Here is a 57,671-nt window from a genome sequence, read left to right on the forward strand (position 1 = left end):
CTCCCTGCTTTGGGACGTCGACCTTTCTGGCCTGGTTGATCGTCAGCACATCCCGAGGCTTGATCCAGAGGGCCGCGGCGACTACCCGCGAGATCACGCGGCCGGTCAAGGGATTCCGTATGAGGACGCGTCGCTGGCTGGTTGATGCTTATGGTTGAAGCAGGCGACTCACTGTCCTCGCCGGCCTCTCGGCGCGGCGCCAGCGTGCGAGAAGCCGCTCCAGATTCGAGAAGCTGCCCGGGTCGCCGCGCTGTTTGATATCGTGGAACAGGTGTCATCCGCAGCCATTGCCGTCTCTCCAGGACAGGCTAAGAAACGCCTCGAAATACATTGATGTCCTTGGTTTATCAGCGGCGGTTCCCAGCCCCCTTGCAGAGCGGCTCACCGGCGATGAACTTACATCTTTGGCCATTGCCAATGAACGTTTGTTTCATCGTCCCTGACGCCCACCATCAAGCGATCACTATCGCTCGATTTCACAGTCCAAAGAAGCAAAGCGAGACAAAAATAGCGCGCTTAGCCTCGAGGCGACTAGCAACTTCGGCACAACGTTAGAGCGGCACGCGCCACGCACCTCGGCAGGGTCGCCAACAACGAGTGGCTCAGCGGTCACGACGCGAAATATGGCGCATCGATGTCGCTTCTGGACGAGCATTAGCAATAACGCAGTCAGAGACATTGTTGCTTTCAGCGGCAACCGGCCCTATGAAGCGACGCTTCGCTGACTATGTTTCACCGCCTGGAGAGTTTCATGACAGAAGAAGCCGGAAAAAACGTCGACACCCTCATTGAGCTTGCCGCCGATGTCGTGTCGGCCTACGTCTCCAACAATCCGATCCCGGTGGGGGATCTCCCTGCCCTCATCGGCCAAGTGCATGCGGCTCTGAAAGCGACGGCCGGAGGTATCTCTGCACAAGAGCCGGTTGCCCTTACGCCTGCAGTCCCGATCAGGAAGTCGGTGACACCGGACTACATCATCTCCCTTGAAGACGGGAAGAAATTCAAATCGCTAAAGCGCCATCTGTCGACCCACTATGGGCTGACGCCGGATGGATATCGGGCCAAATGGGGCCTGCCGGCGGATTATCCCATGGTTGCGCCGAACTACGCCGCGGCGCGCTCGTCATTGGCCAAAACGATGGGGCTCGGCCGCAAACCGAAAGCGCCGAAAGCGCCGAAAGAGCCGGAAGCGCCGGTGCCAACGAAGCGAACCCGCAAGAAGGTCGCGGCTTGATTTCGGCAATCGAGATTCGTTCTGGAGCGTTGCATCCATCGGCTTAATCTGCGCGTCATATAAAAAGGCGGGGCGAACCCCGCCTTCCTTTTAAACAACTTTGTTTCATGAGGAATTCGCGAGGCCTGCAGCAATCTGCTGGCCTCAGTTTTTGCTCGGTCCCATCGAGCGGCCATGAGGACCTACGTGCCTACTCTTGCCAGGACGCAGGAGAAAATTTCAACCAGCTTTGCTGAGGCTGCCAGCGGAGGACTTGCCAGTGCGGCGATCCTGCTCGATCTCATAGTTGATCTTCTGGCCGTCAGCGAGGGTCGAGAGGCCCGCGCGTTCGACAGCGGAAATGTGGACGAAAACATCCGGACCGCCATTGTCGGGCTGGATAAATCCAAACCCCTTGGTGCTGTTGAACCACTTTACCGTTCCAGTCGTCATATACTTGTTCCTTCTTCTACAATGCACGTGGGCAGGCCATTAGGCCTGTCCGAGTCATAGCCGAGAGTTGGGCGCAGCAAAAAGCGAAAAATTGTTAAGCCCCGATCAGCTGGCGCACTCCATTGTGGGCGTAGCCGCCAGCAAGCACTGTCCTACACTACCGCTCGAGCGTGGCCGGAAGCGCCCAATTTCTTCCAACGCTCCTCAGCGCCACGTCGATGGCTCGTGTTTGGAGGCGCGGGACGTAAGGCCGACCGCTGCTCGTGCCGCCAGGTCAAAGGCCGGGTAGTTCACGGAGCTGCCTTCGTGCATAACACCTTGGGAGCGCCTTAAGGAGTTTCGAGTTGGATTGTTTCAAGAGGGTCGAGGGGTTGATCGATGCGACCAGCGTGGAAGCGATCGATAGCGCGCGCGTTTTGCTGGACCAGTTCAAGGGCAAGTCAGAAACAATCGCCCAAGCGATTGACGACTTCCTGCTTGATTTCATGACCTTGCTGTTTGTGGTAGAAGCCACCCGAGAGCAGTTCCACAATCCGGCGAGGCGGTTAGCGCGCATCAGATTGAGCAAGGTCAGGCTGTTACTCACGCGATGCTCTTGACCTAAGCGACCACTCCGCCAGGCATGCTTTTGCAGCCGAGCGCACCAGGCGGGCATGAAATCAATCGCGACCGCTAAATTCTGCTGTTTGGTTCCCAGGGACGACGGCAAGCGCGGACAGCTTCCGTGCTGCTTTCCTGCAGCGGCAAATGTGCTGCATGCCCCCATCCAAGGCGAGCTCTACGTTTGTTTCTTACGTTGACCAAGGTCCCGCGAAAACACTTTCCGCAGCAACTCATCACTGTTCAACCGCCTCGCGTCAGGCCATCACGCCAGACGAGAGCAACGGCATCGTTTTTCCCGCCGAGTACGATCTCGTTTTCCGGCGCCTCGCGAATGTCGCCACTCGCCGTTTTTTGATCAGGTCCGTCTTCGCGCGCGAGCAGGCTCCGCGGCCGACTTAGATACGCTGCTCACGCCTCTCCCCTTCAGCACCGCCCCGGTCTGACTTTGAGGAGAGCGATCCGCTGGAGCTACCAACATCTCAATTCTGACCGTCAGTGCAGCGGCCTTCGGAGCGCATCCTGTACCCCTTCCCCAGCAGCGCGCCGAATCGGTCTTCCAAATGAAGAAGATATTCTCAGCCGTGCTCACGTCGCCTTCAGCCCTGTCCGATGGCCCACAATGTCGGATGCACAACATGTCAGACTGACTTGTCCACATGCCTCGACCGTTTTCTGATCTGGCACGGTGCATGCGTGGTCGTCCGCAAGGCGTCGCGGATCAAGGAAAATCCCTCCTATGACAATCCCCCCAAGAACACCGCCGCCGGTCTCTGGGCCCATCCCAAGATGAGGCTCGAGTGAGCCCTGGCCGCATGATTCATCTGGCTCGGCCTGCCCGCGATCCTCCCACGGGGATCGAAGACGCAGCCCGTTCATGAAAATGAGGAACAAATCACTGCCTCGAAACTTGCCTTTCCAACCGGAGCCATCGATCGCCCCCTGGCTGCGCAAGGCGTTCACTGCCACCGCCCTGGCCCTGGCGACGACCGCTCCGGCTATGGCAGCCACCGACGGCGGCAAGATTACGGATTGCCTGCTCGATGATGGCATGGAACAGTCGACATGACTCCGCGCAAATCGTCACTCATATGATCTGGCACAAGGTCCGCAGCGCCGACGAGCCACCGGGCAAACCCGAACTTGCCCCTTCCCTCGAGCGTCTGATCTTTAGGGCGACGCCCAACCGCGCCGACAGCGAGTTCGACGGAGCCGTCTCTGTCAGCGGCTACAATACCGCCCTCATTGCTTATAAATCGCTTTGGGCGAGATGATGGGCTTCGAGGCCGATCGCATGTTCAACCTCATTCTCAACGACGATGATATCGAGACCGAGCGAAACGTGATCCTGGAGGAGCGCCGTTGGCGCAGAGAGGCGGACCCTCAGGTCTGGTGGACGAGGAGGTCAACGCGACATTGCGGCCAATCAGCCCTACCGCATTCGGATCAACGGCTGGAGGCAGGAGATGGAGAAGCTGAACGGCACCGACGCATTCACGATCTCCAACGAATACCGCCGACCGAACAACGCCGTGCTGGTGGTGGCCGGCGACGCAGAGCCTGAGACGGTGAAGGCGCTGGCAGCGAAAACCTATGACAAGGTTGCGCGCGGGCCGGACCTGCCACCGCGCAACCGACCGTCGAGCCCGACTAGTAGAACCCCTAGGCGTCTTGTAGCAAATTCAGATGTTCTCACTCCCACTTGGGTACCGTGGTCTGCTAGCTGTATGGCCGAGGCCCTATAAGGAACCTTTAGGTCCGGAATACACACCGCACCTGCTATATACACCTGCTGCGTTGAGGAGGAATCGGATATTGCCCCTGTGCCTGCCGATGATCCGTCACCTGAGATTCCCTGACCTGTTTGGACCGATTGATCGCCTGCCGGTACTTGGCACGCGGATGAGCGAGCGGACTTTCAAGGTCCTCAACCCGTCGACCGGCGAAGTGCTGGCAGAACTACCCGACATGGATGTCGAGGAGACATGCGTTGCGATCGACAAGGCCTATGTCGCGCAGCCTGGATGGGCAGGGTTTACCGCACGTGAGCGCAGCGACGTTCTATGGCGATGGCATCAGTTGATCATCGACCACGCCGACGATCTCGCTGCAATTCTCACCGCGGAGATGGGCAAGCCGCTTGCCGAGGCCAAGTCGGAGATATCGCATGCTGCGGCGTATCTGCAATGGTACGCCGAGGAGGCAAATCGCGTCTATGGCGAGACGATCTCCGCACCATCGACGGACCGCCGAATGCTGGTGATCAAGCAGCCCATCGGGGTCGTCGGCACGATAACACCATGGAATTTCCCGGCGTCGATGGTGGCGCGCAAAATCTCGCCAGCCCTGGCGGCGGGCTGCACGATCGTCCTCAAGCCCGCTGAACAGACGCCGCTGGTGGCTGGAGCAATGTTCGCCCTCGCCCATCAGGCAGGCTTTCCCGAAGGCGTCGTCAACCTGATCTACGCATCCGAAGGTGACGCGGTCGGCCGCGAACTTTGCACAAATCCCAAGGTCCGCAAGATCAGCTTCACCGGGTCTACTGCGATTGGGCGCTTGCTCATGCGCCAGTGCTCAGACCAGATCAAAAAAGTCAGCCTGGAGCTCGGCGGCAATGCACCTTTCATCGTTTTCGATGACGCTGATATCGATGCCGCGGTGGACGGTGCCATTCAGGCGAAGTACCGCAATGCCGGCCAGACCTGCGTTTCAGCGAACCGCCTTTACATCCAGTCGGGCGTTCACGACGAGTTCGTCGAGAAATTCGTTGAACGGGCTCGCCAACTTCAAGTTGGTGACGGTTTCGCGCTCGGAGTGGACATAGGACCCCTCATCGACAAGAAGGCTTTGGCCAAGATTGAATCCCATATTGCCGATGCCGTAGCTAAAGGCGGCGCAATTCGATGCGGGGGCAAACGCATCGGCACGAATGGCACGTTTTTCCAACCAACGGTCCTGACCGGTGTCACCAGCGAGATGACCGTCGCGCGCGAAGAGACATTCGGGCCGCTCGCACCGATTATTCGCTTCAAAGATGCGGATCAGGTCGTGCGTGATGCTAATGAAACGATCTACGGCCTCGCGGCGTATTTTTATGCCTCTAACCTGAAGCGTGTCTGGCGTGTCGCCGAGGCCTTGGAATATGGAATGGTCGGGGTAAATACCGGCCGGATGTCTTCGGAAGCGGCGCCGTTCGGTGGGATAAAACAGTCCGGCATCGGGCGGGAGGGATCCCGCCATGGCCTCGAGGATTACCTCGAAATGAAATACCTCTGCATGGGCGGCATCTGAAGCATCGGCTTGCAGGGTTCCCAGACGGGTTACCTAGCGAGCGATCTCCAAACATGTGAATTGTAGAATCGCTCCTCGATTGGGAACTGAGGGGCGGTCCGCACCCGATAAACACACAATCCTGAGGAGCCCCCTAAAATAGCTGGATGTATCTCTCGACGAGACAAGCGTCTGCATTTTCGGCGAAGACGGCGCGCATGCGACGGAGGATACGCGTTGCGATTTGGCGGCCCTCGCCGACTATCCTCAGGCGACGGGCTGTCATTGCGCGGTCTGGTTGGAAGCTTGTGCACCCAGCCGTCGTCAACGCTGATTGAGCAATATCCGGCTTCAGGGGCAGAATTTGAACCTGCTACATTCCGACATCAGTAGCTCAGCTGTTCTTCGGCTGACTGCCGTGCCGGTACAGGCTCGGACAGAATCGAAGGTACCATCACGCGGCATTCGCATCCACATTGGTGATCGGCGCACGGTCCAGGGCGCGCCAGGTTGACCAAGCGGGTCGAACCGAATGACAGCCCTGACCGGCTGGAGGACGGAAATCCCGATGTCGCAGCGGTTGGTCAGCGCAGTCGAGCCCACACGGCATTGCGGCACGAACAGCAAGGGCTGGGAAGCGATCGGCCGAGCGGCCCTCGAAGGCGCGGGCCAGGGTTGTCGACGACGCGCTGGTTCAGGTCCGCTAATCTGGTCTCTACCGTTTGATAGCGGCTTAGGTCGGCCCAGTGACAGCATATTTGGCATGGTCGGCTTTGGTTGCCGCGCAAATCTGGTCGAGATAGGGACAGCTCACTGGTGCACCTTTGGGCTCATAGTGCTTCCTCCTCATCGAGATGAGGATTGCCGGGCCTTGGCGTAGAACACCAACACGGGTCTGAGATCAAAGCGCGTCCCGGGTGCAAGGCGCTGGACGGACCGGGGCCATGTTTCGGTTGAGACGCCATCGATGCCTCGCGCCAGCGTTCTGGCGAACCGGGGCATTAACGGAGCGACTGTCGGTGCCATGATCGCAGCGGCCGTCGTCTGAAGGGCTAGCGAAGTTCGATTGCGGGCGGGATACAAACATCGCGCGGCCGCATAGTCTCGCGCCCGACGGTAGATCACGCAATCGCGCACGAAATCGCAGACCTGAGCGGCCGCGCGCCGGACCGAGAAGCCTTCGTCCGAATATGCCCGCTCCATCGCCGCGCGATAGATCTCTATCCGAGCAAAGAAGGCGCGGTCGACTGGGCTCCAGTCGCCTGCATCCGGTACACGGCCGGCAAAATCCTGCTTGATTTCCTGGTCCAACGCATCAAGCCAGTTCAGCCAAATCCCTTGGAAGACCTCCTTCTCCGTGCGGCGCAGCCCGTCCAGCGTGAAATCCGTCCGCTCCCCTTCCGGGCGTGTCAGGCCCAAATGGAGGCGCACGACGTCGACCGTCTTTGGGCTCAGAACCTCCTTGCCCCAGACCGCGTGGCGGCAACTGGTTGAGAACTTCTTGCCGTCGAGCAGGTAGAACTCGTTTACGTGATAGTGGATGCGCGGCGTCCAGTGGGAGAAGACCTCGGCGTAAAGAGCGGGGTAGAGTAGCGCGTGGTAGAACGAATTGTCGAAGCCGAAGAAATGGACAATCTGCCAATCGCTGCCGGGCACCTCTGCCTTCCAGTCGCGACCCAGCGAGCGGCCGAGCGCCTGGATGTTGTAAAGAAAACCGAAGGCCATCTCCGGCCAGACCCAGATCACTTGCCCCGGGAACCCTTCGGCCGGCAGGCCCCAGTCCGAGGGGTGGGTTATCGGCACCGAAAATTCTCCGCGTTGGCGTAGGCGCGCGAAGAGATCCAAGATGCGTAGCGGGACGCCTGATGCCCTTAGATGCCGGTCGATATTGTCGTAGCAGCGGTCCAGAGCAAATTCCGGACGGCGGAGGGAGCCGACCAGCGGCGCTTCGGCAGACTGCCGTGACCGCGCTGCACCCAAGTCGTGACAAAGGTTTGGGGCGCCGCATTCCTCGCAGATGTTGCCAGCGGCGGAGCCGCCGCAATCGGGGCAGAGGCCTCTAACATCCGGCTCATAAAGATAGTGGCCTGTCACAGCATCGAAAAGCGCAGGGCTCTGGCGCAGATCTACCGCCGTGCTGCTCAGAAGAGTTCGGAAACACGCGGCTTGAAATTCGCTGTAACCGTCATCGCCCATTGTGGCTTGGAAGCTGTGGACGTCACAATCGAGAAGTGCAAGCGTGGCGCGAATCTCGTCGGAGTAGTAGCGCGCCACGTTTGCAGGCGTCCATTGATCGGAAGCGGCGCGTGTCGCGACGTAGCTCTGGTAATCGTCGCTTCCGGTCAGGTGATACGCCTCGACTCCTTTCATGCGCAGGAAACGGGTATAGACGTCGGCGCCGAAATAGGGGCCAGAAAGATGCCCCAGATGCAGATCGCCATTTGGCGTTGGCGGCGCGGAGAAGACGAAGGTCGGCCCGCGTGGAGCCGTGGTCTTTGCAGCGGCATTAAGGGCGGCCTCGCCGTCTCGCCAGTAGACATCGACGAAATCCAGGTCTTTGTTCCCGTCATTGCGCAGCACATGCGCTTCAAAAGGATGGAACAGGACGACGTCGCCGGCCTCGACCGAGATTTCCCCAAGGTCTGTGGTGACCTTGCCCGCACCAGACAGGACCACGAAGGCCTCGATTTCGTCGTGCCGATGGGGCTCGGATGTGACCCCGGGTCCAACCTTTCCGAACGAAAACCCCGTGCGAGGGCTGCCCGTTCCAAGCGTGGCCGTGTCGATACCGAACGCTCGCGACAGCTCCGTTCGAGAAAACGTGTATTTGCGCATGACAACGAACCTAAGCTGTTGAAGAGTGGGACGGACCTTCGGCTGCCAACGAACAGCCTCAAGTGCACTTGATGGAGAGAAACGGCAGCCCGACCCGTTGGCCAGAATAGTGCAGCTCTGCCGGCAGGCGGGCGACCAAGGGGGGCGCTAGTCGGGCTGTAGGCACACAGAAGACCGCCTGCGACCACCTCCACAATCCACGTGCCAAAGTGTCCGATGCTCCGCGAGCCCGCAAATCAGACCGCCATACCGTCCGCGCATTTTTTGAGCGGTCGATCCGTGTGCATGCCTCCGCATGGCTGCGTGAGCTCAGTCGCGATAGAAGATGCCATTTGGGGGCTTGAGATTGTCGAGATCGGCCACTTTGCCCTCGGGCGGGTTAAGGGCGCGCTTAAGCACGTTATATTCAGCGCGGGTCGGCCCACCGGTTGAGGCACGCTGGAACACCAAGTAGAGTGTCCGCCGAGAACGATTGCTTTTGTTCGGTCGTGAGTAGTGCGGCGCGTAATCGTCGAAGATGAAGATGTCGCCAGCCTTCCATACTACGGGTTCCCAGGAGAACTTGTCGGCGACTTGAGGATAGATCACCCCACCGGCATCCATGGGAAAGACCCCCTTTTTGTGGTTGCCGGGGCTGAAGAAAAGCCCGCCGTTTTCCGGGTCGGAATCGTCGATGCCGATGGCAACCACCGCATGGACCATCCGGTCTGGGAGTTTGTGTGGAATGTGATAAATGTCCTGATGCGGGAGATAGCCGCCGCTGTCTGGGTAGTGGAAAATAAGCAACTCCTTGAGCCTGCGCGCATCTTCGCCAAGCAACTCTTCGACCGCTGACTTTATGCGCTGATCTTCTAATAGCAAACGACGCAATGGATCATGGAAGTCGAGAAAATTTTCGATCTTGGATATGATCTTTCGATTGTCCGTCGTCTTCTCGAACCACATGAGCCATTTATCATCGCTGACATCCCAGCGTGACACATCTTCGACAAAATTAGAGATATCTTCCTGAGCCGCTGGCGCAAAGAAGCTTTCGAGCCTGACGTATCCGTCTTTCTGCCATTTGTCTCTTTGTGTATCAGTCAACATGCGAAAGACCTCCTTTTGGAAAGACTGGTTGGTCGGACATCCCAATTAGGGCAGTCGGGCGCTGGGCAAGTTGCGGTCCACGGAGACGGTCCCACGCATGTGGGACGGGGATGCTAAGTGCATTCCGCTCCGACGGATTTTGTCCGCAGAAGCTCGGCGCGAGACTTCCCATCTCAGGCTCAGCCGGATCCAGGAGTTCGGTAAACTGGCCCGGATCAATCGGTTCACCCGGTCCAGCCGCGACACGCATCGCTAAAGGCCGGCACCATCCGCTGACCGCCGACCCAGCCATGGCCGCCGAGACCACGGCGCTCTTTCGAGTGAGCGGCCTGGTACGGTCTTGCCAACCGTAGGGGAAATGAACGCCCCCAGAATAATGCGATGCGCCGCTTGGTCCAAGAACTTGTTCGGTCACGATGATTTCGGAGAAGCCTCCGGCCTTCGCAGCGGAGGCGGACATCATTCCCAGGATGCCACCGCCGATGATCAGAAGTTTACGAGTCATATCCCGCTGCCCATTTCTTCGGCTACGGGCGCGGGCCAGCTCTCGATCGAGGTATGGCTGATGAAGCCAGGATGCTCCGGGTTCGCGCATGGCGCGTGCCCAAGAAGGCTATCGAGGATGCGGCGCGCGCGCCAGGCCAGCAGGCTTAGGTTCGGATCGGCCAGGCCGCGCTGCCCGAGGCTCGCGTTTTGTACGAAGATGCGTCTGTCACGCGGTCCGTCCCAGCTCACCGAAAAGTCCTCGCGAATAGCTAATTCATTGTCGATATGCTCCAGCCGGTGCGCGATTGGTTCCAAGAAGTCTGGGATAGCGTTCTCGTAACCGGTGGCCAGGATGACGATGTCAGCCGCGACTTCTTCGACCTCGACCATGCCGTGCTGCAGGGTCAGCCTGTGACCCGCGCCGGCGTTGATGCAATACGAGACGGTGCAGCCCGGCCGCAGTGTGATGTCGGATCGGTTTGGTTCGAAAAATGCGTGGCGGTAGAGCGCCTGATAGATCGCGCGCAACGTGCTTTCCGAAATGCCGTCCGAGGCAAGCACGAAACGCCGCAGCAGCAGCTTACGCTGCGACTCGCTCATCGCCGCGAAACGATCCGAAAAGCAGGGCATGAACAACTCGTTTGTGAACGGGCTGTTGTCCAGAGGCAGATAGTTTTCGCGCTGCGAGACCCAAGTGATCGAGGCAGGCCGCCGTTCTTTCGGCAGGCCGATGAGATGCAACATCACCTCGGCTCCCGACTGGCCTCCGCCGACCACGCAGACATGCTTTCTCCGCACCTCAGGGTGGATGTGCAGTAAAACAGATGAATGGAACAGGTTGCGTCCAGTCCAGCCCTGGAACTGAGGCGGAATTTGCGCCTGCTTGCCAATGCCGACCACGACGTCTCTGGCGCCGAGAACCGCCTTATCCGTCCGCACCCGAAACTCGCCATCAAAGCGGATTTCGCGGACCGTTTCGCCGCCACGCACGAGTGGGTTCCTGTGGAAGGCCCAGTTCAGGTATTGCTCGAACTCAACTCTGAGCACGGCTTCGAACTGTGCGTTCAGGAAGTGATACAGACGCCCGTTCTCGTGGAGGAAGTTTACGAAAGTGTAGGCTGATCGCGGATTCACCAGCGTGACCAGATCCTTGAAGTGGCTGACCTGGAGCTCCGAGGAATCGAATGCGATGCCTGGATGCCAGCGGAAGTCGACCTGCCGATCCAGGAACAGTGCCCCTTGCCCAACTTGCTCGTGTATCTGACACGCAAGGCTCAAATTAGACGGCCCAGCACCGACCCCAACGCAAGATAACTCCACTTGCTTTCCTCCTATAGAGTCTCCCCACTAGGCAGCTTGTTCGGGGCGAATATCGGCCGTAGCCATTGGGCCCCCCTTCGCGGACGTTTTCGAGCCACGCTCCCGACCGGATTTGCGAGAATTTGTGCAGCGCGTTCGAGTAGTCGAATTTGGACCCGAGCATTCCAGCGCGGTGACAATCGACGGGTCATGCCGGCGACGTGGGGCAACGACGTATGTCCTTTCCGCCCGTCTGGATGCCCGCGTCGCGGTCACGCGAGACGCTTTCCAGGCCCATTAAGGTGTTTGAGGCCGGCGCAATCGCCCGCCTTAACCATGACGCGCCGGCCTTTCGGCGGCTTGATGGCAGGCGAGAGCGCGGTTTTCACTGCCGCGACGGCATTTTCGGTGCGCATAATCATGGACGACGTCTCTCCTTAGCAAGCGCATGCCAGAGAAGGAGCAAGGGCCGTGCCAAAGAAGAAATCTTGCTAAAACAACGGGTTGGTGGATGTGGGATGTGCGACCCTGTCGGGTATCCGACATTGAGGGGGGCGCCTTACGGCGACGCCCGATTTGCACGTCGATGTCGCCTTTTTCCGAATAGCTAATCGGGCACCTTCTGCACCAGAAGACTTCTCATGGAGGCCAGCACGATGTCTTCATGAACGGACGGTGCAGAACCTTGTGTCTCTTGCTGGACAGATCGCGATATGCCTTGTCCAACAAGGTCGGCAGTTGCAAAAGCTGCCATATCCTTCCCCCTCAAGACCCTCGTTGAAAAAGCCCGACCAGCGGTTTGGCGATTTGTCTCAAAATCAGGCAATCGCCCCCGTCGCCGATGTCGATCCGAAACTCTGCCAGTTCGCAGTGAGAGCTCAACTGCTTGAGTTTTCCGGGGGGCCCACCGAGCTCGCACAGGAGACCGATCAGGCGTTTACGGCTGCACTCGTTGTCGGGTCTTCGACAATGTCGGACATGAGACATGGCGCACCAGAGCCATCCTATTGTTTTAAAATGATTTTCTCATTGGCACGATACATGCTTGGCTATCCGCAAACGCGCTGCGGCACGGACAGAGGAGAAATCATCCCATGATCACGCTCGCCCGACATGCGGTCGCAGCCGCGAAAGCTGAGCTTTCCCGAACCGAAGGAGAACCTTGCGCTTGTTTTCCAGTCGACATCATTCTTCACGTTATCCGGACATGACCGCAGGTTTCCGCCCAACACTGAATGCCCCGGACGGTGATCCCTATTTTTGGCTTGGAGATGTCGAAGGAGAACGGACGCCTGCCTGGGCCACCAGCCAGTCGGCCAGGACCCTGGAGCACTTCGGTGGAACGCGATTCAAGCGCGACCACGACGCCCTGACGGCGATTTTCGACCGTCCTGACAAGATTCCCTTGATCGCCCGCCGGGCCCGTACCTCTACAATTTCTGGCAAGATCCCAGAAATCCGCGGGCTTCGGCGGCGGACCACCCTTACCGCCTATTCCGCCGATCCTGCTTGCCGCCACGAAGCGGGACGACTGCGTCCATCCGGGGCTACGCGCTTAAGATGGCCGCAAAGCTGCAACTCTTGGCTATCGCTCTTACTTCTGCGAGCCCGGCGCGGGCGCCCACGGCTAACGGCAAGACAATCAGGAGCGGGCCGCATTCACTGCTCTGAGCAACAATTTCCTTCGCAGTGCGACCCACTGGCAACCGATTGCGTTCGATAGGTGGGCGCAACCCAGACAAAGGACAACATTCCAATAAGCGAGCACAGGTCGATGATTGCGAGTAAGCGCAAATAAAGTGAGCACATTATCACGCAACACGAGCACCAGCGTTTCCCTCAATCTCAATTAATTCCAACAGGATTCCTAATAATGAATTGCATCATTTCTGAAGAGCAAGGAGAGAATATCATGGCGAGAAAGCGAATGGGCGTGGCGCGGGGAGTAACGGTAGCCGTCGTCCTCATCGTGGTGGGACAGCACGCCGTCGCCGCGGACCTTGTGCAAGCCGCGAGCGTCCCGCGGGCAGGAGCCTTGGTCACGGAAGCGCCAAGCCCTTGGCAGATCCGCCTGCGTGCGTTGGGGGTCATCACTGGGGATTCGGGCTACGTCAATGCAGTGCCCGGCTCCGATCTTTCCTATTCGGACACCGTGACGCCGGAACTCGATATCTCCTATTTCTTCACGGATAACATCGCCGCCGAACTCGTACTCGGCACCACCTACGCCAACATCGACGGCCAAGGAACGATCGGCGGGCTGGGCAAGATCGGCAAGGTTTGGCTGCTGCCGCCCACGCTAACATTGCAGTATCATTTTACCAATTTCGGGGCCTTCAAGCCCTATGTCGGTGCCGGCGTGAACTACACGATCTTCTATAACCAGGATGTCGGCAGTGCCGATGCTCTCGATGTTAAGGACACGTTTGGCGCCGCGCTGCAGGTCGGATTCGATTACATGGTGGATCAACACTGGGGCGTCAACTTCGACGTGAAGAAGCTTTTCCTTAAGCCAGACTTCGACGTCACGGTGGACGGCGCGAAGCTGACAGGGAAGGCCGCGCTCGATCCCTGGTTGATAGGAGCTGGTGTCACCTACCGATTCTGATAACGAAAGGCGAAGCGGCTTGCCGACAGCCGAGCTCAATCAAAGGGCGCCTCGTGCGCCCTTTGCCGTCGGCCCGGCCTAGTTTAAACTAGTTTAGGCACCAAGGTCTGTTTCCCCGATGGCTGGCGCCCCGCGGGTACGAGGACGCCTATCCAAGCTCGGGCTCAAACATTTAGTCAGCCCGCCATTCATGAGAACGGGGCCCGCGCCGAATGACGGCCGGCGGCCAGGCAGATTTTTCCAGTCGGCCTGCACCCGAGGTTTGACGATCAGCCTTCGGCAACTTACCGGTAGCAGCCGACAGGCTGACCCCTGCGGGAGCGGTGAAGCGAATGGCCAAGATCGCTGAACCCTGCCGAGAAGAGCTGGCTGGTTGACGAAGCAGCCGGCGCGCCGTCAGACGCGCGGGCGCGCAGCAACTACTTGGCAGTCGGTGCGGCGGGCGTGCAAGACAGCATCGGCTGCAGCCGGATGACGGTTCGCAAAATACGCCCCGTGGCGACGATGGTGACCTGCAGGAGCGGATGAAGGCGATCGCGCATGAGCGCCGGCGCTCGGCTTTCGCCGCCTGCACGTGCTGCTGCGGCGGGGTGTGGTCATTCACCAGTGCCTGTTGCAGCTCTGTCATGCGGAGAAGCTTCCCGTTCGGCACCTTTGCGGCCGCAAACGGGCCATTGGAACGCGGGCACCGATGATGGTCCCCGTTGCGCCCAACGACCGTTGGTCACTGGACTTCTTGTCGGATCAACTGACTGATGGCGTCAGTCGCGGATACGTCTGTCCGGCGTGGGGCCGCCGGCGAACTCGATCGGCTCATGATCGAACGTGGCAAGCCGAAGATGGCGCGAACTGACCAGCAATGCGATCCTTGCCTGGGCCGATGCAAGCCGCGTGGACTGGCATTATATCGCGCCGGGCAAGCCAATGCAGACGGATGTTGTAGAATAGCCCCTTGTTCTCATTCGGCGGCTCTTTCCACAGTCTTTGGCCTTTCCGGCCTCGTTCGCCATCGGGAAGTCGCTGCTGCGGAGGCAGCTTCCGCCTTTTCGACTCGAGATCGTTCTTCGGCGCGTTTGGCCAGAATATTGTAGTCGAAGGCGGTGCCGCGCCAGGCATGGCTCGTGGGGAGGCCGGCACGCAGCTCGACCGATCTGAACTTGCGGGCGATCAAGGCCGGCCGAGCCCAGATGTATTCGGCATCCTTGCTCAGCATGTGCCAGAGGATCATTGCAAGCTTGCGCGCAGTGGCGACGGCCGCGATATGCTTCCCGCCACGCGAGGCGTGCGGGGGATGCTAGTCGAGGCGGCATGGGCGGCTGCGCGCTCGCCAGGTCCTCTACGCGCCTTCTACAAGCGGATCGGCCGATTGCCGCGGCAACGCTCCCAGCCACGGTGACGTCGAGGCCGGGTAACGTCATCAGGCTGCGGATTGTCGGATCCTGGAGGGTATTTACGGGGCTGTCAGGAATTCCGTGTGCGGCGGGCATAATGGATAAAAAGGGATCCCACGAACCTGCAATGCCGAATAATCTTCTCGACCAACTGCTGGCAGGAGGCGCAGCCAGTGCTGCCTTCGAACAGGGCGGCCTGCTGGATACGCTCAAGAAGGCTCTGACAGAGCGCGCCGTGAGTTCCTTCCTCGCGAACTCTTTTCAAGCTTCTCGCGAAGCATCTGAATGCGGCCGAGCTTGACGATCTCGCCGTCGAGTAACGATACGACCTCGGCGGCCACGCAGTGTATGTCCATGCCGATAATACGCACGGTTCCCTCCATCGTTGGTCACGAACACAGGGAGCCAGCGGGCAACACGACAAAATACGGATCCGCGCTCGCAGCGCATCCGGGCGAGTCGTAGGGGCGGCCCGGTAACGTGCTCGAACTCACGGTTCATCTGCATACGACGGACTGCCCGCACTTGCGTGCTCCCGGTGCCCCGTGGCCCGGATGAGCCAAGACTAACTCATCTGGTCATCCGGGTGAACAATGGCACCGAGCACGACATGCCGGATAGCGGCTTTCATCGAGAGCTTCAACGGTCGCCTCCGTGACGAACTGTTGAACGAGATGCCGTTCACCTCATTGGCACAACTCGCGCGGTCTTGGCCAGGTGGCGGATAGATTACAACTTCAATCGCCCACATTCGCGGCCCGGATGGCAGACCTTCTTCGAGTTCGCCCACACCTTCACCCGGCGACGGGACACAGCGCTGCGCTCTATATGATCAGCTCCGCGCCTCTGCCTGTCGCTCAAACCGCCCAACAGGGCAACATTGATCGCCGGAGCGAACTCAGGATTGGATAAAACCGGGGGCAACGTCAGAGCGCACCATGCTCGGCAGCCCCTACGCGGAATTGATAGGCAGTCGCATTGCCAATAGCGGGCAATGCGAAGATTTTGCGTCGAGACGGGTAAATGCCGTGCATTCTAACCGACGGAGCTGAGGTTTTCCGGAGCTTCGATTTCTGCAGCTATTGCCGCGCAACGGATCATGACCGGGGTGACCGCGACGGCGGCAAGCCCTATGGAATATGGCTCCAACGTGGGCTCCTGAGCCTCATCGCCGACTTTCAACCAACGAAATATTGTAGCTTTTCTCATTCCACTGGAGGGTACGAATAATGTCGATTGTCATTTTTGCTTTCCATTCTGTCGGAGTCTTGAGAATCTCAGAGCAGCCGCCGTACGGCGGCGATGATATGATCCTTTGTCGGGAAGAAATCCTTCTCGAGGGCCGGACTGAAGGGTACGTGAATATCTGGAGCGCTCACCCGCAGGATCGGGCGCTTCAACAGATCGAACGCCTCCTCCGCCATCACCGCAGCGATTTCACTTCCGACATTGCAGACGCGGTGCGCGTTCTCAACGATCACAAGCCGTCCGGTCTTAGCGACTGACGTTTTGATGGCCTCATGATCGAGCGGCTTCAAGGTACGTGGATCGATCACTTCGACCGAAATGCCTTCCTCGGCCAGCGCGCTGACAGCTTCCATCGTCGGCTGAATGACACCGGCAACAGCAATGAGAGTTACGTCTTCTCCTTCGCGCTTCACATCCGCTTTGCCAATCGGGATTACATGGTCCGGATCTGTGGGCACATTGCCCTTGAGCGGCCACAGACGGGTGTCTTCGAAGACCATTACCGGATCGCCGTCACGAATGGCCGATTTCATCAGCCCCTTGATGTCGGCGGCGCTGGTCGGGCTGATGATCTTGAGGCCAGGCACATTCATAAAGAACGGATAAGGCCGGTCGGCATGCTGCGCCGCCAGAGACCCCAGCGAGTACATACAGCAACGAAACACGATCGGAATGTCGATCTGGCCTCCCGTCATATACCGCAATTTCGAGGCCTGGTTGATGATCTGATCCGAGGCGAGATAGACGAAGTTGGAAACTGAGAGGTCTACGATCGGCCGCAATCCGTTGATCGCAGCCCCAATTCCAAGGCCGGTGAAACTGCCTTCTGAAATCGGCATGTTCCAAATCCGGTTCTTGCCAAATCGCTCAATAAGTTTGGCGCCGCCATGAACCGAAAGCTCCTCTCCCATCAGGACGACGCGCTCATCACGCTCCATTTCCTCCATCTGCGCCTGCACGAGCGCTTCAAAATAGGTCATCTGAATATGGCCGCCGGGAGTCGAGGCAAGCTTGTGGGCATCAGTTTCCATATGGAATTAATTCCTCTCCGGCCCAGCCACGAAGCCGTGATGGCCTGCAAGGGGCGAGTTGAACATGTAATCAGGTAAGGTTTCGGGCCGAGGCTGGGGGCTGTCCAAACCGAATTGTACAGCCAGCTTCACGGCTTCGACGACTTCATACTCGATTGCTCTCAACTTCTTTTCATTGATGCCTTCATCGAGGAGCACAGTGCGATATAGCAAAATCGGATCGCGGTTGCGTTTGTGAGCCTCGACTTCTTCAACCGATCGATAAGGCTCCCCCGTTATCACCATGCCGAAATCGTGCTCATCGAACCGATAGGTGTTAGCCTCTATTAGAGTAGGCCCTTCGCCCGCGCGTGCTCGCGTGACGGCCGCTGCCGCGGATTCATAGACGGCGCCCACACTCTGCCCGTCAACCGTTACCCCTGGCATCCCGTAGCCCGCTGCCCGCAGCGCGATCTTCGGCTGCCCGTGGCTTTGCGCCACCGAGGTGGTCATTGCATAGCCGTTGTTCTCGCAATGATAGATGACCGGAAGCTTCCACAGCGACGCCATGTTGAGACTCTCATGGAAGGTGCCCTGGTTCACCGCCCCATCGCCGAAGAAGCAAAGGGCAACCTGATCGACGCCGCGCACCTTGGCGCTGAAAGCACACCCTGTGGCAAGAGGAATGCCTCCTCCGACGATACCCGATTCACTGATGATCCCGACCGAATTGTCTGCAACGTGCATTGAACCGCCGCGCCCCTTGCAGATGCCGCCCTCCTTTCCCATCAGCTCGGCCATTAGCCCGTTCAGATCCGCACCCTTCCCGATCGGATGGCCGTGCGAACGATGGGTGCCGGTCATGGCGTCATCGTCCTTAAGGGCGAGACATGCCCCCACGATAGCGGCTTCCTGACCCACGCTCGAGTGGAACCAACCAGGGATCTTGTCATCTTTGCACTGCCGCATACCTTCTTCTTCAAATCGACGGATGCGAAGCATCCGCCGATAAGCTTCCAATCGCTGGTCACCATCTAACTTCATGATACAAACGTTGCTCCAATATTGAGTTAAAGATATGCTTGGGATGGCATGGCACAGACCCAAATTTCCGGTATGATTCATGCACCTTTCTAGCTCATGCATTCAGAACAAGAGCTTGCTGATAAACTAGTGGGGCGCGCGATTGGCTGGTAATAGAATTGACGAGAAGGGCGGCTTTGCGGAGAAGGTCAGCCTTCCTCCTCTTGCCACTTCTCCACTACCCCATTGTTGATCAAGACGTCGTAGCGCTAGCAGCGCACACCAAAGCCGACATTGTCCTTGGCGACCAGCATGCTCGGCCGGCGCGTGAACTCGTCCGAGCCGTCCGGGATCAGCTTGATAATCTTCTGCAGCCTGAAGCCATTTATGCCGAAGGCATCGTTGGCGGAAAAGCGCAGATTGCGTCAATTCCCTCCTTCTCAAACTTGTCAAAGAGCTTTTCGAAATCGGGCAATTGGTATCGAGCAGGTCGGCGTGAAGGCGCGGGACGGTGATAGCAGGGTGGCGCGCTTGCCGTCGAAATAGTTGGCGGATGTGTTGTCTTCCCAGTGGTATGGGTTTGACCCCTCGATGATTCAGTGCGCACTCCCGCGCGAAAGCTGACCGGGGGCCTTTGTTTTCAGGGGTCAACAATGTTGCTCCTCTAGAAGAGAAACTGGCGCATTGCATCTCGGTTGGGACGCAAGCCGAACCCGACTGCATTCCGGACATAACATGAGGCGTTTCCCATTCTTTGGCATCCCGACGTAAGTCACGTCCTGGCTCCTGATCTTCGCTACCCGAACCAGTTGATATGGTTGATCTGGCTGCCCTCGGGCGGCTCGGGCAAGCCCTCTACGCCAATAGCCCCTAAAGGACATCGGCGATCCGCTTCTCGTCCTCGACGAAAAAGGCGATGGTAATCGGAAGTGCCCGCGTCGAAAAAGGGGGGTGACGTGTCAACTCTGAGAATCCGTGAAAGCCCTGGCTGGCAGAACTGGTTGAGCGGGTTGCAGAAGGTTGCGAGTGGGGTGGCCCTTTGATTGACTGCTTCTGCAAGCACATGCGGATGAAGATCGGTCAATGGAATGGGCGAGCGCCATGCGTTGGCGCGTCGGCCTCAGAGCAATCATGCGCAATACAGCTACCGAGCACGGACCTCTGGAGTGTACTATGTCCCGATATCCAGCGGGAATAAGAACGGTGTTCTCATCCGCTGGTACGGAGCTTCGCGGTGTCAACAATGGCCTTGTTCGCATTTTTTACGTGCTTTCTCTGGGGCTACTAGAATGTGGAGCAAGCGCCGCGCCAATTGAATAAAGGCTGTAATCACATTGCTTTTTGCAGTTACGAGGCGTCGCCGGAACACTTCCGCAAACCTTCTTTTGTTCCAAGTTGGACAATAATGTCGGAAGCTCAAACAAAGGAATGCGGGCCGGGCCGGCGCTATGGACAAGCGGCGTGAACATGCTCTCAAACGTCCTCGGCGTGCTTTTTAGAACGGTTGAGCAAATTGGGCACCCGGCATGTCTCGATGGCCTGCAGCGGAGGCCCGACACCAAGCTGCTGAGCAGCTTTACGATCGGCTCACCACAGAAGATCAACCCCGGGGCGAACCAAACGGGCAGCCGCCAGGCCCGCGCAGCCAGAAGCAGAGGGAGCGTTGTTGAGAGCCTCGATCGGAACGTCGAGTGGAGCTTAGCGCGATGTTCCTTCGGGAAGGTCATGTAGGACAGCATGTCGGGCTCGGCGTCGTCCACGATTGTCGCCACCTCCGGCCGGTTCTGGTCGGCAACGGCGCACCATTGTACGGACGTGGCCTCGGGTGGTGAAAGCGGTGGCGCGGCCTTAAGCGAGATCGTCGGCCGCATCGAAGCTGGTGTCATCAAGTTGGTCCTTCATTGGCAGGGAGGGGCCACCGGCAAGCATCGCTGGGCAGTCCCGGGGAAACCTCGACGCTGGTCCGCGAGCTGGCGCGCTTGATGCCCGACCGCCAGATCGCGCAGGTCCTTAATCGCGCCGGTAAGCCGACAGGGCGAGGCAATGGCTGGACCCAGGCGCGGGTCTGTTCGTTCCGCAGCCGTTAAGACATTGCCGTCCACCGCGCGAGCATACCGGCTGAGCGGGGCGAGATTGCGTTTGAAGCGGCCGGGCAAATCATGGATGTGAGCGTGATGAGGCTTTGCACATGGCCCCCTCTTCAAAGGACGGCAAGTGTGCTGTGGGGCGCGCGTTGGGGGCATTCCAAGGCGGCGGAGCCGCCTATCGCATGCAGAGTGCCCCGTGGCGACCGTCAACAGCCGATCCCGCTCAACAGCGCCTTTGACTTTCCAAGACATAGAAGGTGAGCATTTACATGGGGATTAGGGTCTGGATCTGTAATTTGCAGAGCTTGGCGGTGTATCCCTTGAGGGTTTCAAGGATCTGTCCGCACTGGCCGAGCCGGAGCTGGTCGTGCTGTATTGGGTCTCACAAGGCCGGACGTTGCATTGACTCGAAGCGGGCTGTCAGGCCCATCTGACTACCTTCGCATATCGTCCGTCCCTGCGTTCCCTCGCGGGACACCGCCCTCAGATCAGCGCTGGGCGCTTCACCGCTGGCAAACTGTTTCTACCTCATCTCAAGCCTCGAACAAAGTGCCGTCGCGCAGCATGGCATGCATGATGACAGCGAGACGCCGCGCGAGTGCCACTCGGGCTTTCTTCAGGCCGCGGCGCTTCGAGATTTTCAGCGCCCAAGTCTTGAGCGCGAAGCTCCCCCGGCTCCGAGTCAGGATTGAGTTGGCTGCTTCGTAGAGAAGCTTGCGGACCATGCTGTCACCTTGCTTGGTGATCCGGCCGGTCCAGTCGAGTTCGCCGGATTGATGACGCCTGGGCACCAGCCCAAAGTAGGCACCCGCGTTGCGCGATTGTCGGAACCGGCCGGCCTCGTCGATGGCGGCGGAGAAGGCGGCTGAAGTCTGGATGCCAACACCAGGTATACTCATGAGGATCTGGCAGGCCTGCGACTGAACGGCGAGCATACGCAGCTTGAGATCCAGTTCCTTGATCTGCTCGACCAGTTGCACGCGCACCGTCAGCAACGAAGTAATCGCTTCGCCAAGACCAGGGATGTGGGATGCTTCCATGATGCGTTCGATGAAGGCCTTTCCCTGCCCGACGCCCGGCCTATAGCCGAAGGTGGCGCACAACCCACGGATCATGTTGTCGAGCCGGACACGGGCCTCCACCAGATGACCGCGAGCGGTGATCATGCTGCGTACACCGTGCGCGGCCGGCGATTTGACATGAACCTCCTTGTAGAAGCCCGTTCTTGCCAGTTGCGCGAGCCCTGCAGCATCATGGGGATCGGTTTTGTTCGCCTTCATCGCCTTGAGGCTCTGGTGCGCCTGGCGGGCATCAATACACACCACGTTGACGCCTAACTCCCGCAGGCCAAGGCAGATCGCGGGTGACATACGTCCGGGTTCGATCACCGCCCGCTCGATCGGGCAGTGTCGGCGTAATGCGTCGGCGATCGCATCCGGCGTGCTCTCAGCCTTCTCGGAACTCAGCTTGCGTCCATTTTCATCAATAATGCAGACCTGCGTGCTTTCCATCGACAGGTCCAGTCCGGCATAATGCTTCATGGCTGTTTCCTTCCTTCAGGATTCGACAACCAGAAGTGTGCGCCTCACCCGAGGCCCGAGGGAAGCAGCCACAAATTACACGATGACCCATAAAAGGGGTTCCTCTGACGGCGGGATTGTGATTGACGGGTCTCTGAGGGGGACCACTCATGAATCGCGAATATTTCTGGCTCAGCGATGAGCAGTTTGAGTTGCTTGAACCACATCTGCCGACCGGCACCCGAGGCAAGCCGCGCGTCGATGATCGCCGCGTGATCAGCGGCATTATTCATGTGGTGAAGAGCGGCGGACGCTGGGTCGACGCTCCGTCGGTCTATGGACCGCGCAAGACCCTCTACAACCGTTTCCAGCGCTGGTCGGCCAAGGGCGTTTGGAGTGCCATTTTCCATGCTCTTGCCAACGCCGGCGGGCCTCCGGCCGAGCTTCTCATCGACTCTTCGGCGGTAAGGGCGCATCGCTGTGCGGCCGGCGGCAAAGGGGGGAGCAAAATCAGGCCATCGGTCGCTCGAGAGGCGGACGGACTACCAAAATCCATGCCCTGACGGATGGATTCTGCCGGCCGGTCGCCTTTCTCCTGACCGGTGGCCAGGTCGCCGATTGCACTGCCGGGGCGCTGCTGATCGAGCAGATGCCGGCGGCGCCAATCCTGCATGCCGACAAAGGCTATGACAGCAATGCCATCCGGGAGCAGGTTCGCGGACGCGGCGCCTTCGCCAATATCCCGCCCAAGGCGAACCGAAAATGGAAGAATTGTTTCTCGCCCTTCCTCTACAAGGACCGCAATGCGATTGAGCGCATGTTCTGTCGCATCAAGGACTTCCGTCGCATCGCAACTCGCTACGATCGGCTCGCCCGCAACTTCCTCGCCGCCGTCTGCATCGCTGCAACCGTCAGCTACTGGTTATGAGTCTTAGCCCTCTAGACTAGTCTAGGGTGTCGAGTCGATTGAAGCAAAGCCGATCTCCTCATTGCACACGGTTCCAGGCTTGGGCCCAACTACTTGACACGGCTCGCTTCGCGGAGCCTCATCCAACTCACATTCGGTCGCAGTTTATTCGCACCAATATCCCGCGTTCGGCGGGCTGAGCCCAGGATGAGGAGACCATTCTGTGAAACGGCATTTTTTGCCAAACGCTCACTCGGTCGTCACCTGGATCCGCCAGGGTTTATGAGGCCCCGGTAGATTTCAGAAAGATGAAGTGGTCGACGTGTAATGCGTTTTCATAACGGCACCTTCGATCACGATCCCAGAGGCCACGTACTTCCACAGGGCGACCAGCAGCTTGCGCGTCAGCGCGACGATGGTCGTTTTCTTCATGCGCCCACCGTTGCTCAACGCGTGCCTTGAACCATTTTGCCAATGCCGATTGGTGCCGCAACCATAGCCGGGCCAGTTGGATCAGCGTTGTTCGGAATCTTGGGTTGCCCGCCTTTGATACGCCTTGCTCGCGGTTAATCGAGCCGCTTTGTCAGGGCATCGGCGCGAGGCCGGCATAGGCGGCGACTGTTGTCAAAATGCCGGAACAGTCCCTCCGACCAAAGGATTGGCGAATTCCGCACCGAGTCCTTTGATTTCAAGCAGCATCGTGACCGGCGCAGGCTTCGTGCTGTCAGCGGTCTGCGCCGCGATGAGCGCATCGCGATCATCCTCGATGATCTTGATCTGATTGATGACCAGTTCCAACCGGTCCAGCTCCCGGCTGATCTGGGCCTTCATGTGCCGTGGCAGTGTATGTCCATCTCCCGTCCGCAACCCTTCGAGCCGCTGGCGACGATTTTTGTAAAGTGGTTCGTAGTCGGTGATGCCTTGCGAAAACAGCAGACCCTTGATGCGATTGACATGGGCGACACGCTCGACCATCAGCGCCTTGACTTCCCGGCCAATTCGCCGCCAGTCCTCATCTTCATGGGACATCGTTCTCACCAGTAGCGCCTCACCATCGATCCGATCAGTTTTCACACGCCGATGACGACGTGGCGTGGCGATCGACGCCGGGTCCACAACGTGGCTCTCGAAGCCTTCTTTCACGAGAGCCCGGTGTATCCAGAAGCCATCGAGACCAGCCTCCTGGATCGTAATGATCGGATAGCTCTGCCCGGTCTTGACGCGGCTTCTCTCCCGCAGCTTCGAAAACAGATCAAACAGCCCGGCAATGTTGCCGGCTGGTATGGGATACTTCGACATCTTCTAGCCGTTCCCCGGCAACAGCGCTGTAATCAGCCAGGTTGAACGGGACAGTTCCATCGGAACGAAAATTGCCGCAAGATTGATCTGGATGGCGGCAGCGGGTCTTTCGGTCTTGAGCATCGGGGCCTCAGAATAGTGGTTGGTCGTTCGGCCAATCATTCTGCAAAAACGCTGGCCGGCATCCATCCCCATGGGATCTGTGACTCGTGATTGATCAGTGCGGCTACAGACTGCGGCGGCTCGCCGCGAGCCGAGGATCATCTGCTTCGCGGCTGCGAACAGCGGCTGTGCTACAACGACGCCCGGCCCTCACGCGCTTTGGCCCTACTTGATTTGGTGGCTCCCAAGGGAGGAGGCGCGCCGTGGTCTGGTTGGTTGTAGAGGACCAATCGAGCTGCCCCTTGGGGGACGATGACAGACGCGGTAAGGAGTTAACCTATGAAACTTGCCGTATATTAGGCCTTGGGGAAGCCGCCCACAAAAAACTATCCGGATCAAACAAAGCCGGGTCTTGATTGGGCCATTGCACTAAGCAGCGTTTGCGAATGCTGAATGTTCCGACCGCTTTGCAAAGCATCGGGAAGTGACTTCACACTACGGTCAATTTTTCAGGTATATCTTTCCGACCCATCACTATGCTTCGTCAGCTTGGCCCGATACTCCTCATCCAAGATGGCAGGCAGCGATATCTTCTTGGTCCGCGCGCCGTCGACGGAGATCATTTCCCCACTTACGAAACTGGATTCCTCACTAGCTAACCAAAGCACCGCATTAGCTATCTCGTCAGGGGCGCCAGTCCTTCCTACTGGGTGAAGTTGACCCAATTCCTGCTCGATCAAGCTTCGGCCCGGGTGCATCTCGACATACGCACGATTCAGCTCGGTATTGATCCAACCGGGGCAAACGGTATTGCAACGTATGCCATCCGGCCCGAGGTCAACTGCCAGTCCCAGCGTAAGACCATGCACGCCGGCCTTCGTGGCAGCGTATGCAGTATGCCAAGGGTTAACCATATAGCCTTCGACCGACCCGATGTTGACGATCGTTCCCGAGCCGCTACGTCTCATTTCCGGGACCACATACTTGGCCATTAAAAACGGACCGCGGAGATTGACCGCCATAAGCCCATCCCAATCCTCGGCAGTCTGTTCGTCGATGGACTTATGAATGACCTTACCAGCATTGTTGACCAGTACATCGATCCTGCCAAATTTCTCGAGGACGTCGTCAACAAATGCGCGAATTGAGACCTCCTTGGTGACGTCAAGAGCCATGGACGTGAGCCTCTCGGCGCTGCCGAACTCGGCGGAGCGATCATCACGCAAATCGCCGACGACAACGATAGCGTCTTCATCGGCGAGCCTCCCAGCAATTGCACGCCCTATGCCTTGATTGCCACCGGTGACGATGGCAACTTTGCCTGAAAGCCGATTACCCATGATCCCTCCTATCTTGCCGTGAAGCCGCCATCTATCGGAACAGCAACCCCGGTGATGTGCCTGGCTTCCTGGCTCGCGAGGAACACCGTCAAGCTTGCTATTTCCTTCGGCGTGGCCACGCGACCCTGGGGTATTGAATCAATATTCCTTCGCAATATCTCGTCCGCCGTAACCGGTGTGTTGTGAGCCGACACAAGCATCGGTGTATCGACGGCGCCAGGGCAGATGGCATTGATGCTGATTTGTTCTTTGGCGTGATCGAGCGCCATTGCTCGTGTCAAAAGAACGACGGCGCCCTTTGACGCACAATAGGCAGCCAACCCGGGAGAGCCAACCAGCCCCACATTCGAGGCTATGTTGACAATGCTGCCGCCGCCGGTCCTCCTCATAGACTTCACTGTGGCGCGGCTGAAGTAGAACACACCGTTGACATTGGCGTCGAATGTCTGACGCCAATCATCATCGGTGGTATCGGGGGCGCTTCTACGCCGGATGATGCCGGCGCTGTTCACCAAGACGCTGACCTTTCCGAGCCGCTTTACGCTGGAATTAACCACATGGTCGGCGAAGGCCGAGTCAGCCACATCGCCGAGCATCAATTCGGCCTGGCAATTGAGCTTCTGTACCGACTCTAAGGCTCTTTGGCCACGCTCCCGATCGCGGCCGACCAAAACCAGTGACGCCCCCGTCGCGGCGAAGGCCTGTACGACGGCCTCCCCTATCCCGGAAGTCGCGCCAGTAACGATAACCACCTTGTTGGAAAGCGTCATAGTAGCAGTTGTCCTTTAAAGGTAATGATGCTATCGCTGCCTTAATCCAAGCATTGCTTGATCGTCACACTTGGCACAATAGTATTAGCCATGCATATTGTTATCGGCAGTTTCGTCCCATCCCATCTCTTCATATGAATGCGCTGGCTTAATGATGTCGATATCTGCGTTGCAGACCAAAATGAGCCAGACTGGCGCGACGGAGGAGCACCGCAACGTCTTTCTTATACTTTGGTGTGCTCATGGCGGGTGGCGCGTTTATCGCGCTTCTGGACAATGTCTCCTTGAACGAAGCTGCAAGCCGGTAAATTCGGCCACCATGTGCCGTCGTGCTAGCTTCTCCAATCTTCACCGTGGCACAACCTGCCTCGAAAGACGCGTGCCAAAATCGCCCACGATGCCTTGGTTTTCCGTGCTTGCGTTAGCTTCGTTCATGCGATGGCTCTAGTGCGATGAATTGTTTAAACGGTTGCACTCAGCCCACCATCGATGACAATCAGGGCGCCGCTGACATAGGCCGCCCGGGCGCTGGCCAAGAATGTAGTTACTGCCGCGAATTCCGAGGGATCGCCAAGGCGTCGGGCCGGGGTCCTATCCTCGAGCGCGCGGATGGCTTCGGCGTGGTCGCCGAGGCGATTGGCTTCGTGAATCGCGGTACTGTGTGCTCCAGGAGCGAGCACGTTTACGGTGACGCCCTCCCCCGATAATTCTTGTACGAGCGTATGGCAGTAGGGCACCAGTCCTGCTCGCGCGACCCCCGACAGCGCGAAATGTACTGGGGTCCGAACAATAGTCTCGGAAGCGACCATCAATATTCGCCCCGCCCGCGAGCGCCGCAGATACGGCAAGGCAGCTGCAACTAGATTTATCGAAGGTAAAAGCACTCGGTCAAACGCATCGTCGAAATCATTGGGCGTCATGGCCGAGGGTGGCCCGGCAGAAACGCCGCCGCAATTCGTCACTAAGATGTCGATACATCGAAAATGCTCTGCTGTTTCGGCAACCCAAGCTGCTGCATCCGCGCAGTCAGTCACATCGGTCGCGCGCGCCAGCACTTCGGCGCCTTTGCTGCGCAACCGATCCACTGCTCTTTCCAGCCGCCCGGGATCCCGCCCACAGATGGACAGGCGGCAGCCTTCATTGGCGAACTCCTCAGCTGTGGCCAAACCTAAGCCGCTGGAGGCGGCCGCGACCATTGCCACCTTGCCGTCAAGCCCTAAATCCATTTTTAACCCCTATTAACATCACCACGCCTTCTTTGGCACCGTTGTACACAGCCGAGCATGTACCGTGCCAAACGAACAAATCCTTTTGGGACAGCAGGATAGATCTGCTGCTAAAACTTCGGTTTATTATAGATGTGCGTGATGATGACATAAATGTACGGGATCCGACGTAACTCCGTCGTCCTTCCGATAGATGACCGGTCGCCTTCCGCTTCTGAAGAGAGCGTCGCTGGTAAGCCACTTAAAGCTTTTGCCGCTGGTGAATTGGTCGTGTGGAACATCGGCCGCAGCGCTCGCGTACTGCAGCATGGCTTGGTATCCATTCTTGGCCACACCATGCGTTTGTGCAGGGTCCTCACAGGAACGTCCGTCGACCAGGCCAACCGCCACAGACGGCGTCTTCGAGGCTTGGTTCAGACATCAGAAAATAGGACTATCGACCTCAATGCCTTGGGGTGATAGCGTGGAAAACTGTCCGCGATGTCCTCGCACACTTGTTCGCGATGTCCCGGTTCACACACGCCGAAGGCGTGGTTGTGAGCCAATTCGAATGGGTGAAGTATCTGAACCACAACTCTTTCGGCTTGACGGAAAGGCAGCGGAGGGAGCGATGACTCCAGACAATCGCCACATCGCTCAAGCGGATGATAGGCAAGCCGTTTCCGGCTAATATGCGCGACGAATTTCTTGAGGGGGCGCCGAGACCGATCTCGTGCGGTCTCCTTATAAGGACGTCATGCGCAAACACTTGGGCCCGTATCCCGCAACCTCCTTGAGGAGGAGCCGGAGCTCGGCGACTAAGAGCAGACGAGAGACATAGGGTTAGCCTTCCTCCTCGAACCACTTCTCCACAATGCCATTGTTGATCAAGGCGGCGGCGTAGCGCCAGCAGCGCATACCGAAGCAGAGATTGTCCTAGCGACCCGATGCCAACTTGCGCGTGAACTCGCCGGAGCCGTCCGGGATGATCTTGATGCCTTGCATCGGCTGCCAGTTTCGACAGCAAGATTTGCGGTAGGGTCGTCATACCCTCGGCTGCTCTGGTGCGCTGGTCTTCTTGGGCACCTGGAAGACCCAGTAGTGCGCGCCCTCCTCGGCGACGTATCTGCCGTTCCGTAGACACTGTGCCAACATAAGGACGCCCTCATCCTGCAGATGCCGCACCTGGTCTTCAAAGGATGTCGTCTCCGCATAGCTCTTGCGGGTGCTTGCAATGACGAAGCCATTCGGGCGGGTGACGCGAGCCAACTCGCGCAACCCATGCGGTTGGACATGGCCGAGCGTGAGGACACCGCAGCAGACGGTCAGGTCATAGCTCGCGCTGGAGTAGTCGGAGAGCCGTCTATTAAGATCGACGTCGCCTCGGACATGGCGGTAGACGCCGGTTTGCCGGGCCTTTTCGGCCATCTCTTCGGAGAGATCGAACCCATCAATCAACCGGAAGCCGAGGCGGTCCAGTTCGACGCCGACGAGCCCTGTTCCGCAGCCAGCGTCCAGGATTGCGATGGCGTTTCGCTGCCCGGCCAAATAGGCCGTCTGCGCGGCGCCTGCCAGTTCCGCCACGATCATTGGCCCGCAGTACCCGATGCGGCCCTGATCCAGATCAAAGGCACTCGCCCATCCGCGATATAAGTCGGCCAAGCGAACGGCATCGCCATCGAGGGCATGGGATGCCTTCATGCGCTCTCGTGCGGATTGCTCCGGTGCTGCCTGCTGATCCAGGGTGTTCATAACAATTCCTCCGTGTAAGGGTAGATCGGTGCGGCACTGCATTCATGCGCGCAATGGCCGCGGCTGAAACCACAGACTGTTCCTTGCCACCATGCAGAGCATGGTTGTTTGACCATGCGAAGGCGCCGAGACACGAGGTAATCACGTCGACGTCCTCTGGCGGAAGCATATGTCCACCCTCTCGGCTTGATCCGGCCGGCGGGATTGATCAGCAATTCCTGACCTGGCCTATGGCGGTTCCTGCATCGACGCTCTCTAGGATAAGCCATCGACACTCTCAAGATGGTAGCAGAAAAAGCCGATTTGGTATTCTCAAGAGCGACTGTACCAGCGACATGCAGAAGAAAAAAGGTGATTTTGAGAATTTTATATTACGTTACCGTTACAATTTCGAGATATACGTCGTATTTTTTGTCAACGATATAGGAATTTACTCCTTGTTGAACTGACGAACTAATTCCCTTCATTAGTTGGTTCGTTTGTTTCAGGCGCCCGTCCGGCGCTTTGCGCGTAGCCTGTACATGTCACCCGGATGGTGATCGCTGTTGAAAGTCGGGCAGGCGATCCTGTGGCGACCATGGGATCTCCAAAAAAACGCTTCCTCCATTCACCCACGAACGGTTGGAGTAATCAGGATCGATCCCTTCTCGTAGCGCCTGTAGACCAGTTGGAAGAAGAGGTGAGCGGCCGGGGTAGTTATCCGAGCTCGTCAACGATCACCAATTTCGGCCGTGACAGGATCGTCAACTACTAGTCAAGTGACCCTTTGCTGTGGGCCTTGGCCAGCATCGCCATCAGCGTGGCCGTGACGAACTGCACGTTGTAATTCTGGCGGATTGCCTCCCGAGCCAAGGCTCACCGCGAGATGGGTCTTGCCGGTGCGGGAGGGTAAGTCTGTGTCGCCGTGGGCGATCCAGCGGCAGGTCCCAAGCTCCCTCAACTATCCTAGACCACATGTTCGCCTGAGATAGGGCGACCCGTCTCACAGTATGTTTATCGAGGGTTGCGCTGGATATCCCGGCGCCGAGCCTCATGCATAGGAGACGGGCCATGGACGAGCATATCACCTACGTCGGTTGGATGTTCACAAGGAGACGATTTCGGTCGCTCTGGCACTTGGAGACAGGCGCGGAGAGGTTCGCGAACACGGGCAGATATCGAATACGCCTGCGGCATTGACGCGCCTTTTGAGCAAGCTCTCCCAGCCGGGAGCGGTGCTGCGGTTCTGCTACGAGGCCGGACCGTGCGGTTACGGCATTCAGCGGCAACTAACCGCGGCGGGGCACGATTGTGTGGTGGTCGCGCCGTCGCTGATCCCTCGCAAGCCGGGAGATCGGATCAAGACGGACCGTCGGGACGCCATCAATCTGGCGAAGCTGCATCGGGCCGGCGAACTGACGCCCGTATGGATTCCCGACCTTGCGGCAATGCGCGATCTGGTTCGCGCACGCCTGGCCGCGGTTCGTAGCTTGCGGCAGGCCCGCCAGCAGCTCTCCGGATTTCTGTTGCGTCACGGATTCCACTACAATCGTCCCGCCTGGACGCAGATGCATCGCCGCTGGCTGGCTGGACTACGATTCGAGCAGCTCGCCCACCACATCGTCCTGGAAGACTGTATGTCAACGATCGAAGCCGCAACGGCCCGTCGTGATCGGCTGACGGCACAGATCGAGACCATGCTCGTGGACTGGGTGTTGGCGCCGGTGGTCCACGCCCTGCAAGCGCTTCGCGGAATGGCCGTTGTGACAGCCGCGACCGTGATCGCGGAACTCGGCGACATCACGCGCTTTGAGAACCCCTGGCAGCTTATGGCCTATCTCGGTCTCGTCCCCTCGGAATATTCCAGCGGCGGAACCAGGCGTCAGGGCGGCGTAACGAAAGCAGGCAACGGAACCGCCCGGCGAATGCTGGTCGAAGCTGCCTGGAGCTATCGGTTCCCTGCAAGGGTCAGCCGTGAACAATTGCTCCGACAGGAGGGGCTGCCCGGGTTTTAATGTAATGTCGAACTGGCGGGATACCGATATGAGCAGCAAACAAGCGTTGAAGCTGGCGGCGTGAGGCATCCACCTATCTGACCACCTCTCCCATCGGCAGCGATGGTTCTATGTTCTCGCGCATGATGTGCATCGCGGCGGCTAGCGTGTGATTGGCTGACTTCGAGTATCCGGTCCGGCGGCCAGGCTGGGCGAGCTGTTCGTCGATGGTCGCAGTGCCATAACATCTGGAGCGTGGCTATCCATTCGACATAATCTGGCACGAGCCCCTCCCCTGCCCGGCCGCCGGCGATCACCGGAAGCTGGAGTGCAAGTCGATCACCCATCAATCAACTCCTTAGTAGACGGCCTTTGCGCCAGCGACCTCGAGTGTGGTGCCTGCTATGAAGCGAGCGGCGTCCGAGCTCAGGAAAAACACCGCATCGGCAATATCCTCCGGGTTGCCAAGCCGGCCAAGCGGATTTGATTTGCTAAGCTCGGCAACCGCTGTGTCGGGATCGAAACCGCGATGTTTGAAGCCTGAGCGAAGCATCGGCGTATCTATCTCGCCGGGGCAGACGGCGTTAATCCTATTCCATCCCCGGCATGATCGCGGCCGAGGCACCTCGAAAACGTGGCTACGGCGGCTTTGCTAGCGCAGTAAGCCGCATGACTCGGCCCGGGATAAATGCCCCATGTCGAGGAAATGTTGACGATCGACCCGCCGCCGTGGCCCTTCATGAAACCAACTGCCCGCCTGCAGGTGTAAAATATCGATTTCAGATTGATATCGAAGGTTCTTTCCCAATCCTCATCACTGGTTTCAAGAATGGTGCCGCGCGTAATGATGCCTGCATTGTTAACCAGGGCGTCCAGCCGCCCGGGTAAGGCCGATGGCCTCATCGATGAGATCCTCGCAATAGGCCTTGCTTCTCAGATCGCCGGGTTTGGCAACAGCATTTTGCCCGCTTCGGTTGAGTTCGCCGATTGAGTCAATTAATCTCGCCGCGTTGGCGTCGCCGGCGATGAAAAAATACCCGTTGGCGACAAACTTCTTGCAGATTGCCTGGCCCATGCCGCCAGCAGCCCCAGTCACGACCACGGATTTCTTTTCGGGATCAGTCATTTTTTTACCCGACCAATTTGCGGGATTGCGGTTCACGCTGGTCGCAACGGTAAACAAAATTCTCGAGACGAGCCTGGAAGCGACGTCGGTGCAGCGAAGCTGTCGTTCGTGTGCGCGCCGGAAGCAAGGCCTTTTCCTATTATAGGGCGGTTGCGGGGTTGTCGCCGGGTCCGCCGCTAGCAGCTAGCCCCCCTAATACCGTGTGCGATTGCTAGAGCGCCTCCAATTCAGTCTGATCACTGTCATTTCAGGTAATGAAGCCAACTGAAAGAATGATCCGGATGCCGCTTGCGAAAAGCTTATCACAGGGAGGCATCCGACAGGGAAAGCAGGCTGACGGGCTGCCAGTCTTTTTTGTTTGCGGCGGACACGACGAGCCCCGCCGGACTGGAGGGCGATATTGAAAGCCGAACTACGTACGATGCCTAACGTTAAGCTTTCGGTCGGCATCATAGTCACACCCCGATTTACGCTTAGCGCGCTGGCAAATTTCGTCGACGTGCTAAGGCTTTCGAGTGATGAAGGCGATCGCAGCGAAAGGATGAATTGCGATTGGAGAATTCTCTCCGACACGATGAACCCGGTCCGGTCGAGCTGCGGACTTACCATACAGCCGGATCAAAGATTAGGTGATCCAGGCCGGTTCCATTACATCGCCGTTGTCGGAGGACTGCTCGAGCAGTCCTCTGACGTGGGTCCCCCCTATCGGCAGTTTCTGCGCGACGCGGCTCGGACTGGGGTGCCGCTCATTGGCATTTGTACGGGGTCTTTCCTTCTTTATGAACTGAAACTGCTGGACGGTTACAAATGTTGCGTCAGCTGGTTCCATCACCATGATTTCATAGAGTATTGCGGTGGGCCGGAGCCCGTCTCAGACCAAATGTTCGTGGTGGATAGAGATCGACTGACATGCCCTGGGGGCAATAGCTCAGCGCATCTTGCCGCCTGGATCGTACAGCGCCATGTCGGCAAAACATCTGCGCGAAAAAGTTTACGCATGCTAAACATATCAGGCATAGCCGGGCCAGAGGAGGCGCAGCCGGGTTTTCCGCTGAAAATCGAGACAAAGGTACCAACTGTTCGCAAGGCAATGTTGTTTATGCATCAGCATATTGACGCCTCGCTTACCGTCGATCTGGTAGCCAAGTATGTTGGACTCAGTCGCCGCCAGCTGGAACGCAAATTCACTAACAATCTAGGAATCACGCCGAGCCAAGCGTTTCGCCTAATACGACTAGATCATGCCGAACTCCTGCTTTTGACAACAGACAAAAGCCTTGCTGATATCGCCCTTGAGACAGGGTTCTCAGATGACTCCCATCTCGTCCGACAATTCAGGCACCATCGGGGAATGACGCCGCACGCGTTTCGTAGCGCCGCCTACGCCTAATTCTTGCATAGCGTCTGCGCGTCGGGCCGGAATGGTCACATCAAAACTTTGCAAATGAGCTTGAAGACGGTGCTAGCGACTCAATCCTTTCGATCAGCTGCGCGGGGACTATTGGCTCCTCATAGCGATCGATATGGCCGTAATGATCCGGTATATCCGATGCGTTGTGCCCAACCAAAAATACGAATGGTATCTGGCGTCGCATGAGGTGATCTGCTGCGACAAATGTTGCCTCGCCCTGCAAGTTCACTCCAAGGAGAGCGCAGTTTATTACTGCCGACGACATTATCAAATCGAGGGCATCTTCAATGGTGTTGACGGGGTAAATGACGTTTGCGCCTTCAAGAGCATCTTTCATTTTGAAAGCCAACGCAAAGTTATCCGTCGCGATCAAAATGCTGCGGTTTTTGAGACATGGGCCTCCCATTCTAATTCCTCCGACAATCGCAGGCGGCCGGGTAACGACCGGTGATGAAGCTTTGCCTCAGCCTCAAGAAAGTCTCCTGTTTACTGCAGAGCTGCGTAGACTTCGCTAACCCAGCAAGCGCTCTTCGAACGGATAGTTTGATAGCACCTCATAGCCGTCGGAGGTTACAAGCAGCTGTTCCTCCAACTTTACGCCATCTCTTTCGCCAACTGCGCCAATGTAGCTCTCGACACATATGACCATTCCCGCTTCAAGGGCTGCGTCATACGCCACAGAGCCGCGAAACCGTGGCTTTACCTGTGGATATTCATCGCACATGCCAACCCCATGGACAACGCAGGGGTAGGCTTGCTCCCGGAATTCTTCGGGGACTGGCCAAGCGGACGCTTGCAAATCCTTCATACTAAGACCTGGACGTATAAGCTTCATGTTTGTTTGCAATTCGTCATATGCCAGCTTGTACAGCTGTCGCTGGCGCGCACTGGGCGGCTCCTTCCCGTAGTAGAACGTGCGTGAGACATCGCAGAAATATCCAAATGGCCCCACCATATCAGTATCGAATCCTACCAGGTCGCCCGGTTCGATAACGCGCTGGGTGGCTTCCTGCAGCCAGGGATTGATGCGCGGACCCGAAGCGAGCATTCGCCCTTCATGCCAACCGCCTTGGTTGGCGAGGTTGGTATAGTTGAGCAGCCCCCAAAGCTGCAATTCAGTCACACCGGGGCCCATGCTCGCCTGCATGTGAGCGATGCCGTGCTCGGCAACGGCGCACGCCCAGCGAATGCAAGCGATCTCGTCCTCCGATTTGATAACCCGCGCCCCTTCCACTATGTTGACGGCGTCAACAACCTCTAATCCACGCTCCATCAGCGCCTGGGTAATGCTGGGGTTGACATATTCCACAGCTACTTTGCGATTGGTGGTGCCAATCTCACTCAGGAAGCCGACAATGTCGTCGGCAAAAAGTCTCGCGGCCTCCGGCAGCTCATTGCCACCCTCAAAAAACGAAATCGGCCTTCCCTCTCTTACGCTGTCTGCGGAGGACCCGAAGGTAAATGCCTGATGAAGGGCGATCGGTCCATCGAGTGGCAAAAACAGATATGTGACGGGAATATGTGATTGAAACAACGGAAATGTATTGTAGTCAACGGCATACCGAATTGTGATCGGGCTCACGAGAACGCACAGAGCGACGCCGGCCTCACGCATCGCCGACCTGAGACGCCCCTTCCGGTACCCATCAAGTCTTTTGAAGTCGATATCCGGCATCGGCCGAAACTTGCGTAGGTCGCTCCAGTCGTCGCGTAGTATGAGGCCATCAGGGCCTGGCCCAATCAACTTGGAATCCATTCTCGGCCCCCTTTGCGCGCGCTGCGACGCTGCCGACTAGCCACGCTGAAATCTATGACGATGACCTATAGGAGCAGGCTGAACCCACTTCAAATGAGTATTAATGGGGGCCCGGATAACCAGGAGTCATGGGCATTTCGAGATCGATCTCCAACTAATGGAGTCTGCGTGGCAATGGAGAAATCGTAACCGCTGTTCTCAGGCCACGGCCTTGAGCGGCATAGGGCTGTAGGCCCAAGGCAGCAGATCATCGATCTGGCTTTGTGGATGGCCCTCGACGATCCGGGCGATCACGTCAGCGAGGTAGGTGTGAGGCTCGACGCCGTTGAGCTTGCATGTCTCGATCAGCGAAGCGATGGTTGCCCAGTGCTCGGCGCCGCCGTCGGAGCCGGCGAAGAGTGCGTTCTTGCGGTTCAAGGCGATGGGTCGGATGGCGCGCTCGACGACGTTGGAGTCGATCTCGATCGTACCGTTGTCGAGGAATCGTGTCAGACCTTGCCAGCGCGAGAGCGCGTAGCGGATAGCTTCCGCCAGCTTGGTCTTCTGACTGATAAGGGTGAGTTGCTGCCTAAGCCACGGCTCAAGGGCATTGATGACAAAACGGCTTCTCTCCTGCCGAATGGCGCGGCGTTCGTCGGGGGAGCGACCGCGGATCTCGCTCTCAACATGGTAGAGTTGGGCGATGCGGGCGAGCGCCTCCGTCGCGATCGGCGCTGGGCCGGACTGCGCGAGCTCATAGAAGCGGCGACGCACATGCGACCAGCAAAAGGCTAGGCTCACGGCGTTGCGTTCGGCCAGCGCTTTATAGCCCGCGTATCCGTCGACCTGCAGGGTTCCGACAAAGCCCTGAAGATGCCGGATCGGTTGCTCGGCCTTGCGGTCCGGTGCGTAGAGATAGGCGACGCCTGGCGGATCGATCCCGCCCCACGGGCGGTCGTCACGGGCGTAGGCGAACAACTGTCCCGTCTTGGTCCGCCCCCGGCCCGGATCGAGTACGGGCGCGGTGGTCTCGTCGGCGAAGAGCTTGTCCGACGCCTTCAACCGCTCGAACAGCCGCTCATGCACCGGCTTCAGGGGAAGGCAGCCTTGCCGACCCAGTCGGCGAGCGTCGAACGGTCGAGGTTAACGCCCTGGCGGGCGTAGATCTGGGCCTGGCGATACAGGGGCAGATGGTCGGCATACTTCGACACCAGCACATGAGCCACCGTGGCTTCTGTGGGAATGCCGCCCTCGACGAGGCGGGCTGGAGCCGGCGCCTGGATCACTACCTCTTCGCAGGCGCGACAGGCATACTTCGGTCTACGGGTGACGATCACCCGGAACTGAGCGGGGATCATGTCGAGACGTTCGGAGAGGTCCTCGCCCATTACATGCAACTGGCCTCGGCAACACGGGCAGATCTTGTCGGCTATATCGATTACCTGCTCAACGCGCGGCAGATGGGCGGGTAACGAGCCGCGGTTGGCGCGGCGCTTGCGAGCCCGGGCATCCCGCTTTGCAGGGTCTGCGGCTTCCGCGCTGGCGAAGCCCTCCGCCTCTACCTGCTCGGCTTCCTCCAGCCCCAGAAGAAGCTGGTCCTCAGGCAGGCTCTCCGCCCTTCGCCCGAAGCGATAGCGCTGCAACTCCTTGATGATTTGGCGGAGCCTCTCATTCTCCACACGCGCGGCCAAAAGCATCGCCTGAAGCGCGTGAGGATCGTCGGGAAGGGAAGAGGCCGCGTCGGTCACGAAGCGGATTCAAGCATGGATTCCAGTGATTTGGCAATGATGTGATGGTCAGCTCGCCGCAATAGGAACACGCGTCTCGCGCGTCTCGTGCACCCGCCGCCAGTCGAGGCCTTCCAGGAGTGCCTGCAACTGTGCCGCCGTCAGTCGCACGACGCCGTCGGTAACGCCCGGCCAGCAGAACTTGCCATCCTCCAGCCGCTTGGCGAACAAGGATACGCCCGTGCCGTCGAAGTAGACGAGCTTGATGCGGTCGGCCCGCTTGGCCCGGAATACGTAGACCGCGCCCGAGAACGGATCCGCGCCCATCGCCTCGCGCACGAGCGCTGCCAGACCTTCCGCTCCCTTGCGGAAGTCGACGGGCTTCGTCGCCACCATGACCTTGACCGCTCCCGTTGGCCCGATCACGACGTTGCCCTCAGCGCACGGATCACCGCTGCAACCGTCTTCGAATCCGCCCCACGACCTACCCGCATTGCGATGCCGTCGATCTCAAGCTCGATCACACCAGCGTCTCGAGCTGGCTCCAGCTTCCTTGGCTGTGGCCGATGCTTCGCCGCGGGCTTCGGAGGCGCTGCCGTCACCACCGCCGGAACGAACATGGACTCCGATACCGCTGCCTCCCCCATCGGCCGGCGAGCAGCCCGACGCCAGGTGAACAATTGCTGCGGGGAAAGTCCATACCGGCGTGCCACAGCACAAACCGTCTCGTCCGCCTCGTAGCTCTCCGCCACTATCCGGGACTTCTCCTCCGGCGGCCACTCACGCCGCCGACCCGAACCAGTGAAGATCTCCAGCCGACGGACCGGCTCCTCGTCCTTGGACCTAAGCGTAAACTCTGAAATCGTCATATGTCGAAGCCCTCAAAGGCCTCGAACATCGTCCCTTACATCCATCCGCGAAAGGTGCCGCCGGGACAGCGCTTACGAGAAATCGACTGAGACCGCACTGCACTATGACTTCAGCTTGTCCGGCGCATGACTTTTTGGTCGCTTGCGGGACGGTAGGAACTGGCAGTAAGCGAAGATAGTGCTTTAAGCAGGCCCTCGAATTCATTTCAGAAGGCCTCTCACCACGCTGGACATCAGTCTTATGACGGACACCAAGAAGGTCGTTATCGTTACCGGCGCAACGTCCGGAATAGGGGGCGCTGTGGCACGGGCATTCGGCTCGGCAGGGGCAGCACTCGTATTGGTCGGCCGCGACCACGAGCGTGGCCAAAGAGCTTTGGAATCTGTTCAGAAACTGGGTTGTTCGGCCCAGTTGATGCTCGGTGATGTGGCTGACTCCGACTTCGCCGACCAGGTAATCGCTTACGCCTTGGAGCGCTTCGGAAGGTTGGATGTCTTGGTCAATAGCGCCGGCATCATCCGGCGTGGAACCGCGGTTGAAACCTCGGATGAAGATTGGCGCCAGACTTTCGACGCTAATGTCAGCGGCGTGTTTTACTTTAGCCGCGCCGCAGTGAAGGCCATGAGGCAAACGGGTGGCGGTAGCATCGTAAACATAGCCTCCAACGTTGGTTTGGTCGGCTGTTCCAATCTTGCTGCCTATTGCGCGTCGAAGGGCGCGGCGGTTCTGCTGACTCGAGCCATGGCCCTGGACCACGCAAAAGAGCAAATCAGCATCAATGCCGTCTGCCCGGGCGCCGTCGACACACCCATGCTCGTTTCGGCTCACAACGAGCCGGTTACGCCGGACGAGGTCCTGCAGCGGAATATCGCTTCAATTCCCCAGGGGCGCGTGGCCACCCCAGAAGAAATAGCAATCCTGACAGTGTTCCTTGCGAGTAAGGAAGCGCGGCACATAACCGGCGTTGCTGTTCCGATAGATGGTGGCTTCACGGCAGGATAGGGGAAACCATGGGTGACCGGTTATCAGGCAAGGTTGCCGTCGTTACAGGCGGCAACCGAGGAATAGGAAGGGCGATTGCCGAAAGGCTCGCTGAGGAAGAGGCGGCGGTTGTCGTCGGCGACCTGCTTGGCGAGCTTGGCACCGCTGGGCCCAGTCTTGAGGGGTTCGTTTGTTTGCCGCTTGACGTCACCAAGGAAGTCTCCATTCGAGCATTCGTCGACGAGGTCCTGCAGAGATTCGGTAGGATCGATATCCTGGTCAACAATGCTGGCATCGTGATTCATAAATCGATTGACGAGCAGACTGTCGATGATTGGGACCGGCTGATGGCGGTCAATCTTCGCGGTCCGTTTCTTATGACCAAGTATGTGGCCCCGGAAATGAGACGAACTGGTTCGGGCGCAATCGTCAACATTGGCTCGGTGGAGGGCTTTATGGTCAATCCTTGGCACACGGCATATGCCGCGGCCAAGGCGGGCGTACACGGCCTCACGCTCGGGCTGGCAGTTGACTTGGGACCCGATGGTATACGTTGCAATACCGTGTGCCCCGGCTGGATCGATACCGATCTGAATCGGTCGTACGTAGAGATGCACCCGGATCGAAGCTTGATCGAGCGAGAGTTGGGACAGCTTCATCCGGTAGGTAGGATAGGCTCTCCGAAGGACGTAGCGAACGCGGTCCTTTGGCTGGCGAGCGACGAATCCAGTTTCGTTAGTGGCGAAATGATCGCTGTGGACGGTGCCCGGACCAAGAAGATTTCCCTGCCGGCCATCTTGGACGAGGAATATCGTGCCAAGCTGTCAAAGCTAGCGCTGTAGCGATGCATAGCCGAACTGGAACGGGGTGCGGCAGCTTCTGTCGCTCGGCAGGCAGAGGATCAGGGCCCTTCTTGAACCCGCACCATGGTGTGGGGCTTGGCGTCTAGTTGTTGAAGATGAGATCCAACCGGAAAAAAAGGCCGCTGTTCCTCGGGATCGATACCGGCGGCACCTACACCGATGCAGTGCTATGGGCCGAGACCGAAGGCCCGCAAGAGGGGCCGAACAAGGGCAAAGTGCTGGCCAAGGCCAAGGCCTTGACTACGAGACATGACCTTGCCGTCGGCATATCAGGCGCCGTCGACGCGGTATTGCAAAAGGCGGGCGCCGACACTGGAGCAATCAAGCTGGTCTCGATGTCAACGACGCTGGCTACCAACGCTCTGGTCGAGGGTCAGGGCGGCCGGGTGGCGCTGGTCATGATCGGGTTCTCCGAGGCCGACCTGGCCCGCGATGGGTTGAAGGCAGCGCTTGGCACCGACCCGGTGCTGTTCTGCCCGGGCGGTCACGATGTCCATGGCAATACCGCTGGCCTTGACCTCTCCGGTATAGAGGCGATGTTGCCGGAACTTGGCTCCTCTGTGTCCGGCTTTGCCGTCTGCGCCTATTTCGCCACCCGCAATCCGGCGCACGAGGTAGCCGCCGTCAAATTGATCCGCGATCGTACCGGGCTGCCAGTCACCGCCAGCCATGAGTTGTCGAACAAGCTTGGCGGCCCACGCCGGGCGCTGACGACGCTGCTCAACGCCCGGCTGATCTCTATGATCGACCGGCTGGTGACGGCGACAGAGGGCTTTCTGAAGCGGCGCGGCATTGCAGCGCCTCTGATGGTGGTGCGTGGCGACGGCGCGCTGGTCTCGGCTGCATTTGCCCGCCAGCGCCCGATCGAGACCATTCTCTCCGGCCCCGCCGCCAGCTTGGTTGGCGCTCGCCACATGACCGGGTTCGACAATGCAGTGGTATCCGACATCGGCGGTACCACTACCGACGTCGCCGTGCTCGACAAGGGCCAGCCCCGGCTCGACCCGGAAGGCGCCACAGTTGGGGGCTTCCGCACCATGGTCGAGGCTGTAGCCATGCGCACCTTCGGTCTTGGCGGCGATTCCGAAGTGGCGCTGGAGGATGGCGCACTCAATCCTAAGATCCTGCTTGGGCCGCGCCGCCTGGTTCCGCTCGCGCTGGCCGGCATGACGCATGGCGAAGCCGTCACAGCGGAGCTCGAACGCCAGCTGCGGTCGCCCAATCCCGGCCGGATGGATGGCCGCTTTGCGGTGCGCACCGGCGTTCCTGACCGGCTCGCCGCCGGCCTGACCGCTCCTGAGGCACGACTCTACGACACGATCGGTACCGTTGCCGTTGCACTTGACAAACTGCTCAGCTCCAATGCCCAGAACGCAACGCTCGACCGGCTGGTGTCGCGCGGGCTGGTGCATGTCCTGGGCTTTACCCCCTCGGACGCGGCTCATGTGCTGGGCAAGCAGGCGAATTGGGATCCCATTGTTGCGCGGCTCGGCGCCAAACTGTTCGCCCGCAAGCGCGATGGGCGCGGTCAAGCGATAGCCACTTCTCCCGAAGCGATCTCGCAGCAGGTGCTGGTGGCATTGACGCGCTTGTCGGCCGAAGTCATCCTTGAAACGGCCTTTGCCGAGGACGGGCTCGACGGCGCTTCGACAGTGGCGCATGCGCTGGTCCAGCGTGCCGTAGACGGCCGTCCTGGCATCGCGCGTCTCAGTGTCGCGCTCGACCGTCCAGTGATCGGGCTCGGCGCCTCGGCGCCCCTGCACTATGCTGGCCTGCCACAGCTTATCGGCAATGACTGCGTCGTGCCGGAGGATACCGATGTCGCGAACGCGCTCGGCGCCGTCGTCGGGCAAGTCCGGGTGTCGGCTGAAGCACATATCAGCCAACCCAAGGAAGGACTGTTCCGGCTTGCCGCTGGCGGGAGGGTCCGGGATTTCCTCGATGAGGCGTCAGCGATCGCTGCGGCGGATACCGACGTCCGGGCCACCGCTGTGGTTCTGGCGAGGGAGGCTGGCACCGACAACTTAGAGATCGAGGTTTCGACCCAGTTCCGTATATCCACGGTTGAAGGCCAGCGCATGTTCATCGAGGCGCATTTGGTTGCGGTGGCTTCAGGAAGGCCGAGGATTGCGGCTTAGCGCAGCAGGGCTGATCGAAGCAATAAGCACATTGCAACCGCAACACTATCCTAGAGGACACTTCCGTTCAGCGACGGGCATATGGTTGGATCTGAGCGGTTTAGTCTGAGGCGTTGAGCCCCGCGAAGGCAGCCTAACCGGGCTTGCAGGGGCCTGTTCGTTGCAGATAGACTTAACCGAGACCAGGTCCGACCCAGGCCGGCACTGTTAAACGACACTGTTGCGGCGAGATCCCGTTAAACACCCTGAAGCACTTTGCGAAATGTGAAGGAGAGACAAACCCGCAAGCTATCGCGATATCGACAATCGGCATGCTTGTTCCTTCGATTAGCCGCTTGCCGTGGTCTACTCGGATTCGAAGGTAATGGCGCACCGGCGGTATGTGCACATGTGCTGCAAATAGGCGCTCCAACTGGCGGCGTGACACGCCGGCGCGTCGGGCCACTTCGCTCATGCTGAGCGGATATTCAACGTTTTCTTCCATGATCCGCATTGCCATAAGCAGTTTGTCGCTGACCCCGGCAAAGGCGAGTCCTGTTGGCCCGGTCTGTCGGTTGGTACCTGAGCGCTGACCGTCGACCGTCGCGTGCCGGCAGACCTGCTGAGCTGTAAACCCGCCGACATGATTGGCGATTATATCGACTGCCAGATCGAAGGATGCCAGTTCTCCGGCACAGGTTGAAAATTGTCCATCCTTAACGAATAGAGAGTCGCGTAGCTGAGGTTGGCTGAACACTTCAGAGAATGCCGCCAGCCGCGACCAGTGGATCGTGCAGCGCGATTGCGCCACAAGACCGGTCTGCGCGAGCAACCATGTCGCCGTTCCCACAGCGGATATGGGCACACCACGTCGAGCTATCATGCGTAGAAAGTTATTGAATTGTGGGCTTAACCGCCGCCCTACTGGCTCGCCGGCAACAATTACGAGGTGGTCCGGCGTCCGGGCGCCTGAATACGTATTGAGCTGGTCAATCGTCACATCCACAGCAACCGAAATGCCGCTCGCGCCTTCAACAGGATGTGTGTTGAGTCCTGCGATCTTCCACTTGAACAGCTTCAAGCGCGTCACGGTGTTTGCAATGCGGAATGGCTCGATAAAAGCGTGGAGTGCCAGATTCGAAAACCCCGGAAGTACCAGTACTACCAGCTCGATCGGGCGGCCCGCCTGTGACGGTACCTCTGCCGTGCTCGACGGGTTCATCGCACTGATATCGGGACGTACATTCATTAGGATTCGTCCATGGGTTTCACAAAGGGATCCTCGAGTTCGTCACCAATCCGAGGAACTTGGCGGTTGTGGCTTTGCTGTCCGGGTGCCCTGGCAGGCTAATGGATAGATTCCATCAATGCTCCTTCGCCTAGCTCCGGCTGTTTGCCATCTAGGGCAGCCGTTTTTAACCACAGCCCGGCGTGTCGTTCACCGGTGTCTGCTGCCAAACAGCTAATGCATTGCCTAGAGGACGGCTTCGCCGATATCGAGTTCCCGGCGCTTCATGAAGTCGAGAAGCTGCTCGTCTATTGCTTCGTCTAGTGGCGGCGCTTGATATTCCTTCAAAGCCCGCACAGCTGCATCTCGGCCCCGCGTGTTGGCATCCCGGGCGCCAGCAAAACTCCACTGCTCGAAGCTGTCGTGGTCCATCAGTTCAGGCACGAAGAACGCCTGTTCGAAGTTCTTGAGTGTATGTGCGGTTCCCAGGTAGTGGCCACCCGGCTCGCTCTGGCGGATCGCGTCCATCGTTTCGTCCAGCTCGCTCTTCACGAGGCCCTGACCGAGCTTATAAAACATCACCATCTGCTCGGCATCGAGCATGAACTTGCTATAGCTTTGGGTCAGGGCGCCTTCGAGGTAACCTGTGGAGGATAAGACGAAGTTTGCACCGGCAATCAGGACACCGTACATATTGCGGGCTGCTTCATAGCCGGCCTGTGCATCGACAAGCTTTGAGCTCGTACAACTGCCGCTACACCGCCAGGGCAGTTTGTAGTGTCTGGCCAACTGGCCGACCAGCATGTTCATGTGGTCGATCTCAGGGGTGCCCGCCATTGGCGCGCCGCTTTTCATCGAAACGGTGGCCAGCCACTGCCCATAAATGGCAGGCGCGCCTGGCCGCACCAGCTGCGCGAATGCTATGCCGGCAAGCGCTTCAGCATTGAGCTGGGCGACTGCGGCCAATGTACTGGCCGGGGTGCTGGCGCCAGCCAGGACAAAGGGAGTGAAAAGGATGGCCTGATTGCTCGCTGCGTACACCTTGACTGAATCCAGCATCGTCGCGTCCCATACGAGCGGCGAATTGCAGTTGGCGATCGAGACGATCACTGTGTTGTTGTGGACGAACTCCTCACCAAAAACGATCTTGGCCATGGTGACGGTGTCTTCCGCTCTCTCGCGGGAGGTAACGGCACCCATGAACGGCTTGTCAGAGTACTTTATCAAGCTGTAATTCATGTGCAGGTGGCGCTTGGGGACGGCGATGTCCATTGGCTCGCAAAGAACGCCACCGGTCATATGCATCGAGGGAGCCTGGTAAGCGAGCTTTGCAAAGTTCACAAAATCAGCAATCGTCGAATTCCGCCGCTTGCCCTCCAAGTCAAGAACATTCGGCGATCCATACGCCGGCGTAAAGATCGTCTTCCGCCCCCCGATGGTTACCGTCTTGGCCGGATTTCGAGCATGGATTGTAATGTACTCCGGAGCCTTCGCCACGAGCTCCATCAGCTGGTTTCTGTCGATTCTGATGCGCTGACCGGTCACACTGGCACCCGCTGCGCGCCACATTTCAACGGCTTCGTCATCGCGAAATTCGATGCCTATCTCTTCAAGTATCTGCATCGAATAGTCGTGAAGCCTAAGCAATTCGTCGGGACTCAACAAATCTATATAAGGAAGACCCCGTTCCAACGACGGCATGAACGTAACCGACCTATCGGAGCGAAGTTTCTGTCGGGCGTCCCGGCCACCTGCTCTTGCGGACATATTTGCTGTTCCCTGCTTGAGGTCAGAATATAGGGCAGAAATCCGCCCGAAACTAACAATTAAAAATGATGTAGCTTATGCGCTACGGTTATGTACATGGAGAACCGCTAAAGCCGGTCCTGTATGCCGCGCAGGAGAGACGACGCCGTGACAATGCCCATGTCTGCTCCCGCGTCGTCAACGACCACCAGCGGTCGGTTGTCATGTCGATTGGACAACGCGATCAGTTCCTTGATTCCGGCGTGCGGTCCCAGGCGTGGCGCGTCGGCCAGGGCCCTGCCCTCGCCCAAGCCCGCATAGTTCGACATAGGCGACATTACCGCCTCGGCCTTCAAGAGATTCAACCGGCTGCTTCCCTGGACAAATTTTTCGACGTACGGATCCTTTGGGCTCCCGAGGATGTCTTCAGGAGAGCCGATCTGAAGCATTTTGCCGTCTTTCATGACACCGATCTGGTGCCCCAGCCGGACGGCTTCGTCCAAATCATGGGTTATGAAGAGCGTCGTCTTGCGCAACTTGTTGGATAGCTCTTTGAACTGGTCCTGCAGTTCCCGGCGAATGAGAGGATCGAGCGCTGAAAATGGTTCATCCATCAACAGGATGGCTGGATCGGCCGCCAAGGCCCTGGCGAGGCCAATTCTCTGCTTCATCCCTCCTGAAAGCTCATCGGGATAGCGTTCACCCCAGCCGGACAGCTGGACCAGCTCCAGCTTTTCCTCTGCAATTTCATAGCGTTGCCTGACGCTGACCTTCCTGAGCTCAAGGCTCAATGCCACATTGTCGCGGACTGTTCTGTGCGGCAGCAGCGCCACATTCTGGAACACCATTCCAATCGACCGGGCGCGAAGCTCGCGCATCTCATTTTCGGATTTCAGGTTGATGTCCTCGCCGCCAACAATGATTTGGCCCGCGCTGGGTTTAATCAGCCGATTCACATGGCGAACTAACGTTGACTTTCCGCTGCCGGAGAGCCCCATGACACAGAAGATCTCCCCGGCTTCTACCTTGAAGGAGACGCCGGCAATGGCGACCACGCAGCCATGTTTCTCGAGGAGAGTAGCCTTCGAGAGGTACTCGCGTTGTATGTCGGCAAGGTCGAATTTCGAAGTCGTTCCGAAGACCTTCCACACGTCCCTGAATTCGATGGCATGCGCTGTCAAGGGTGGTCTCCACGTTAAGTAGGTTCGGCCCGGCAGCTTAAGCCACCGGGCGCGCCTATCGCATCCAGCGATTACTTCGCCGCCTTTGCCTGGGCGATCCAGCTGTTCCACTGGTCGAGGTGCGCCTTCTTCCAGTCCTCGGCATGACGACGAATATCCTCGTTGGATTTCTCACCCTTGTGAATGAGAAGGTTCTCGTCATCGATGTCCTGGATCGGGATCTCGACTTGCTCGAACCATTTGTTAGCGACAGGGTTTTTCTCGAGGAAGCCGTTGTTCGCAAACACATGATGGGTGTTGACCGAGAACCCGAGGTTCCCAGTGCCGGGAACTGTCGTCACGGCGCCGGACTGTTCATCGGGCAAAGACGTGAAAGGGACGGTCAGCCATAAAACGTTTTGGCCGTGGCGAAGGATGCCGTTGACCCAGGTGGGGGTCCAACCGTAGTACAAAACAGGTTTGCCCGCCTGCACGCGCTGAATGACGTCTGCAATCAATGCGAAGTATTCGCCCTGATTATGGGTCACGGTAGCCCGAAGCCCATACGCATCAAGCTGATGCTCGATGATACGTTCGCAGCCCCAGCCAGGCTCACAGCCGTAAAGGTCCGCTTTGCCGTCGCCATCTATGTCGAAAAGCTTGGCGATCTTCGGGTCCTTCAACTGGTCGATCGTCTTGATGCCATACTTGTCGGCCGTCGCCTTATCGATCGAGTAACCCTGGATTGAGTTCTTGGCGAGCGTGCCCACCCGATGAGCCTTCGCGTCGCCCCCGGCCTTCTCGGCGAAGGCGATATGCAAGGGGTACCAGTGCGGCGTGTAGTAGTCCGCGTCGCCGTTGGCCACAGCTATATGGGCGACAGCAACCTGGGTTTGAGAAGGCTCGTCTACGGTATACCCCATATCCTCAAGGCCCAGCTTCACCACATAGGCTTCGAACAATTCTTCTGCGATGCCATCGTACAATGGCCTCACGGTGACGCCAGTGCCCGGGAGGTCTTCGGCCACTGCATATCCAGGATACACCGCTAGGGTGCCAAGCACTGCCACAGCGGCGGCAAGCCGCCGAAAGCACCATCTCATTTCACGCCGTTCACTCATATTAGCTCCCATTGTTGTTAAGTGGACACTCGTTGCCGGCCACCTTCCGATCCTCCACCAGTCGCCCGAGAACGTTGGAAGGTTTTGACGACACTTGTGACGAGCGCAGCTGGGCCCCGCTGGTACCAGGCAACGTGGGCGAACTGCCTGCTCTTGGACATCGCGGATTGGGTCAGGCGGTCCAGGATGATCGCGAGAAGGACAATTCCTATTCCCGCTGTTGCGGCCAAGCCGATGTCCAGGCGGCCGATGCCGCGGAGAACCATCTGGCCAAGCCCCCCACTGCGATCATGGAGGCAACAACAACCATCGAGAGCGACATCATCAGCGTCTGGTTCACACCCGCCAATATGCTCGGAAGGGCGAGCGGAATTTGAGCCTTGAAAAGAAGCTGGCTGTCTGAGGCCCCAAAGGCTCGCATAGCCTCCACAACCTCTTCAGAGACCTGCTGAATGCCTAGCGTAGTCAGTCGGATCACGGGCGGCAGGGCAAAGATGATCGTCACAATAACGCCTGGCACATTGCCGATGCCGAACAACATCACCACGGGAACGAGATAGACGAATGACGGGATCGTCTGCATTGTGTCGAGGATTGGCCGGCAGATAGCGGCAGCGCGCTCGCTGCGCGCAGCCAGGACGCCTAGGGGAATGCCTACGATCGTGCAGAACAGAACTGCGGTGAAAACGAGAGACAGCGTTGTCATCGTCTCACCCCAAATGCCAAGGAGCCCGATGACTACCAATAGACCGACGATCTGAAGCGCCAGCCGCCACCCGGCAATTTGCCAAGCGATCAATCCAAAACAAAGGATTGTTATGACGGGAGGGATTCCTTTGAGTGCGCCGTCAAATGTCCTGAGAAGCTGGTCGATCGGCCATTTCAAGCTCTGAAAAAACGGCCGGTATTGCTCGACAACCCAACCCAAGCCATTGGCGACCCATTGATCAAACGGGACGTGCCAGCTTTTGAAAGGATCTAAAACGTCTTCAGGCTTCACCAAATTTCCTTTCAACCAGGATTTTGGTCAATGACTCCACGGCCCCATGCCAAAATGATCGTCGCCCGGGCTACAGTCTTGACCAAATACGTCTCCGGCCTCTGCCAAGGCTAACAGTCGTCTGGCGGATAATGCCGCCACATGGTGGAGATCTATGCCGCGTTGTGCTTAGCCGTAACTGACCTGTTTTCCTTGAGACTAGGCACTCAGCTCACGGATTAGGATATCCCATCGTAACGTTTCTGAAACGCTACCGGCGCCGCCATCACAAAACAACCGGATAAAAAGTTATGTCCCGCAAGCCTAAATGTTATCCGATGGGGGCTGGGCGCCTGCCCACATTGGAGGCGCACGGTCCATTCTCGCGCCGGCACTGCGCCCGCTAACACCGACGCAAGGGTTCGCTTCATAATGAGGAGAAAAGCGAGACCGCAGCCGGGATACACATCATCCCGGCCGGCAGAACCCTCATAAACGTCGGTCGCGGACAGGCGCATCAGTCGACCAGGGCTTCAGGCTGGGGCGAGCCAGACCTTGCCGAGGTCGATTTCGAACGTCGGGTGCATCGGAAAGCCCCTAACCTGCTTCGTGGAATGATGAAACACCGAGAGCCAATAGGGCTGAATGATAATGCCTGAATCCTGCAGGAGCGTTTCAATGTCCTGCATCAGCGCTTTCCGCTTGGCCGGATCCGGCACCGACAATGCCGCGTCCAGTTTCTCGTCGAACTTCGGGTTTGACCATCCTGTTTCATTCCATGCGACACCACTTCGATAGGCCAGAACCAGGTTCTGTACCCCAAGTGGCCGGTGGTTCCAGTTTGTGATCGAAAGTGGATATTTGAGCCAGTCGTTGTAGAAGGTGCTGCTGGGCAAAACCGCCCGCTTAACCTTAAAGCCTGCCTCGCGGAACTGCGCCGCTATCGCGTCGCCGGCGTCCTTAAGCCAATCCGTGTCTGGGCTAATAATATTGTGCTCGAAGTCCATCTGACCAGCCTCGGCCATCAGCCGCTTCGCTGCCTCAACGTCCCGCTTCTTTTCGGCAACGGGATAATACTCGGGATGTATGGGCGCTACATGATAGTTAGCGGCAACCGTGCCCCGGCCATCATTCGCAATCTGGAGGATTGAGGCATTGTCGACCGCCAATTGTAGCGCATTTCGGACGCGCTGATCGTCATAAGGCTTGTTTGTGACCTGTGTACGGCACAACAACGTTGTCGCAGTCTTCGCCTCAGATACCACTAGACCGAGTTTGTCATAGACCCCGATACTACTAGCGTAGGTCTGGTAGTTGGCGTCGATCTCGCCAGACTCAAAAGCGCTTGGGACAACCGTTGCATCGGAGCCGTAGTCAATGAATTGGACTTCGTCCAGGTATGCTTCACCGCCCCACCATAGTCCGTTTGTGCGACGCTTGAGAACGGCCCTTTGGCCCACATCCCAGGACACCAACTCAAACGGGCCCGTACCGACCGGATGTGCAATGAGGTCAGACCCATTTTTCTCGAAGTCGCGGTGAACGACGAGAGCGGGATAGTCCGCTATCCCAGGAATTATGGTGATGTCGGGTTTCGAGAGCTTGAGTTTTACGGTGTGGTCGTCGACTTTTGTAATGGCCCCATCCTGCGCCTTGCCTGTTTTCTCGTCGATGAGTGAACTCAATCGCGCGGCCATCGAGTTGCCAGCCGCGTCTCTCTCGCACCAGCGTTTGAAGTTAAAAACTACGTCATCGGCGGTGAAATCGTCGCCATTGTTCCACTTCACACCTTTGCGCAGGTGCAACACGTACTCCTTCGCGTCTTCACTTATGTCCCAACTCTCGAGCAGCCGCGGTTCAAAGGTGTATTCGGTAGTGTACTTGACCAATGGTTCCAGGAACTGCCGGTAAATATTGGCCAACTCCGAAACGTCGACCGTCCGCGGGTCCTTCGCGCCATAGACGATCATGGCGACCCGCAAAGTTCCCCCTTTGGTCGCAGCCTCTTCGGCATGAGCCGACGGAACCGCACCCAGCATAGAGTATGCAACGGCCGTTGAGGCGCCGAAGATGGAAGCGAGTGCCAGGAATTCCCGCCTGTCCATTCCGCCCCGCTTGACGTCTGATGCCAGACTGCCGAAAAGTTTGGGCAGACGGTCGCCATTTCTGCTGAAAAAACCCATGTGAACCTCCCCAGAGAGTGTAACAGGCGGCGCCGACACGGACAGCATCGCTTAGTTGCGTCGAGGCGCAGACGGCTGAGAGGCTCCTGCGGAGATCCAGCGCGGCGTCAGAGTCCGCCCCTGTTCTCGGAAACGGTAGCGACTCACCCACCTTAAAACAAGGTAAGATAAAGTTATGCGCGCCGCTAGATAAAGTTATGCGGCTCTAATGAATGTGATAGACGTTCGCCGCTGATTACCAGCGACTGGGTCCGCAGCCGCAATCAAGCTTTGGAACAAGACCTTCCGGCCTCATAACATTTATTCTTGCCGTTCATAACTTTTCATCCGGTTGTTTTGTTTGGGCTGTCTCGCTAGCGTCGGCGTCATCGTGCGCGAGTATGTAATTCACGAAGGGATATTGTCGGATGAGCCGCGAACCTGTCAATTTCTTAAGAGGTTCCGCCGCCGAAATTCCCGAAGTGATGACCGGGGTCCTGCTTGTCGGGCATGGTGGCTTCGAAAAGCTTGAATATCGCAATGACATCCCCGTTCCGAAGCTTGGCCCGGCGGAAGTCCTCATCCGTGTTGCTGCTGCAGGTACAACAATACAGACATAAACACGCGCATCGGCTGGTATTCGAAAAGCGTGAAAAGTAGCACTGACGAGGGTGCCACGCAGTCTCAGGACGCAGACGCGACCTGGACGGGTGTGCCCATGTCCTTTCCACGTATCCAGGGGGCCGACTGTTGCGGTCACATCGTACGCGTCGGGAAGGACGTAGACCCCAGCCGCATCGGCGAGCGCGTCATCAATTCGAATACCCTCCGCTTTTATGTCAACTACCGGCCGATGGAGAGCTGGGTGTTTGGCTCGGAGTGCGACGGGGCTTTCGCGCAGTACATGAAAGCGCCTTCATGTAAGGCCCATAAGGTCGACTGTGATTGGAGCGACGTTGAGCTTGCTTCGATATCATGCTCCTATTCGACGGCCGAGAACCTCCTCCATCGCGCCGGGGTGAGGCCGGGCGAACATGTCGTCATCACCGGCATCTGGGGGGGGCGGATCCGCGGCAGTGCAGCTGGCGAAAAGGCGAGGAGCCTTCGTAACTGCAGTTGCAGGCTCGGTGAAGGCCGATGCAATGCGACAGCTAGGCGCCGACCGGGTGGTTCCCCGCGGTGAAAGCCTCGTCAAACACCTTGGAAGAGAAACCGTTGACGTTGTCGTCGACGTAGCCTCAGGGCCCGCTTTTGCCGACCTCCTCGATGTCTTGACGAAGGGTGGACGGTACGCGGTCGGTGGAGCGATAGCAGGTCCCATCGTCGAGCTCGATGTACGTACTTTGTATCTCAAAGATCTCACTTTTTTTGGCTGCACATTCCAGGACGACGTCGTTTTCAGAAACCTCGTGTCCTACATCGAAAAGGGCCAAATCCGTCCGCTCGTTGGGAAAACCTACCCCTTAAAGGACATCGCCACAGCCCAGAAAGAATTTTTGTCGAAGACCATCATCGGAAAGCTCGTCCTGGTCATACCGGATTGAAAAGAAATAAGATGCTGGAACTGAAGATTGCAAAAATTGAAGTCTTTCAGGTCGACTTGCCCTACTCCGGTGGCGTTTATCAATTGTCGAGAGGCCGCGAATACCGCACATTCGATGCAACGATCGTGCGCATGACCACGCATAACGGGCTTGAAGGGTGGGGTGAAAGCACTCCATTCGGCGCGAACTACGCAGCAGCTCATGCATTGGGTGTTCGATCTGGAATCGCCGAGATCGCGCCAAGCCTGATAGGCTTGGACCCTATACGCGTTGACCGCATCAACGATGCGATGGACGCAGCCCTCATTGGTCACGAGCATGCGAAGACCGCGCTCGACGTCGCATGCTGGGATCTGTTCGGCAAATCGGTCGACCTGCCGGTTTGCGAGCTATTGGGGGACGCACAGACTTCAGAATGCCGGTCGTATCATCAATCTACATGGGCGAACCCGACGACATGCGGAGGCGTGTCGAGGAGTACCGGGCGATCGGGTATATCTGCCATTCGATTAAAGTCGGAGGCGAGCCTGGTGAAGACGCGGCTCGGATTGCGGCTTCACTTGCAGACAAAAAACCCGGCGAGTATTTTATAGCCGATGCGAACGGCGGAATGACCGTCGAAACGGCGCTCCGCGTGGAGAAAGTGGTCGTCTCCGGACTACCTGAATTGCCCGAGGGGACGGCATTTGAAAAATGAAGTTTTTTCGAGACCACCATGACGACATCCGTCTGTTTTTCCTGCGCGAACCCCGCGGCAGCATGATCCAATCCATCAATTTCATCGTGCCCACAGAAAACCCCGAAGCGGCAGCTGCATACATTATCGCCGAGGCGGAAGAATACCCGGAGATGTCGGGCGGCAACACGATCAGTGTGGCGACCACAATGCTGAAGACCGGCATGGTTCCGATCACAGGCCCGATTACCCGCTTTAAGCTGGAGGCTCCTGCAGGGCTCATCGGGATCGAGTGCGATACCTCCGATGGGAAAGTCGGTGCTGTGCGGTTCATCAACCAACCCGCATTCGCTTACTGCCTGAACAAGACCATCCAACTTCCAGGTTTTGGCGATTTGATTGTCGACGTCGGCTATGGAGGCATGACCTACGCTATTGTTGGTGCCCAGCAGTTCGGTTTCGACCTCGTTGCGTCGGAGGGGCGCCGGCTCAGTGACCTGGGCCAGGAAATCAAGGCAGCTGCTGCCGCGCAGATACCGGTGACCCCATCCGCTGAACCCCGAGCTTCCCGGCATTACACAAACGATGTTCGTGACCCCGGTGCAGCGTTCGGAACGGGGGGTAGAATCGAAGAATGCCGTGGTCGTATCGCCGGGACGCATAGACCGGTGTCCCCGCGGCACAGGCACCTCTGCTCGCCTGGCTGTGATGCATGCGAAGGGCGAAATCCAAGTGGCTGAGCAGTTCACTCATAAATCGCTGATCGACTCCACATTTATTGGAGAGATAGTCGCTACTACGGCGGTGGGCCCCTACAACGCGATTATCCCGGCTGTCAGCGGCCGTGCATGGATCACCGCAAAATGCTCCTACATCCTTGAAGCAGATGACCCCTACCCTGCAGGATATGCGATCACCGACACTTGGCCGGAAATGAAGCAGGGGCTCGTGTCGGTCACAAACAGGACGCTCGCCTAGTCCACTGCACTAACAATATTAGAAGTTATCTCGCGAAGTCGGCTCCAAGAGGTGGCTCTCATCGCTGCCTGCCAAGGTTGCTCGGCCCTGCTCGGTGGTTACCGGCACCGCCGGACTCAGCCCTACCGCCTGTGTCATAAGCCAGTCGCGGAAAATCTGGACGTCTTCGCGCCCAAGCGCGGCATCCGGGATAACAAGATGGTGCTTTCGACCCGTCAGATAGCTTTCCGGCAACGGTCGTATCAAGGCGCCTTCATTGAGGTAGTCGCTTACCACGTGACGCCACCCCAACCCGATCCCGTAGCCTCTGATGACTGACTGGATCATAGTTGGATAATTATTGAACGTAATCGCACGCTTGAAATCGGCCGACACCCCGAACTGCTCGAGCCAGCCCGCCCAATTGAAGGGTGACCAAGGGTATACGGACCAATGTTGGTCATCCATATCGAGCAGCACCTCGTTGACCAGATCACTGGGCTTCACAATGCTCGGCGAGTGCGGGACATATGATTTACCGCAAATCGGGAAAACTTCCTCCGCGAAAAGTTCGGTTGCCGTGAACCCCGGCCGCGGCAGGTGGCCCATTACCACGGACAGATCAAAACCGTCGGTCGCCGGCACGGGGCTACGTTCGAGGGAGACCAGGTGCAAATCAATATTCGGATTGCTCATGATAAAATCGCCGATCCTGCGGCTCATGAACATGGTGGCGAACGACATCGGCATCCCGACAGTCAACCGGCGCGCCTTCTTCCCTCTCCGCACACTATCAAAAGCCGTGGCGATGTGGGCGAGGCTGAGGGTCGTTGCTTCAAACAACTCCTCCCCCGCCGGGGATAGTGAGACCTTCTGGTTTCCTCGGTTGAAAAGCTGGGTGTCGAGGTGGTCCTCAAGGGTCAAGATATGGCGGCTCACGGCTGCTTGAGTGACAGAGAGCTCGTTGGCAGCCTTCGTAAAACTCAAGTGGCGTGCCGCAGCTTCAAATGCACGCAGCGCACTCAACGGCAGCCGTCGATAATCCTTCGACATGACTAATGGTTATCCCGGCCCGGATAAAAAGTAAATCGCGGCCCTTCGGTGCGCCCATGTCCGAATATGCGGTCGTCAAGGCGGCGGCGGATTTCATTCGATAAGAGCGTGGCGTGCGCCGACGGGCGGGGCAGCCAACGCAACCCGCGCCACGGGCCTTGGCAGTCAAGGCATGAACTCCCGTCAGACCGAAAGCCGGTGGCAAAAGTCAGGCTATTCGCGTCCGGCATGCCATTCTCTGTAAGCTAGGTTCAATCGCGCGCCCACGTCCGTCAACGGCCGCGGCGGCAAAGTCTGGGGCTTGTCGAACGCGCTGAATATTTCGCCGAGCGGGGACCGATGGCCGACCAGAAGCTCGGCGATCGCAATGCCTGCAGATGTGGCCTTGGTCCCACCTATGCCGTTGCATGCACATGCGGCATAGATCCCTTCCTCTAGTTGGCCGAACAAAGGCACCGAGTTCCGGGTGAGCGCCATCGCGCCTGCCCAACGATACTGCATTTTCAAGTGGCGGTGGTCGGGAAAGCGGTCCGCGAATTTGCGATCGTGAAGGGCACCCGCTCGCTTCATCGAACCTGGGCTAGCTTCGATATTGGGGTTGTAGGTGTAGCGCGAGCGTATGAGCAGTCGGTCGCCATCGGCTTCATTTATACGCCGGATCGTCGTGCCCATAGGTGCCGCCGGCGTGGCGCCCCATTTCCGGGATCCGCCAAGCGTGGACGGCATAAATGGCTCAGTCAGCGAGGCGTATGTAAATACGTGGAGGAGTTCACCCGATCCGAACCCGAAGCTCTCCGCATGGCCGTTGGTTGCCAGGACCACACCGGCGGCACTGACCCTGCCCTTAGGAGTCTTTACCGTGCAGCCGGTTGATGAGGTCTCGATGGATAGGGCCGGCGTCTGCTCGAACAGCCTGACGGGCTCTTGAAACAAATCCGCAATTGCCCTCACCATGGCGGCGGGCTGAACCATCACAGCGCCAGGAGTGAAGAGCCCCGATCTGAACGATCGCGTTCCGGTAAGGTCCTCGATCTCCGCCACATCGAGTAACTTGTGAGATTCACCCATTGACTGGAGCTGGGACGAGTACAACGCAAGATGCTCTGTGCCGGCCTCGGTCATGGCCACACTGTATTTTCCACTCGGATCGAAGATGTCCTTATCCCAACCATGCTCCTGCGCCATGCGGGCGTAGTGCTGGATAGCGGTGCGAGCGACCAAGATCTCGCTGCGGTTTTTTGCGGCGGCATCCACACCGAAATTGCCAGAGGCAATGTCGTGGGGCAAATCAATGAGGAACCCGGAATTGCGGCCGCTGGCACCGTTTCCGACGACATCGGCATCTATCACAACAACCGACAGTTTCGGATCAAGATCTGCCAACCTGACAGCGGCTGCCAGGCCCGCAAAGCCCGCGCCGATGATAACAACATCCGAATTGATGTTAGCATCAAGCGCGGGCTGTGGGGTCCTGGGAGGAAGCAGTGCCGTCCAGCCGGATTGCGCGCCGTGGTTGGGAAGGCGGCGCGCATGGAACGTCTTTTTGATCATCGTACGGATTCTTGCTTGACCAATGGGCCAAGCGCCTCCCTAAGCGCCGCAATTCGTTCCGCGGGCACGGGCCTGAAAGGCTTTCTCACAGGACCGCTGCCATAACCTGTAATCTCGGCCGCCGCGTAGGCGCTGGGGACATAGCCGCCGTAGTCGCCCTGCCAGAGCAGCGACATAATGGGCTCCAGAGCGCGCCACTGGGCCCGCACATCATCCCACCGTTTTTCCTTCGCGGCCTTGACGATTGCCACGCACGCACGGGGAGTAACGTTCGCGCCCCCCCAAATCAGTCCCGAACAACCGGCAAATAGGGAGAATGGCACGAGCGGATCGGCACCATTAAGGATTTCCAGGCCAGTCCCGATCAGCTTGACCTGTCCAGCCAAGTCTCCACTGCTATCCTTGATCGCACGGAACTCAGGAAGTTCGCAGAGCCTGCGAAGCAGGTCGGGGGTTATGCGTATACCGACTGCCTGGGGCACGTTGTATCCAATGATGGGCAGACCGACCTTGGCCACTTCGGCATAGAAGTCGAACACGCTGTCGTCATTCGAAGGGCCTTCGAAGAACGGCGGCAGGAGCATGGCACCGTCGGCGCCAGAATCCTTAGCGAACTTTGTTCTGTCGACCACATCGGAGGTGAGCAGCGCTGAGGTCTGGGCGATTACTTTTGCCCGTCCGGCAACAATGCGCGCACCGCGTTCGATCAGCGCCTTCGACTCGTCCGGCGACAGGTAAACATGCATACCGGTGCCGGAGCTGAACACGAAGCCGTCTATGCCTGCGGCCAGATACCGCTCCACGTGCTCCTCTAGGCGATTGAAATCGATGCGCCCGCTAGCGTCGAATGGCGTGGTGATTGCCAGATTTAGACCCTGGAAAGCGAACGATGACATTCAGAAACCTCCGTGTGAGCTGCCCAGGTCAACCCACAGGGTTTTAATCTGGCAATATTGGTCGTGTGCATGCAGGGATTTGTCACGGCCGCCGAAGCCGGATTGCTTGTAACCGCCGAATGGAGTGGCGGCGTCACCTTCTCCGTAGCAGTTGACGGTCACGGTTCCTGCTTTGATTGCACGCGCAGCCCTGAGCGCGCGAGTGCCGTCGCCAGCGAATACGGACGCCGCCAGGCCGTAGTCGGTCTCGTTCGCCAGCGAGACTGCCTCGGCAAGAGATTTCACCGC

General features: G+C 58.4%; 41 protein-coding genes and 12 pseudogenes (1 of these 53 only partly in view). 21 read left to right on the forward strand and 32 right to left on the reverse strand.

Annotated elements, in window-relative coordinates:
- The first annotated feature begins 751 nt into the window (after window positions 1–751).
- Window positions 752–1,234: a Ros/MucR family transcriptional regulator gene (locus NL532_RS29985; protein WP_023829688.1), complete on the forward strand. Its 483-nt coding sequence runs from the start codon at window positions 752–754 to the stop codon at window positions 1,232–1,234.
- A 219-nt stretch (window positions 1,235–1,453) separates the two neighbouring features.
- On the opposite strand, the gene NL532_RS29990 is transcribed toward NL532_RS29985, so the two are convergent.
- Window positions 1,454–1,666 carry a cold-shock protein gene (locus NL532_RS29990; RefSeq protein WP_023671852.1) on the reverse strand — a complete coding sequence of 71 codons (213 nt, stop codon included), beginning with the start codon at window positions 1,664–1,666 and terminating at the stop codon, window positions 1,454–1,456.
- A 371-nt stretch (window positions 1,667–2,037) separates the two neighbouring features.
- On the opposite strand from NL532_RS29990, the gene NL532_RS29995 reads away from it, so the two are divergent.
- The 5 genes from NL532_RS29995 (at window position 2,038) to NL532_RS30015 (ending at window position 5,557) form a co-directional block, all read left to right on the forward strand.
- Entirely contained in the window at window positions 2,038–2,265 is a 228-nt protein-coding gene (locus NL532_RS29995) for a hypothetical protein (RefSeq protein WP_245260682.1), read from the forward strand.
- A gap of 878 nt (window positions 2,266–3,143) precedes the next feature.
- Window positions 3,144–3,335: a hypothetical protein gene (locus NL532_RS30000; RefSeq protein WP_023697206.1), complete on the forward strand. Its 192-nt coding sequence runs from the start codon at window positions 3,144–3,146 to the stop codon at window positions 3,333–3,335.
- A complete protein-coding gene (locus NL532_RS30005) occupies window positions 3,310–3,540 on the forward strand; it encodes a hypothetical protein (protein WP_245265568.1) in 231 nt (76 codons plus the stop codon). Before NL532_RS30000 ends, NL532_RS30005 begins: the two co-directional genes overlap by 26 nt.
- Window positions 3,541–3,732: 192 nt before the next feature.
- Entirely contained in the window at window positions 3,733–4,011 is a 279-nt protein-coding gene (locus tag NL532_RS30010) for an insulinase family protein (protein WP_245265569.1), read from the forward strand.
- 88 nt (window positions 4,012–4,099) lie between these two features.
- Window positions 4,100–5,557, forward strand: coding sequence for an NAD-dependent succinate-semialdehyde dehydrogenase (locus tag NL532_RS30015; RefSeq protein ID WP_196813885.1), 1,458 nt, complete (start codon window positions 4,100–4,102; stop codon window positions 5,555–5,557).
- An 825-nt stretch (window positions 5,558–6,382) separates the two neighbouring features.
- Here NL532_RS30015 and NL532_RS30020 read toward each other — a convergent pair.
- The 3 genes from NL532_RS30020 to NL532_RS30030 form a co-directional block, all read right to left on the reverse strand.
- A complete protein-coding gene (locus tag NL532_RS30020) occupies window positions 6,383–8,371 on the reverse strand; it encodes a class I tRNA ligase family protein (protein WP_023697209.1) in 1,989 nt (662 codons plus the stop codon).
- 309 nt (window positions 8,372–8,680) lie between these two features.
- Window positions 8,681–9,460 carry a phytanoyl-CoA dioxygenase family protein gene (locus NL532_RS30025; RefSeq protein WP_023829691.1) on the reverse strand — a complete coding sequence of 260 codons (780 nt, stop codon included), beginning with the start codon at window positions 9,458–9,460 and terminating at the stop codon, window positions 8,681–8,683.
- 501 nt (window positions 9,461–9,961) lie between these two features.
- Complete coding sequence (locus NL532_RS30030) at window positions 9,962–11,224, reverse strand: lysine N(6)-hydroxylase/L-ornithine N(5)-oxygenase family protein (protein WP_245265571.1); 1,263 nt, start codon at window positions 11,222–11,224, stop codon at window positions 9,962–9,964.
- 798 nt (window positions 11,225–12,022) lie between these two features.
- Here NL532_RS30030 and NL532_RS30035 point away from each other — a divergent pair.
- From NL532_RS30035 to NL532_RS30055, 5 genes and pseudogenes are all read left to right on the forward strand, one after another.
- Entirely contained in the window at window positions 12,023–12,343 is a 321-nt protein-coding gene (locus NL532_RS30035; RefSeq protein ID WP_031203448.1) for a hypothetical protein, read from the forward strand.
- Window positions 12,344–13,172: 829 nt separating this feature from the next.
- Window positions 13,173–13,853, forward strand: coding sequence for an OmpW/AlkL family protein (locus NL532_RS30040; protein ID WP_444848986.1), 681 nt, complete (start codon window positions 13,173–13,175; stop codon window positions 13,851–13,853).
- Window positions 13,854–14,283: 430 nt separating this feature from the next.
- Window positions 14,284–14,798 (forward strand): annotated as a pseudogene (locus NL532_RS30045) (transposase family protein); the annotation flags it as partial.
- A gap of 543 nt (window positions 14,799–15,341) precedes the next feature.
- Complete coding sequence (locus NL532_RS30050; protein WP_084624831.1) at window positions 15,342–15,545, forward strand: hypothetical protein; 204 nt, start codon at window positions 15,342–15,344, stop codon at window positions 15,543–15,545.
- Between the two features lie 322 nt (window positions 15,546–15,867).
- Window positions 15,868–16,156: pseudogene (locus NL532_RS30055) on the forward strand (integrase core domain-containing protein); the annotation flags it as partial.
- Window positions 16,157–16,521: 365 nt separating this feature from the next.
- Here the strand turns inward: NL532_RS30055 and NL532_RS30060 are convergent.
- The 5 genes and pseudogenes from NL532_RS30060 to NL532_RS30080 all read right to left on the reverse strand — a co-directional run bounded on the left by NL532_RS30060 (window position 16,522) and on the right by NL532_RS30080 (window position 22,153).
- Window positions 16,522–17,523, reverse strand: coding sequence for an alpha-ketoacid dehydrogenase subunit beta (locus tag NL532_RS30060; RefSeq protein ID WP_050589020.1), 1,002 nt, complete (start codon window positions 17,521–17,523; stop codon window positions 16,522–16,524).
- 6 nt (window positions 17,524–17,529) lie between these two features.
- On the reverse strand, window positions 17,530–18,627 hold the full coding sequence (locus NL532_RS30065; RefSeq protein WP_245265573.1) for a thiamine pyrophosphate-dependent dehydrogenase E1 component subunit alpha: 1,098 nt from the start codon (window positions 18,625–18,627) through the stop codon (window positions 17,530–17,532).
- 170 nt (window positions 18,628–18,797) lie between these two features.
- Window positions 18,798–19,132: pseudogene (locus NL532_RS32465) on the reverse strand (redoxin family protein); the annotation flags it as partial.
- Window positions 19,133–20,190: 1,058 nt separating this feature from the next.
- A pseudogene (locus NL532_RS30075) lies at window positions 20,191–20,351 on the reverse strand (transposase); the annotation flags it as partial.
- A 794-nt stretch (window positions 20,352–21,145) separates the two neighbouring features.
- Window positions 21,146–22,153, reverse strand: coding sequence for an IS110 family RNA-guided transposase (locus NL532_RS30080; RefSeq protein ID WP_023697220.1), 1,008 nt, complete (start codon window positions 22,151–22,153; stop codon window positions 21,146–21,148).
- 149 nt (window positions 22,154–22,302) lie between these two features.
- Here NL532_RS30080 and NL532_RS30085 point away from each other — a divergent pair.
- Window positions 22,303–23,060, forward strand: a pseudogene (locus NL532_RS30085) (IS5 family transposase).
- A 279-nt stretch (window positions 23,061–23,339) separates the two neighbouring features.
- Here NL532_RS30085 and NL532_RS30090 read toward each other — a convergent pair.
- The 6 genes and pseudogenes from NL532_RS30090 to NL532_RS30115 form a co-directional block, all read right to left on the reverse strand.
- Window positions 23,340–24,461, reverse strand: a pseudogene (locus NL532_RS30090) (IS110 family RNA-guided transposase).
- A gap of 488 nt (window positions 24,462–24,949) precedes the next feature.
- Window positions 24,950–25,780 carry an SDR family NAD(P)-dependent oxidoreductase gene (locus NL532_RS30095; RefSeq protein ID WP_023829692.1) on the reverse strand — a complete coding sequence of 277 codons (831 nt, stop codon included), beginning with the start codon at window positions 25,778–25,780 and terminating at the stop codon, window positions 24,950–24,952.
- 8 nt (window positions 25,781–25,788) lie between these two features.
- Entirely contained in the window at window positions 25,789–26,550 is a 762-nt protein-coding gene (locus NL532_RS30100; RefSeq protein WP_023697224.1) for an SDR family NAD(P)-dependent oxidoreductase, read from the reverse strand.
- 461 nt (window positions 26,551–27,011) lie between these two features.
- Complete coding sequence (locus NL532_RS30105) at window positions 27,012–27,776, reverse strand: SDR family oxidoreductase (RefSeq protein ID WP_023697225.1); 765 nt, start codon at window positions 27,774–27,776, stop codon at window positions 27,012–27,014.
- Between the two features lie 825 nt (window positions 27,777–28,601).
- Window positions 28,602–28,748 (reverse strand): annotated as a pseudogene (locus tag NL532_RS30110) (peroxiredoxin); the annotation flags it as partial.
- A 51-nt stretch (window positions 28,749–28,799) separates the two neighbouring features.
- Window positions 28,800–29,507 (reverse strand): class I SAM-dependent DNA methyltransferase, encoded by a 708-nt coding sequence (locus NL532_RS30115; protein WP_023697226.1) that lies wholly within the window; start codon window positions 29,505–29,507, stop codon window positions 28,800–28,802.
- A 1,050-nt stretch (window positions 29,508–30,557) separates the two neighbouring features.
- On the opposite strand from NL532_RS30115, the pseudogene NL532_RS30120 reads away from it, so the two are divergent.
- Window positions 30,558–31,492, forward strand: a pseudogene (locus NL532_RS30120) (IS110 family RNA-guided transposase); the annotation flags it as partial.
- A gap of 346 nt (window positions 31,493–31,838) precedes the next feature.
- Here NL532_RS30120 and NL532_RS30125 read toward each other — a convergent pair.
- Window positions 31,839–32,383 (reverse strand): annotated as a pseudogene (locus NL532_RS30125) (SDR family NAD(P)-dependent oxidoreductase).
- Window positions 32,340–32,606 (reverse strand): SDR family NAD(P)-dependent oxidoreductase, encoded by a 267-nt coding sequence (locus NL532_RS30130; protein WP_023697231.1) that lies wholly within the window; start codon window positions 32,604–32,606, stop codon window positions 32,340–32,342. The pseudogene NL532_RS30125 and the gene NL532_RS30130 overlap by 44 nt, the downstream one beginning before the upstream one ends.
- 400 nt (window positions 32,607–33,006) lie before the next feature.
- Here NL532_RS30130 and NL532_RS30135 point away from each other — a divergent pair, with 400 nt between their 5' ends.
- Window positions 33,007–33,996, forward strand: a complete 990-nt coding sequence (locus NL532_RS30135) for a GlxA family transcriptional regulator (RefSeq protein WP_031203452.1) — start codon at window positions 33,007–33,009, stop codon at window positions 33,994–33,996.
- Window positions 33,997–34,036: 40 nt separating this feature from the next.
- Here NL532_RS30135 and NL532_RS30140 read toward each other — a convergent pair whose 3' ends face one another.
- The 5 genes and pseudogenes from NL532_RS30140 to tnpA form a co-directional block, all read right to left on the reverse strand.
- Window positions 34,037–34,354 (reverse strand): response regulator, encoded by a 318-nt coding sequence (locus NL532_RS30140; RefSeq protein ID WP_155923857.1) that lies wholly within the window; start codon window positions 34,352–34,354, stop codon window positions 34,037–34,039.
- Between the two features lie 174 nt (window positions 34,355–34,528).
- Window positions 34,529–35,773 (reverse strand): M24 family metallopeptidase, encoded by a 1,245-nt coding sequence (locus NL532_RS30145; protein WP_023829693.1) that lies wholly within the window; start codon window positions 35,771–35,773, stop codon window positions 34,529–34,531.
- Between the two features lie 198 nt (window positions 35,774–35,971).
- Window positions 35,972–37,449 (reverse strand): annotated as a pseudogene (gene tnpC / locus NL532_RS30150) (IS66 family transposase).
- Between the two features lie 99 nt (window positions 37,450–37,548).
- Entirely contained in the window at window positions 37,549–37,905 is a 357-nt protein-coding gene (gene tnpB / locus NL532_RS30155; RefSeq protein ID WP_023829694.1) for an IS66 family insertion sequence element accessory protein TnpB, read from the reverse strand.
- Window positions 37,902–38,348 (reverse strand): IS66-like element accessory protein TnpA, encoded by a 447-nt coding sequence (tnpA, locus tag NL532_RS30160; RefSeq protein ID WP_023697236.1) that lies wholly within the window; start codon window positions 38,346–38,348, stop codon window positions 37,902–37,904. Before tnpA ends, tnpB begins: the two co-directional genes overlap by 4 nt.
- Before the next feature lie 241 nt (window positions 38,349–38,589).
- Here tnpA and NL532_RS30165 point away from each other — a divergent pair, with 241 nt between their 5' ends.
- The 3 genes from NL532_RS30165 (at window position 38,590) to NL532_RS30175 (ending at window position 42,331) form a co-directional block, all read left to right on the forward strand.
- Window positions 38,590–39,351 carry an SDR family NAD(P)-dependent oxidoreductase gene (locus NL532_RS30165; protein WP_023829695.1) on the forward strand — a complete coding sequence of 254 codons (762 nt, stop codon included), beginning with the start codon at window positions 38,590–38,592 and terminating at the stop codon, window positions 39,349–39,351.
- 8 nt (window positions 39,352–39,359) lie between these two features.
- Window positions 39,360–40,172 carry an SDR family NAD(P)-dependent oxidoreductase gene (locus NL532_RS30170; protein ID WP_023697238.1) on the forward strand — a complete coding sequence of 271 codons (813 nt, stop codon included), beginning with the start codon at window positions 39,360–39,362 and terminating at the stop codon, window positions 40,170–40,172.
- A 116-nt stretch (window positions 40,173–40,288) separates the two neighbouring features.
- Window positions 40,289–42,331, forward strand: a complete 2,043-nt coding sequence (locus NL532_RS30175; protein WP_023829696.1) for a hydantoinase/oxoprolinase family protein — start codon at window positions 40,289–40,291, stop codon at window positions 42,329–42,331.
- A 172-nt stretch (window positions 42,332–42,503) separates the two neighbouring features.
- Here the strand turns inward: NL532_RS30175 and NL532_RS30180 are convergent, their stop codons facing one another.
- The 6 genes from NL532_RS30180 to NL532_RS30205 all read right to left on the reverse strand — a co-directional run bounded on the left by NL532_RS30180 (window position 42,504) and on the right by NL532_RS30205 (window position 50,727).
- On the reverse strand, window positions 42,504–43,559 hold the full coding sequence (locus NL532_RS30180) for a GlxA family transcriptional regulator (RefSeq protein ID WP_023697240.1): 1,056 nt from the start codon (window positions 43,557–43,559) through the stop codon (window positions 42,504–42,506).
- A 225-nt stretch (window positions 43,560–43,784) separates the two neighbouring features.
- On the reverse strand, window positions 43,785–45,305 hold the full coding sequence (locus tag NL532_RS30185; protein ID WP_031201904.1) for a trimethylamine methyltransferase family protein: 1,521 nt from the start codon (window positions 45,303–45,305) through the stop codon (window positions 43,785–43,787).
- 107 nt (window positions 45,306–45,412) lie between these two features.
- The gene (locus tag NL532_RS30190; protein ID WP_023829697.1) at window positions 45,413–46,465 is read right to left on the reverse strand and encodes a quaternary amine ABC transporter ATP-binding protein; all 1,053 of its coding nucleotides are present in this window, start codon (window positions 46,463–46,465) and stop codon (window positions 45,413–45,415) included.
- Window positions 46,466–46,536: 71 nt separating this feature from the next.
- Complete coding sequence (proX, locus tag NL532_RS30195; RefSeq protein ID WP_155923858.1) at window positions 46,537–47,577, reverse strand: glycine betaine/L-proline ABC transporter substrate-binding protein ProX; 1,041 nt, start codon at window positions 47,575–47,577, stop codon at window positions 46,537–46,539.
- Window positions 47,578–47,773: 196 nt separating this feature from the next.
- Window positions 47,774–48,565 carry an ABC transporter permease gene (locus NL532_RS30200; RefSeq protein ID WP_286487848.1) on the reverse strand — a complete coding sequence of 264 codons (792 nt, stop codon included), beginning with the start codon at window positions 48,563–48,565 and terminating at the stop codon, window positions 47,774–47,776.
- Between the two features lie 512 nt (window positions 48,566–49,077).
- Entirely contained in the window at window positions 49,078–50,727 is a 1,650-nt protein-coding gene (locus NL532_RS30205; protein ID WP_023697245.1) for an ABC transporter substrate-binding protein, read from the reverse strand.
- Window positions 50,728–51,134: 407 nt separating this feature from the next.
- Here NL532_RS30205 and NL532_RS30210 point away from each other — a divergent pair.
- From NL532_RS30210 to NL532_RS30225, 4 genes and pseudogenes are all read left to right on the forward strand, one after another.
- Window positions 51,135–52,250 (forward strand): annotated as a pseudogene (locus NL532_RS30210) (alcohol dehydrogenase family protein).
- Between the two features lie 11 nt (window positions 52,251–52,261).
- Complete coding sequence (locus NL532_RS30215; protein ID WP_023697246.1) at window positions 52,262–52,843, forward strand: enolase-like domain-containing protein; 582 nt, start codon at window positions 52,262–52,264, stop codon at window positions 52,841–52,843.
- Window positions 52,844–52,943: 100 nt separating this feature from the next.
- A pseudogene (locus NL532_RS30220) lies at window positions 52,944–53,411 on the forward strand (proline racemase family protein); the annotation flags it as partial.
- 100 nt (window positions 53,412–53,511) lie between these two features.
- Window positions 53,512–53,904: a proline racemase family protein gene (locus tag NL532_RS30225; protein ID WP_280799954.1), complete on the forward strand. Its 393-nt coding sequence runs from the start codon at window positions 53,512–53,514 to the stop codon at window positions 53,902–53,904.
- Between the two features lie 18 nt (window positions 53,905–53,922).
- Here NL532_RS30225 and NL532_RS30230 read toward each other — a convergent pair whose 3' ends face one another.
- The 4 genes from NL532_RS30230 to NL532_RS30245 form a co-directional block, all read right to left on the reverse strand.
- On the reverse strand, window positions 53,923–54,936 hold the full coding sequence (locus NL532_RS30230) for a LysR substrate-binding domain-containing protein (RefSeq protein WP_023697247.1): 1,014 nt from the start codon (window positions 54,934–54,936) through the stop codon (window positions 53,923–53,925).
- A 213-nt stretch (window positions 54,937–55,149) separates the two neighbouring features.
- Window positions 55,150–56,496, reverse strand: a complete 1,347-nt coding sequence (locus NL532_RS30235) for an NAD(P)/FAD-dependent oxidoreductase (protein WP_023829698.1) — start codon at window positions 56,494–56,496, stop codon at window positions 55,150–55,152.
- Entirely contained in the window at window positions 56,484–57,383 is a 900-nt protein-coding gene (locus NL532_RS30240; RefSeq protein WP_023697249.1) for a dihydrodipicolinate synthase family protein, read from the reverse strand. The genes NL532_RS30235 and NL532_RS30240 overlap by 13 nt, the downstream gene beginning before the upstream one ends.
- Window positions 57,384–57,671, reverse strand: partial view of an aldehyde dehydrogenase gene (locus tag NL532_RS30245; RefSeq protein ID WP_245265580.1) — the 3' portion only. It continues 1,143 nt past the right edge of the window; 288 of the gene's 1,431 nt are visible here — the last part of the coding sequence; the start codon falls outside the window, past its right edge — the gene reads right to left on this strand; it ends in the stop codon at window positions 57,384–57,386. It abuts the gene before it with no gap.

It is taken from the genome of Mesorhizobium sp. C120A (assembly GCF_030323105.1).
GTDB lineage: Bacteria > Pseudomonadota > Alphaproteobacteria > Rhizobiales > Rhizobiaceae > Mesorhizobium.

What these genes read in the sequence shown, in the direction of transcription:
- NL532_RS30185 (WP_031201904.1), bottom strand. Translation starts at nt 45,305, where the DNA reads ATGTCCGCAAGAGCAGGTGGCCGGGACGCCCGACAGAAACTTCGCTCC.
- NL532_RS30230 (WP_023697247.1), bottom strand. Translation starts at nt 54,936, where the DNA reads ATGTCGAAGGATTATCGACGGCTGCCGTTGAGTGCGCTGCGTGCATTT.
- NL532_RS30080 (WP_023697220.1), bottom strand. Translation starts at nt 22,153, where the DNA reads ATGAAGCATTATGCCGGACTGGACCTGTCGATGGAAAGCACGCAGGTC.
- NL532_RS30025 (WP_023829691.1), bottom strand. Translation starts at nt 9,460, where the DNA reads ATGTTGACTGATACACAAAGAGACAAATGGCAGAAAGACGGATACGTC.
- NL532_RS29985 (WP_023829688.1), top strand. Translation starts at nt 752, where the DNA reads ATGACAGAAGAAGCCGGAAAAAACGTCGACACCCTCATTGAGCTTGCC.
- NL532_RS30170 (WP_023697238.1), top strand. Translation starts at nt 39,360, where the DNA reads ATGGGTGACCGGTTATCAGGCAAGGTTGCCGTCGTTACAGGCGGCAAC.
- NL532_RS30180 (WP_023697240.1), bottom strand. Translation starts at nt 43,559, where the DNA reads ATGAATGTACGTCCCGATATCAGTGCGATGAACCCGTCGAGCACGGCA.
- NL532_RS30175 (WP_023829696.1), top strand. Translation starts at nt 40,289, where the DNA reads ATGAGATCCAACCGGAAAAAAAGGCCGCTGTTCCTCGGGATCGATACC.
- NL532_RS30225 (WP_280799954.1), top strand. Translation starts at nt 53,512, where the DNA reads ATGTTCGTGACCCCGGTGCAGCGTTCGGAACGGGGGGTAGAATCGAAG.
- NL532_RS30140 (WP_155923857.1), bottom strand. Translation starts at nt 34,354, where the DNA reads ATGAAAGATGCTCTTGAAGGCGCAAACGTCATTTACCCCGTCAACACC.
- NL532_RS29990 (WP_023671852.1), bottom strand. Translation starts at nt 1,666, where the DNA reads ATGACGACTGGAACGGTAAAGTGGTTCAACAGCACCAAGGGGTTTGGA.
- NL532_RS30105 (WP_023697225.1), bottom strand. Translation starts at nt 27,776, where the DNA reads ATGGATTTAGGGCTTGACGGCAAGGTGGCAATGGTCGCGGCCGCCTCC.
- NL532_RS30205 (WP_023697245.1), bottom strand. Translation starts at nt 50,727, where the DNA reads ATGGGTTTTTTCAGCAGAAATGGCGACCGTCTGCCCAAACTTTTCGGC.
- NL532_RS30145 (WP_023829693.1), bottom strand. Translation starts at nt 35,773, where the DNA reads ATGGATTCCAAGTTGATTGGGCCAGGCCCTGATGGCCTCATACTACGC.
- NL532_RS30005 (WP_245265568.1), top strand. Translation starts at nt 3,310, where the DNA reads ATGATGGCATGGAACAGTCGACATGACTCCGCGCAAATCGTCACTCAT.
- NL532_RS30130 (WP_023697231.1), bottom strand. Translation starts at nt 32,606, where the DNA reads ATGACTGATCCCGAAAAGAAATCCGTGGTCGTGACTGGGGCTGCTGGC.
- NL532_RS30240 (WP_023697249.1), bottom strand. Translation starts at nt 57,383, where the DNA reads ATGTCATCGTTCGCTTTCCAGGGTCTAAATCTGGCAATCACCACGCCA.
- NL532_RS30050 (WP_084624831.1), top strand. Translation starts at nt 15,342, where the DNA reads ATGGATAAAAAGGGATCCCACGAACCTGCAATGCCGAATAATCTTCTC.
- NL532_RS30065 (WP_245265573.1), bottom strand. Translation starts at nt 18,627, where the DNA reads ATGAATCATACCGGAAATTTGGGTCTGTGCCATGCCATCCCAAGCATA.
- NL532_RS30060 (WP_050589020.1), bottom strand. Translation starts at nt 17,523, where the DNA reads ATGGAAACTGATGCCCACAAGCTTGCCTCGACTCCCGGCGGCCATATT.
- NL532_RS30115 (WP_023697226.1), bottom strand. Translation starts at nt 29,507, where the DNA reads ATGAACACCCTGGATCAGCAGGCAGCACCGGAGCAATCCGCACGAGAG.
- NL532_RS30100 (WP_023697224.1), bottom strand. Translation starts at nt 26,550, where the DNA reads ATGACGCTTTCCAACAAGGTGGTTATCGTTACTGGCGCGACTTCCGGG.
- NL532_RS30095 (WP_023829692.1), bottom strand. Translation starts at nt 25,780, where the DNA reads ATGGGTAATCGGCTTTCAGGCAAAGTTGCCATCGTCACCGGTGGCAAT.
- NL532_RS30010 (WP_245265569.1), top strand. Translation starts at nt 3,733, where the DNA reads ATGGAGAAGCTGAACGGCACCGACGCATTCACGATCTCCAACGAATAC.
- NL532_RS30215 (WP_023697246.1), top strand. Translation starts at nt 52,262, where the DNA reads ATGCTGGAACTGAAGATTGCAAAAATTGAAGTCTTTCAGGTCGACTTG.
- NL532_RS30040 (WP_444848986.1), top strand. Translation starts at nt 13,173, where the DNA reads ATGGGCGTGGCGCGGGGAGTAACGGTAGCCGTCGTCCTCATCGTGGTG.
- NL532_RS30165 (WP_023829695.1), top strand. Translation starts at nt 38,590, where the DNA reads ATGACGGACACCAAGAAGGTCGTTATCGTTACCGGCGCAACGTCCGGA.
- NL532_RS30020 (WP_023697209.1), bottom strand. Translation starts at nt 8,371, where the DNA reads ATGCGCAAATACACGTTTTCTCGAACGGAGCTGTCGCGAGCGTTCGGT.
- NL532_RS30015 (WP_196813885.1), top strand. Translation starts at nt 4,100, where the DNA reads ATGATCCGTCACCTGAGATTCCCTGACCTGTTTGGACCGATTGATCGC.
- proX (WP_155923858.1), bottom strand. Translation starts at nt 47,577, where the DNA reads ATGGGAGCTAATATGAGTGAACGGCGTGAAATGAGATGGTGCTTTCGG.
- NL532_RS30000 (WP_023697206.1), top strand. Translation starts at nt 3,144, where the DNA reads ATGAAAATGAGGAACAAATCACTGCCTCGAAACTTGCCTTTCCAACCG.
- tnpA (WP_023697236.1), bottom strand. Translation starts at nt 38,348, where the DNA reads ATGACGATTTCAGAGTTTACGCTTAGGTCCAAGGACGAGGAGCCGGTC.